The organism is Exiguobacterium sp. GL_137 (assembly GCF_057834585.1).
The window spans coordinates 2149129-2206799 of record NZ_CM174406.1 but is presented as its reverse complement, the minus strand read 5'-3'; the positions used below and the strand labels follow the sequence as shown (position 1 = coordinate 2206799).

The following is a 57671-nucleotide window of genomic DNA, read 5'->3' as shown; positions in this document are numbered from 1 at the left end:
AGAAGTTGTCGTTTTTCCGCAACAGTATGCAGCGTTTAAACGTTCGTTGTATATCGGAAACGTCTTGTTGATTGAAGTGAAGGTGCAGGAACGCGAAGGGAACCGGCAATTCGTCCTGGAGCGGTTACGTCCTTTAGGGCAAGATGTGTTATTCGTCAAACTACCGTCCAAAAATGATCTCGCGGTTCTTGAGCGGATGCTCGAGACCGTCCCCGGGGATATTCCGGTCGTCGTTCGTTATGCCGATACGAATGAGACCAAATCACTGCCGGGAATGTATGCCATCCAACAGGAAGAAGAATTGATGGCGCAACTCCGGATTCGATTCGGGGAAACGAATATCATCTTGAAAAATGTCCCTCGTTCGAACTAGTAGTAGGTAATAAGATTTGTTATAATAAGGGGTAATTGGTCTGACCAATGACCGCCGGAATAAGGAAATGACGCATGCGTCAGGAAGGTGGTGCTGTACAAATGGAGAAAAAGCGGAATGCTTTTGAAATGAATATTTCAGCAATCAAAACGATGATCGAACAGGATGGTTTTGTGCCGGGAGATCGAATTCCATCAGAACGTGAATTGGCAGAACGACTGTCGATTAGTCGTCCGTCTGTCCGGGAAGCACTTCGGACGTTAGCTTATCTCGGAATCATCGAGACGAGGCACGGCGGAGGTAGTTTTCTTTTAAACCGTGATGACCATACCTATATTCAAATCATCGCACAATTTTTAGTGACCGGCGATTCAAAGTTTGAAGATCTGGCAGGAACACTTCGTTTGCTTGAACAAGCAGCATTTGTTCAACTCGCAGACGCGTCCATTCTAGAAGTGCACGTCGATTCCGATGCGGCTTTTCGGGAAACGCTGATCGCTACAATCGATAACGATTTGTTTGAGCGGATTTGGCGGCAAGTGAATGCCTTCTATCAAAGTTTTGGTCAAGGGGAGCTCTATACGCGAGCGGAACGGGAAGCTTTTCTAAAACGCTCGTAGGAACCACAAGGGGGAACTAACGTGCAAGCATTTTTTCGAAAACCTAAAAAATTTGTCACTTTGACATCAAAAGAACAACGGGTCGATGTACCGGTTGGTTTAATGACGAAATGTCCGAAGTGCAAACTGATTCAATATACGAAACAACTCGAAGCCAATTTAAAAGTCTGTGTCTGTGGCTACCATCATCCGTTAACTGCTACCGAACGATTTGAACAATTGTTTGATGCGGGAACGATTACGTATTTCGATTTACCGGCAGTGAAGGCAGATCCACTCGATTTTCAGGATTATCCGGAAAAGCTGAAAGGAGATCAAGTACGGACAGGACTTGAAGAAGCGATTGTCTGCGGTGTTGGTCAAGTGAATGGATATCCGCTTGTAGCCTGTGTCATGGATGCACGTTTTCGGATGGGCTCAATGGGAGCGGCAGTCGGAGCTGCGATTGCAGAAGCCATCCGTTATGCAACGAAAGAACGGTTGCCTGTAACGATCTTTTCGGCTTCCGGTGGAGCACGGATGCAAGAGGGAATGGTCAGCCTGATGCAGATGGCGAAATCGAGCTTATTCCTGAAACAACATTCGGATGCCGGATTATTGTACGTTTCATGTATGACACACCCGACGACAGGTGGCGTGTCAGCCAGTTTTGCCATGTTAGGTGATTTTAATATTGCAGAACCCGGTGCCTTGATCGGCTTTGCCGGTCGCCGGATCATTGAACAGACGATTCGTGAAAAATTACCGGAAGACTTCCAAACGTCAGAGTTTTTATTGCAGGCGGGACAACTCGACGATGTCGTATCGCGACACGACTTGAAAACCTACTACACACGTATTCTGATGATGCACTCGGAGGGAACCAATCATGCAACCATTTGATCAACCAGTAATCGCATTGCGCGAAAAAATATTAGAACTGCACGATATGGCAGAGACACAAGGGCTCGATTTTAAAGAAGAGCTGAATTTATTGGAAGAACGGCTACGTCGATTAGAACTCGATATTTACGGGAATATGAAAGCGTGGAACCGTGTCCAACTGGCACGGCATCCGGAGCGTCCGACGACACTTGATTATGTTCGTCTGATCTGTGACGATTTCATTGAATTACATGGTGACCGGCACGGTTACGATGATGCAGCAATCGTCGGAGGAATTGCGATGCTGAATGGTCAAGCCGTGACAATCATTGGTCATCAGCGAGGAAAAGATACGAAAGAAAATATCCGCCGGAATTTCGGTATGCCGCATCCTGAAGGCTATCGAAAAGCTTTACGATTGATGCAACAAGCGGTGAAGTTCAATCGTCCGATCATCACGTTCATTGATACGAAAGGCGCGTATCCCGGCCGGGCAGCGGAAGAACGGGGACAAAGCGAAGCAATCGCGAAGAATCTCTTTGAAATGGCCGGAATGCCGGTCCCGATTATTTCGATCGTCATCGGTGAAGGCGGATCAGGTGGAGCACTTGGAATCGGTGTCTGTGATCAGTTGTTGATGTTGGAGAACTCCACGTATTCCGTCATTTCACCTGAAGGTGCAGCTGCCCTTCTTTGGAAAGATGCGAGTCTTGCTGAAAAAGCGGCAGAGTCAATGCAAATTACGGCGCCGGACTTACTTCGACTTGGAATCGCGGATGGAATCATCCCGGAAGTCATCGGTGGAGCGCATTTAGATGTTTCATTACAGGCCGACAAAGTAAAATCTGTTCTAGAACAAAGACTTGCCCAACTGACCCGTTTGACACCAGAGCAGTTAATCGAGAAGCGCACAGAAAAATATCACCAAATTGGCACATAACCTGCATGTAATCGCTATCATGATTGGCATTCCTTATTTCGTGATAGGATGAACAAACTGCTGTAGAAAGTTTATGCAGTCTGCCCTGTTGTAAAACAACAAAACTACGTGCTATTTTAGACTAAGATTAATGGAGAGGTGATTAACGTGAGTTTGAAACGGATTGCTGTTTTAACAAGTGGAGGCGACGCACCCGGCATGAACGCTGCAGTGCGTGCTGTAACACGTAAGGCGATTTTTCATGGACTGGAAGTATTTGGCGTCTATAACGGATATCAAGGTCTGATTAACGGAGATCTCGTCCAATTGAACCTTGGTTCAGTCGGTGACATCATTCAACGGGGCGGAACATTCCTTCGTTCTGCACGTTGCCCAGAGTTCCGGACAGAAGAAGGACGTGCGAAAGCTGTCGTCAATCTGAAGAAATTCGAAATTGATGCACTCGTTGTCGTTGGTGGTGACGGGTCTTATCGTGGTGCCCAAAAATTGACGGGACTTGGTTTCCCGACAATCGGTCTCCCTGGAACGATCGATAACGATATTCCAGGTACGGATTACACGATTGGTTTCGATACAGCACTCAACACGGCACTGGAAGCGATCGATAAGATTCGTGATACAGCGTCGTCGCATGAGCGGACGTATGTCATCGAAGTCATGGGACGCGACGCAGGGGATATCGCTCTTTATGCTGGATTAGCCGGCGGAGCGGAATCAATCCTGGTCCCAGAGCGACCAGAAGATTTAAAAGAAGTCCTAAACCGGATTCAAAGCGGTGTCAATCGTGGTAAAAAACACTCGATCGTCATCGTGGCAGAAGGTGCCGGACGCGCGCAGGATGTGGGAGACGAGATCGCCAAAGAAACAGGACTTGATACACGTGTCACAGTATTAGGTCATGTTCAACGCGGTGGTGCGCCGACAGCTGCTGACCGTGTATTGGCAAGCCGGATGGGTGCTTATGCAATCGACATCTTGCTTGAAGGTAAGCAAGGACGTGTCGTTGGGGTACGCGGTGGCAAGATGATTGATCTTGATATCGATGAGGCATTGGACGAAAACAAACACGAACTGGATCTTGGAATCTTAGAGTTGTCAAAACAACTATCAATTTAAGATCGACCGATATCAGTCGGAGTAGAATAGGTTTTATTGGCATTGTGATTGAACAGCCAAACATTGTAGGAGGTTTATGGAATATGCGCAGAACTAAAATTGTATGTACGATTGGACCGGCGTCAGAAAAACGTCTTCCAGAAATGATTGAAGCGGGTATGAACGTCGCTCGTTTGAACTTCTCACACGGTGACTATGAAGAACATGGTGCCCGTATTACGGACATCCGCCGTGCAGCAGAAGAAGCAAATAAATTAGTTACGATTCTTTTAGATACAAAAGGTCCTGAAATCCGTACGCATACATTTGAAGAAGGCAAAGCTCTTCTCGTACGCGGCAAACAAGTCATCGTCGTCAGTGGTGACGCGAACGAAATCGTCGGAACAGCAGACAAGTTCTCTGTCACGTACGATGGTTTATATGATGATGTCGAGGTCGGTTCGATGATCATGTTAGATGACGGATTAATCGGACTTCGTGTCGCAGAAAAACTCGAAAACCGTGAACTCCTTTGTGACATCGAAAACGAAGGAATCATCAAAACGAAAAAAGGCGTTAACTTACCAAACGTAAAAGTTAACTTACCTGCTTTGACAGACAAAGATATCGCAGACATCGAGTTCGGAATCAAAAGCGACATCGATTTGATTGCTGCTTCATTCGTTCGTCGCGCATCTGATGTCGTTGCGATTCGTCAATTGCTCGAAAAACACAATGCAAGTCATATCAAAATCTTCCCGAAAATTGAAAACCAAGAAGGTGTCGACAACATCGAAGAAATCATCGCGATTTCAGACGGTTTGATGGTCGCACGTGGTGATCTTGGAATCGAGATTCCGACGGAAGAAGTTACACCAACACAAAAAGATCTCATCAAAATTTGTAATGACTACGGTAAACCGGTCATCACAGCAACGCAAATGCTTGACTCGATGCAACGTTTCCCACGTCCGACACGTGCCGAAGCATCAGACGTCGCAAACGCGATTCTTGATGGAACAGATGCGATCATGCTTTCAGGTGAAACAGCAGCCGGGGACTACCCAATTGAGTCTGTTCAAATGATGCATACGATTGCGAAGCGCACAGAAAAAATGCTTGACTACAAAATGCTCTTGAAAGATCGTCAAACACGCAGTGAGCACACTGTGACGGATGCAATCGCTCAAGCAGTTACGCATACAGCGATCAACCTGGACGCTAAAGCAATCTTGACACCGACTCAGTCTGGTTACACAGCTGCCCGGATTTCAAAATACCGTCCAGAGCCAAACATCGTTGCCGTTACACCGAGCGCGCGTGTTGCACGTCAACTCAATATCGTTTGGGGTGTTTACCCGATCGTTGTCGATCATTTGTCAGACAACACGGATGACATGTTGACACTTGCTGCTGATACAGCAAAAGAAGCAGGATTCGTTACAGACGGTGACCTCGTCGTCATCTCTGCAGGTATCCCGGCTCTTACGGCAGGTACGACAAACATGTTGAAAATCCATATCGTCGGTAAAGAGATCACAAACGGTCGCGGAATCGGTGAACGTGGTGTCGTTGGCGAAGTTGTCATCGCTCATACAGCTGAAGAAGCAAACGCAAAAGCAAAACCAGGTATGATTCTGATCACGAACTCAACGGATCGCGATATGATGCCTGCAATCGAGATGGCTGCAGCAATGGTCACAGTAGACGGCGGATTGACAAGCCATGCTGGAATCGTTGGTCCTTCACTCGGTAAACCGGTTATCGTCGGTGTTGAAAATGCCATGACAATCTTCACGGATGGTCAACGTATTTCAATCGATCCTTTAACAGGTAAATTGTACAACGCATAATCAATGAAACGGATGTGGCGAAAGCCATGTCCGTTTTTTCAAATCGGGGGTTTGAACATGGAAGCCTATCTTTTTTTGATTGGTCTCGTGTTGATTGGTGTCATCGCTCAAAATAAATCGTTGATCATTGCGGCCGCATTTTTACTCATCATCAAAGCAATCGGGCTCGACGGTCGCCTGTTCCCGTCGTTACAGGCGAAAGGCATCACATGGGGGGTCACGTTGATCACGGCGGCGATTTTAGTACCGATTGCAACGGGAGACATCGGATTTAGAGAATTACTGAACAGTATCCGGGGACATATCGGGATCATTTCATTTTTAGCAGGGATTTTTGTAGCCATCATTGCAGCCCACGGCGTTGGTCTGATGAAGGAAGATCCACTCGTCACGACAGCACTGCTTGCCGGAACGATTCTTGCAGTCGGACTGTTCCGCGGTGTACCGGTTGGTCCTTTGATCGGAGCAGGAATTGCAGCTCTTGTTATCGGAATGTGGGATATCATCGTTAAAACAATCAGTGGTTAAATTATGTAACAATAGTGAACTGAATTAATTTTTTGATAATAGTATGCAAGTTCGTTCACTTTTTGGTTAATTTTGTTTATACTAAGAACAGAAACAAGATGGTCTATTCAAGAGCAAACGGTTCAGAGTGGGGAACGACTCTTGCGTAGACGTCTTTTTTTCAATACGGAAATGAAAGCGTTTTAAATTTCTGGGGGAAAAAAAGGGGGATTTTTGTATGACACAAACAAAAGGTTTAGAAGGAATCGTCGCGACAGCATCGAAGATCAGTTCGATCATTGATGGTCAGTTGACGTATGGTGGGTATACAATTGATGATTTGGCGGAGCACGCCTCATTTGAAGAAGTGGTCTTTTTACTTTGGAATGACCGCTTACCAAAAGAAGACGAACTGAAGCAACTGTCAGAAGCTTTGATTGCTGAAGCAACGGTCGCACCAGCAGTTCTCGAGACATTAAAAGTGGCGCCGAAAACCGCCAACGCGATGTCAGCCATTCGCACGGCTTTATCCCAACTCGCATTATATGATGAATCGGCTGAAGATATGTCGACAGAGGCGAATTACGCTAAAGCCATCAAACTCCAGGCGCAGATTGCGACACTCGTAACAGCGTATGCACGAATCAAAAAAGACCAAGAGCCGGTTGCACCGAAAGCAGGTCTTTCTTATGCGGCAAACTTCCTCTACATGCTGACAGGCGAAGAACCGACAGAAGTAGCAGAAAAAGCCTTTAACCAAGCACTCGTCTTGCATGCCGATCACGAACTGAACGCTTCAACATTTACAGCACGTGTCTGTGTTGCAACCCTGTCAGATGTCTATTCAGGCGTCACAGCTGCCATGGGTGCTTTGAAAGGTCCGCTTCACGGTGGAGCGAACGAAGCGGTCATGAACATGTTGCTTGAAATTGATTCAGTTGAAAAGGTTGACGAGTATGTTCATAATAAACTTAAGAACAAGGAAAAAATCATGGGCTTCGGTCACCGTGTCTACAAAGACGGCGACCCGCGTGCGAAGCACCTCCAGGAGATGAGCCGTCAATTGACAGCTCAAATCGGAGAACCGAAATGGTACGAGATGTCAGTCAAGATTGACCAAATCGTCCAGTCGGAAAAAGGATTGAAACCGAACGTCGATTTCTATTCCGCTTCCACATACCATGCACTTGGACTTGATACGGAATTGTTTACGCCAATCTTTGCCGTCAGTCGTATGTCAGGTTGGTTAGCGCACATTTTAGAGCAGTATAGTGACAACCGCCTCATTCGTCCACGCGCCGATTATATTGGTGAAACACACCGGACATACGTGTCCATGAACGAACGTTAAAAAAGACGGAGAGGAGAAATCCTCTCCTGCTTTTTGATGACATCAATCATATTCAAGGGGGATTTTACAAATGGCTACAATTCAAGGCGAAAACATCACGGTAACAAACGGCACACTTAACGTACCAAACGCTCCAATCATTCCGTTCATCATCGGTGATGGCACTGGACCTGATATCTGGAATGCTGCAGTTCGTGTCTTTGATGCTGCTGTCGAAAAAGCATACAACGGTGAAAAAAAGATTGAATGGAAAGAAGTGTACGCTGGAGAAAAAGCATTCAACAAAACAGGCAACTGGCTTCCAGAAGAAACACTTGACCTGATCCGCGAACACATCATCGCGATCAAAGGACCACTCACGACACCAGTCGGCGGCGGAATCCGTTCGTTAAACGTTGCGCTTCGTCAAGAACTTGATTTATATACATGTCTTCGCCCGGTCCGTTACTTCACAGGTGTTCCTTCACCGGTTAAACGCCCAGAAGATACAGACATGGTCATCTTCCGCGAAAACACAGAAGATATCTACGCTGGGATCGAATATGCGTCAGGCAGCGAAGAAGCACAAAAATTACTTAACTTCCTGCAAACAGAGATGGGTGTCAACAAAATCCGTTTCCCTGAAACGTCTGGTCTCGGGATCAAACCGATCTCAAAAGAAGGAACAGAACGTCTTGTCCGTGCAGCGATTGAATATGCACTCGAAAACAAACGTGCTTCATTGACGCTCGTTCACAAAGGGAACATCATGAAGTTCACAGAAGGTGCATTCAAAAACTGGGGTTATGAACTCGCAGAACGTGAATATGCAGAACACGTCTTCACATGGAACCAGTATGACCGCATCAAGGATGAAGAAGGCGCTGATGCAGCGAACAAAGCACAATCTGAAGCAGAAACAGCTGGCAAGTTGATCGTCAAAGATTCGATTGCTGATATCTTCTTACAACAAATCTTGACGCGTCCAAAAGAATTCGATGTCGTTGCAACGATGAACTTGAATGGTGATTACATTTCTGATGCGCTTGCAGCACAAGTCGGCGGAATCGGGATTGCACCTGGTGCTAACATCAACTACATGACAGGTCACGCGATCTTCGAGGCGACTCACGGTACAGCACCGAAATATGCGGGACTTGATAAGGTAAATCCATCTTCTGTCATTCTTTCAGGAGAAATGATGTTCCGTCACCTTGGATGGAATGAAGTTGCAGACTTGATTATTCAATCAATGGAAAAATCAATTGAAAATAAAGTCGTCACATATGACTTCGCACGTCTCATGGATGGTGCGACAGAAGTGAAATGTTCTGAATTCGCAGATGAACTCATCAAGAATATGTAATCTTGAATAGGGGGACGGGGCAATGAATCGACGAAAAAAGATTTCGGTCATCGGGAGCGGATTTACAGGGGCAACAACAGCACTGTACCTCGCTCAAAAAGAGTTAGGGGATATCGTGCTCGTTGATATGCCGCAACAGGAAAACGCGACCAAAGGAAAAGCACTTGATATGCAGGAAACAGCACCGATTCAAGGTTTTGACGCCTGGATCAACGGGACATCTGATTATCAAGACATTCAAGGTTCTGACATCGTCGTCATTACGGCGGGGATTGCCAGAAAACCGGGGATGAGTCGTGAAGATCTTGTCAGCACGAATGCAAACGTCATGAAAGCCGTCACGAAAGAAATCGTGACCCATGCACCGGAATCGATCATCATCGTGTTGACGAACCCTGTCGATGCGATGACGTATACCGTCTTTCAAGCATCCGGTTTTCCGAAAGAACGCGTCATCGGTCAGTCCGGTGTGCTCGATACGGCGCGTTTCCGGACGTTCGTCGCAATGGAACTCAATGTCTCCGTTAAGGATATCTCCGGATTCGTGCTCGGTGGGCATGGCGACGATATGGTACCGTTGTTACGTTATTCCTACGCGGGCGGAATTCCGCTGGAGAAACTGCTGACACCGGAACGATTAGCTGCCATCGTCGAACGGACACGCAAAGGCGGCGGTGAAATCGTTCAGTTACTCGGGAACGGTTCGGCCTATTACGCACCGGCAGCTGCCATCGTCGAGATGGTGGAAGCAATTCTAAAAGATCAGCGGCGAATTTTGCCGGCGATTGCCTATCTCGAAGGAGAATACGGGTATGAGGACTTGTATCTCGGTGTTCCGACCATTCTTGGTGGGAACGGCGTGGAACGGGTACTGGAGTTGGACTTGACGTCAGAAGAAAAGCAAGGGCTGGATCGATCCGTTTCAACGGTCCGTTCTGTGTTGGAAATGCTCTGACTTCAATTTTAGTAAACAAGGCATCCAATCAAAAGATTGGGTGTCTTTTTGTATTGGATTAAAAAATCCTCTTTTTGTAAGAAACATGTAACATGAATGCCTGTTTTTTAGGGTAAACCTTTACAGTATACCTGTTTTTTAAAACTTTAAAGGGGGAAATTTCATGCGCGCCGTTACGTATCAAGGTACAAAAAATGTCGAAGTGAAAGATGTTCAGGATCCGTCGATTGAGAAAAACGATGATATCATCGTCAAAATTACGTCAACTGCCATCTGTGGGTCAGATTTGCACATCTATCAAGGAAATATGCCGGCAAAAAAAGATTATGTCATTGGACATGAGCCGATGGGAATCGTTGAAGAAGTTGGTCCGGATGTAACGAAGGTCAAGCGCGGAGACCGAGTTGTCCTGCCGTTCAACGTCGCGTGTGGACATTGTTTCTTTTGTGAACATGATATGGAGAGTCAATGCGACAATTCGAACGGGAATCCGCACGTCGATACAGGCGGATACTTCGGATTTACGGAAGAATTCGGAGGACATCCGGGCGGTCAGGCAGAGTACTTAAAAGTCCCGTTTGGAAACTTCATGCCACTCGTTGTTCCGGAGTCTTGTGAACTGGAAGATGAAGCCTTACTGTTCCTGTCCGATGTCATTCCGACAGCTTACTGGAGTGTTTTGAATGCCGGCGTTAAAAAAGGGGATACGGTCGTCATTCTCGGATCGGGGCCGGTCGGATTGATGACACAGAAATTTGCCTGGATGCAAGGAGCAAAACGGGTCATTGCCGTTGATCAGCAAGTATACCGGTTAAATCATGCCAAGATGACGAACCGCGTCGAAACGGTCAATTTGCAGGATCACAAAGAGACCGGTCAATATCTGAAGGAACTGACTCAGGGCGGCGCAGATGTCGTCATTGATTGTGTCGGACTGGACGGTAAGATGTCGGCTGTTGAAAAAGTGGAACAAAAAATCGGTTTGCAAGGTGGAACGTTGAGTGCCATCAATATCGCGAAAGATGCTGTTCGGAAATTTGGAACGGTCCAATTGACAGGTGTCTATGCCAAAAAATACAATCAATTCCCGCTCGGAGATTTCTTTACGCGGAACATCACGCTAAAGATGGGACAGGCTCCGGTCGTTCATCTGATGCCCGAATTGTTCCAAAAAATCATCAATCAGGAGTTTGATCCAACCGATATCATTACGCACAAAATTGATTTGGAACAGGCAGCCCATGCCTACCAAACGTTTAACGATCATGAGGACGGGTGCATTAAAGTCATCTTAAAACCATAACGCAACCAGCATAAAGACCGCTTCTGACATCCGAAGCGGTCTTTTGTGTGAAAAATTATATCTGATGTACCGGGTGGGCGTCATGATTAAAAGAACAAGACGGGCCAAAGGAAACCTACGGCAAGACCAAGCAGAAGACCCACGAAGACCTGAAACTCGGTGTGTCCGACCAGTTCATTGAGCAGAGGTGTCTTGTGCCGGATTCCTTTGAAATAATCATTTAACAGCTTAGCCTGTAACCCGACGGCTTGGCGAACGCCGGTCGCATCGTACATGATGATGACAGCGAAAATGGCGGCAAGTGCGAACAGGGAAGAACTAAAGCCTTCTTGAAAACCAATCACGACAGCCAGTGCGACGACAGTCGAACTATGTGAACTCGGCATGCCGCCTGAAGCAAACATGATTTCAAGGTCAAATTTTTTTGTTTTGATTAAACCGGTGACGAGTTTGGCGGCTTGTGCGATAAACCAGGCCGTAATTGCTGCAAACAACGGGTGATTCCATTCCATTTTCATTCCTCCACATAATCACGATATGTAACTGTTTCCCCAATTCCGTCATTTCAACACGGGAAACTACTGGAAGAAAGTGTCCGACCTTAAAGATTATGTAAAGAAAGACCAGAAAGATTTGTGGTTTAGTAGCGAAAGTCGTTAAGATGAAGACAGAAGAAGCGGATTCCACGGAATTCCTCATTCAAAGATGAAATGTGCTGAGGAGGCTAACTGTCTTGAAAGATAAAATAATCGTTGTTGATGATGAACTCTCGATTGCCACACTTTTAAAATTTAATTTAGAGCAAGCCGGTTTTGTTGTTGAAACGGCCCATGATGGAATGACAGGGTTGAAGTTAGCGGAGAAACAAGATGCAGCGTTAATTGTCCTGGATCTCATGTTACCGGAACTGGATGGACTGGAAGTCTGCAAGCGACTACGCCAACAAAAAATCAATACCCCGATTTTAATGCTGACGGCAAAAGATGATGAGTTTGACAAAGTGCTCGGACTGGAACTCGGAGCAGATGATTATTTGACGAAGCCGTTCAGTCCGCGTGAAGTCGTCGCCCGTGTTAAAGCCATCCTGCGCCGAATGAACCAGCAGAATGTCGCGGAAGAAGTGACGGATGGAACGATCCTGATTGGAGACGTCAAAATCGTACCGGATAACTACGAAGCATTCAAGGCGGAAGAGCGACTCGAATTGACACCAAAGGAATTTGAGCTGTTAGTATATCTCGCAAAAAACAAAGGACGTGTTTTGACGCGGGACCAATTGTTGTCCGCCATCTGGAATTATGACTTCGTTGGGGATACGCGAATCGTTGATGTGCACATCAGTCATGTTCGAGAAAAAATTGAACCGAATACGAAAAAGCCGATCTACATTAAAACGATTCGCGGATTAGGTTACAAAATGGAGGAGCCGAAAGCGGAATGAGTAAATACCGCAAACGATTCATTCTGAAAATGTTGTCTTTCATCAGCCTGGTCTTAATCGCACTGGGCTTTTTGCTTGGACAATCATTTAAAGATTTTTATATCAATAATGAAAAAGAAAAATTAGTGGATGAAACTTCACTGGTGGAGTCCATTTTACGGGAGCGGACAGTGCCGGATATGGCAGCCTACGTCGATAAGATGTATGCTGAATCGAATTTCGACATGATTTTATTTAACGGTCGCGGGGAAATCATTGCCGGAACCCCGGTCGATGTCACGAAGCTAAACGTTAGGGCCATTAATTTTTCTGCCATCCCAAACGATGGCACATTCGAATCGAAAGTCGATGAAACGAGTCTTCAATATACGAAACCCGTCCTGACGGCTGACGGTGGGGAAGTCTACATCAGTTTCATCCGCTATACAAAAGATTTGAACATGATTTATTCGCGGATTTGGACCGTCATCATCTTATCTCTTCTGACTTCGCTTTGTATTATTTTCTTCGCTGTCTACAGTTCGACAAAACGTTTTTTACGACCGATTGCGGAAGCGACAGAAGTCTTATACGAGTTGTCACACGGGAACTATAAATCACGTGTCTACGAATTGACGGCACCGGATGAATCGAGAGATCTCGGGAAATCCATTAATCTGTTGGCCCGGAACCTAGAGAATGCGTCTTCCGGCGAAGCGATGCAACGGGCGCGACTTGAGTCACTGATTGAATACATGGGTGCCGGCTTGATGTTGATTGATGAAAAAGGCTATGTCTTGCTTGTCAATCGAACGTACCGGGAAATGTTCAATATCTATGGTCAATCAAATGGACAATTGTATTACCGGGTCTTACCAAATGAAAAGATGAGTCAAGTGATTGAAGATGTCTACTTGACGGAAAAACCAAACCGGAAACAATCAAGTGTCCGGTTTGGTTTAAACAGTCGGACCTTTATGGTCAGTGCAGCACCGATTTTCGGGAAAAATGGACGTGTCCAAGGGACGACGGTCGTTTTTAACGATATTACAGAAATCAAAAAGCTCGAACAGATGCGTAAAGACTTCGTTGCAAACGTCAGTCATGAGCTGAAGACACCGTTGACTTCCATCAAAGGATTTGCGGAGACACTGCTCGATGGAGCACAAGACGTACCGGAAATCAGGGAGCAGTTCCTGAACATCATCCACGATGAATCAGAGCGGATGCAGACGCTGGTCGAAGATTTACTTGAACTGTCGCGTCTCGAACAGGACAATTATCAGCTGGAGACGACGATTGTCGACGTTACGAGTTTACTCCGTGAAACTGAAACACTGTTACAACGAAAAGCAACGGAAAAGCAGATGACGATTCATCTCGAGACAGAAGAAGAAGTATTTATCCGGGCGGATTTAAATCGTTTAAAGCAAGTCGTCGTCAATCTTGTCGCGAATGCCTTGAACTATACGCCGAACGGCGGTAATGTCTGGGTCAGTCTAGAGGACGGGGAAGAAGCCGTCATGCTCCGAATCAAGGATGATGGAATCGGGATTCATCCAAAAGAGATGCAACGGATTTTTGAACGGTTTTACCGCGTGGATAAGGCGCGGAGTCGAAATTCGGGCGGGACCGGTCTTGGTCTGGCAATTGTGAAACATATCATTGATCTTCATCATGGGACAATCGAGGTTGAATCCGAGGAAAATGTCGGGACGACCTTTACGATACGTTTACCAAAAAAGGGATGAGGGTTCATATTTCCTTTACAGAATAATCGTATGCTTAAAGTACCTTCTTCATCATCTGTGCCTCGACTGGTTCAGCTCCCATGTCGGGACACGCAGTGGCGACTGGCTATTTAGCCGGTCGTCTTTTTTTGTCTGCTTTTTTAGCGAACAAATGTGTGTAGAGTGATACAATAAGAACAGAAAATCTTCCAAAGGGGCGTAGATGATGGAAAACAAACTTTTATTGATTGATGGAAATTCACTGACGTATCGAGCTTTTTTTGCGTTACCACCGATGACGGATGCGCAAGGACGCAATACGAATGCAGCTTACGGTTTTACGATGATGTTGTTGAAATTACTTGAAGAGGAACAACCGACACACATGCTCGTCGCATTTGATGCATCAAGCGAAACGTTCCGGCATGACGTGTACCAAGAATATAAAGGCAGTCGTGAAAAGACGCCTTCAGAGCTCCGGGAACAGTTTCCGATTGTCCGGGACATCTGTGAAGCGTTAGGCATTCAAATGATGGAACTTCACCGCTACGAAGCGGATGACTTGATTGGGACATTGGCACAAACGATGCCGGCTGATCGCATCCGAATCGTGACGGGAGATAAGGATTTACTTCAACTCGTGACGGATCAGGTCGAAGTGTTGATTACGAAGCGTGGTATCACAGACGTTCTGTGTATGACAGAAGAGTTATTTGCTGAAACTTACGGCGGATTAAAGCCGATTCAGATGATTGATCTGAAAGGTTTGATGGGTGATAAATCCGATAATATTCCAGGAGTTCCGGGAATCGGTGAAAAAACAGCCGTCAAATTGATTTCTGCTTATGGATCAGTCGAAGGTCTGTACGAACATGTCGAAGACTTAAAAGGGAAACAAAAAGAAAAAGTCATCGCGAATGAAGAATTGGCACGGTTGTCAAAAGAACTCGCGACAATCAAGCTGGACGTTCCGCTTGATGTCACACTCGATGACTTACAGATCAGTGACGTCGATACACAAGTACCGTATTCATTGTTCCAATCACTTGGCTTTAAATCCTTAACGAACCGGTTTGCTCCCGTCGTTGAAGAAGCGGATAAAGAACAGTTAAACGTCCAAACGATTACTTCTTTCCCGACAGATGTTACAGATGCTGTGTTGGTCGTTGAACAACTGCGTGAAGATTACATGGAAGAAGAGATCATTGGATTTGGTATCGCGACACCGAATCAAATTTATGTCGCGTCCTTGGAACTTGTCCATGATCCGGCCTTCCGTAATTGGATTGAATCAGAACATCAAAAAATTTGCCTCGATGCGAAGCAAGTCGCGTTCGCTTTACGTAAACACGGGCTGAAATTAACGGCATTCGATGACTTGTTGCTCGCCGGTTATTTATTAAACTTGAGCGGAGGAACGACCCTGGCGTCGATTGCCGGACATTATATGCTGATGGCACCGAACGAAGAGTCTGTCTTAGGAAAAGGCGCAAAACGTCTTGCTCCGGCAGACGAGGTGTTGCATCCTTACTTGGCGGAAAAAGCCCGCATGATTGAACTGTTATTCCCGAAAGTCAAAGAAGAACTGAAGGCAAACCAACAGTTTGAGTTATATGAGACACTGGAACGTCCATTATCCGGCGTATTGGCTGAAATGGAATGGACCGGAATTCGCGTCGACGTGGCAACACTTCAGGAGATGCAAACCGATTTGGGAGGACGTCTACACGATTTGGAACAATTGATTTACGGGGAAGTCGGGGAAGAGTTCAATATCAATTCGCCGAAACAGCTCGGCGTCATCCTGTTCGAAAAACTTGAATTACCTGCCTTCAAGAAAACGAAGACCGGTTATTCAACAGCGGCCGACGTACTAGAAAAACTTCGTCCGCTGCATCCGGTCATCGACCACATCATGTTGTACCGCGAATTGCAAAAACTGCAATCGACGTATGTCGAAGGCTTACAGAAGGTCATCAAGGAAGACGGAAAAATTCATACCCGATTTGCTCAAACGATTGCTCAGACAGGACGTCTCAGCTCCGTTAATCCGAACTTACAAAACATTCCGGTCCGGATCGAAGAAGGACGAAAAATCCGAAAAGCGTTTGTGCCGAGTGAATCAGGCTGGTCCTTGTACGCCGCCGACTATTCCCAAATCGAATTGCGGGTCATGGCTCATATGTCGGAAGACAAAACACTTGTCCAAGCGTTCTTGGATGATGCCGATATTCACACGCAGACAGCGAGCAGTGTCTTTGGTGTCGCACCGAATGACGTCACAGGCAATATGCGTCGTCAGGCGAAAGCCGTCAACTTTGGAATCATTTACGGAATCAGTGATTACGGTTTGTCGCAGAACTTGAATATTTCACGTAAAGAGGCGCAAGACTTCATCGACCGTTATTTCGAATTGTTCCCGCAAATCAAGTTGTTCATGGATGCAGCGATTGAGAAAGCACGGATGAACGGTTTTGTCGAAACGCTGATGAATCGCCGCCGGAATATTCCTGACATCAATTCGAAAAACTTTAATTTGCGCGGTTTTGCGGAACGGACGGCGATTAACACGCCGATCCAAGGTTCAGCAGCCGATATCATCAAAAAAGCCATGCTCGATGTCCATGCCGCCCTGGAAGCATCTCCGTTGCAGGCTCGTCTGTTACTGCAAGTGCACGATGAATTGATTTTTGAAGCGCCGGATGAAGAGCTGGATGCGCTCAAGACGCTAGTCAAACAAGCGATGGAACAGACGGTTCACTTGTCTGTACCATTACGTGTTGATGGTGATGCCGGTCATTCATGGTACGAAACCAAATAAGAAGTGGTCAGAGGAGGAAGTAAGTTGCCTGAATTACCTGAAGTCGAGACCGTCAGACGAAGCTTGGAACGGACGGTCTCCGGAAAAACGATTTCTTCCGTCAAAGTATTTCATCCGAAGATGATTCGGGGAATGGAAGTCGCACCGTTCGTTGATGCATTGAAGCAAGAGCGAATCGAACGGGTCGAGCGTCGGGGGAAATTTTTACTGTTTACGTTTGAAAGATTTTATCTCGTCAGTCATTTGCGGATGGAAGGGAAGTATTTCCCTTATCCGCAGGCGATTGAGAAGGATAAGCATACACATGTCATCTTCCGCTTTACAGACGGTTCGGAACTGCATTACAACGATGTCCGGAAATTCGGCACGATGGAGCTGCGCGAGAAAGAGACCGCGATGTCGGTCCCGCCACTGGCCCAACTCGAACGGGAACCGTTTGATCCGACGTTTACGGCAGAAGTCCTGGCTGAAAACCTGATCCGGAAAAAGCGGAGCCCGATTAAAACCGCGCTACTCGATCAATCGATTTTTTTAGGACTGGGGAACATTTATGTCGATGAGACGTTGTTTGCTGCCCGGGTCCATCCGTTAACGAAATCAGGGGCTTTGACGTTAGATGACATCTCACGGATTCATGTTGCCGGTGTGGATGTGTTAGGGAAAGCCGTTGAAGGCGGCGGGAGCACGATTCGGAGTTATGTGTCTCCGACCGGAAAAGGTGAATTCCAATTACAGCTTGCTGTGTACGGACAAACCGGTTCACCTTGTCCGAGGTGCGGGACAGCAATCGAGAAAATCAAAGTAGGTGGACGAGGGACGCACTTCTGTCCGACATGCCAACAGGTGGCTTTATGAGAATCGGACTGACCGGAGGAATTGCAACCGGAAAAAGTACGGTCTCTGCCTATCTACAACAACAGGGTGTCGTCGTCATCGATGCGGATCTTGTCGCCCGTCAAGTCATCGAACCGGGCGGGTTGGCTTATGAGGAAGTCAAAGCCGCTTTTCCGACAGCCTTTTCAGAAGGGGAACTCGTTCGTTCAAAACTCGGGGATATCATTTTTCACGATAATGAAAAGCGGACCATCCTGAATGAACTGATGCATCCGAAAATTCGGCAACAGATGTTAGAAATGGCGTCTCAAAACGAACAGGCCGGACAATCCATCATCGTTTTTGATATTCCATTACTGCTAGAAGGAGACTGGAAACAACTTGTCGATCAAGTCGTAGTGGTCTATTGCCCTGCTAAATTACAAAAGCAACGTTTGATGGAGCGGAATCATCTAACAGCAGAAGAGGCGCAAGCCAGAATGGATGCGCAACTCGATATCGAGCAGAAAAAGCGTTTGGCAGACTACGTTCTGACTAATGAAAGTACACGAGAAGCATTATACCGGCAAATCGATGACTGGCTAAAAACGATTCGTTCCGCATAAAGGAAAACCGTTTAGATCGGTTTTCTGCCTGGAAAAGTGTTTTCGTAATCAAAGTGGGAGAAAGTTACCAACTTCTCTCACTTTTTTTAGATTACGTAATGAAATCGCTTACATTTCATGATATAGTTCTATCTGTAAACGGAGCATCATCCGTCACATTGAAGGGGGATCCGAAAATGGGAGTCAAGGTGGCAGTTAACGGTTTTGGTCGAATTGGTCGAATGGTATTCCGGCGTCTAATCGCTGAGGGGAAAAGTGAGGTTGTCGCCATTAATGCAAGTTATCCGGTGGAAACATTGGCACATCTCATCAAATATGACACGGTTCACGGGAAATTTGCTTATCCAGTCGACATCATTGATGGGGCATTGATGGTGAATGGACGACAAATTCAAATCGTCAGCGAGCGCGACCCGGAACAGTTGCCGTGGGGGCAACTGGGCATCGATATCGTCGTTGAGGCAACCGGGAAGTTTAATTCAAAAACAGGTGCTGAAAAACATTTGACGGCCGGAGCTAAAAAAGTCGTCATCACGGCGCCAGCCAAAGGGGATTTACGTACGATCGTCATGGGGGTCAATGACGAGATGTATGATCACGAGACGGATGCGATCGTCTCGAACGCTTCGTGCACGACGAACTGTCTCGCACCTGTCGTTCAAGTCATCGACCGGGCGTTCGGGATTGAATCGGGTCTTGTGACGACGATTCATGCCTTTACGAATGATCAAAATAATATCGATAATCCGCATAAGGATTTAAGACGGGCACGGGCTTGCGGATCATCGATCATTCCGACTTCGACCGGAGCAGCCAAAGCGATTTCACTCGTTTTACCGCACCTCGAAGGAAAACTCAACGGACTGGCACTCCGTGTTCCGACACCAAACGTCTCACTGGTCGATCTGGTTGTGGAAGTCAGCCGCGATACGACAGTCGCTGAAGTCAATGAGGCATTCGTGAAGGCAGCGGACGGAGCGCTCGACGGAATACTCGGTCTGACGATGGAACCACTCGTTTCGATCGACTTCAACGGAGAAGAGAAGTCAACAGTCGTCGACGGTCTGTCGACGATGGTCATGGGGGGACGACAGGTCAAAGTCCTCGCTTGGTATGACAATGAGTGGGGATACTCATGTCGTGTCGTCGATCTCGTTCATCTGGTTGGTGCACATATCGAGGCAAGCGGAAACGAACAAAAACAACTGGAGTTAAAATAAAATAATAATGAAGAATCGCTCTACAGCAACCTGTAGAGCGTTTTCTTCGAGAAAATATATTAAAATTCGAAATTTATCCTTGTGTATCTTTTTGATACTCGCTATAATTCAAATCGTGAACTTCAATCGGTCTGGCAATCGCAGCTTAAAGGGTTAGGACCTCTCTGGACTAACTTTCCCCCGTGGGTGCGAACGACTCAGGCGCAAAGTAAGTGATCAACTACTTTGAAGACCATTGAATGTAGGGGGGATCCACAAATGGATACTATGGGAAGACACATTATTGCAGAACTTTGGGATTGTAATCCTGAAAAATTGAACGACATGGAATTTGTAGAACGACTTTTTGTTGATGCAGCACTTCAAGCAGGTGCGGAAGTACGCGAAGTCGCATTCCATAAGTTTGCTCCACACGGCGTCAGCGGCGTCGTTATTATTTCTGAATCGCATTTAACGATTCACAGTTTCCCAGAGCATGGTTATGCATCTGTTGATGTATTTACATGTGGCGATCGAATCGATCCGGCCATCGCAGCGCATTATATCGCTGACGGACTCGATGCGAAAATCCGTGAAAATGTCGAAATTCCACGTGGTATGGGACCTGTTGAAGTTCCGGCTGCTAAGGTTCAGCACGTTAACTGACAAAAACACGAATCAACAAGCCCTCGTCTTATGGCGAGGGCTTTTTAATATGTCTGACGTCTGTTATTCTTAATAGTAGAAGAAAACAGAAAAAGGGTGATGAGGGAATGGGACTGAAAGAACGGTTACAAAAACAAATGGAAACGTCAGATACACATAAAAACGAAAAGTTACGGACCCATTACTATGCAGCGACCGTAGAGATGCTATTTACGGGGTTGGAAGCGACAGTAACAAAACAACAGGGAAAAGTTAAGCGGATCGATCAAGGGCGCGGAGAACTTGCGTTTAGTGCACCTGGCTTAGATGGTCTGGCGACTGTCATCATGGTGGGATCCGGCCGTACGGCTGTTGATTTGTTCTTGCACCGCGACGGTTTGCTTGGTCCCGATCTTGAAAAATGGATTGAATCCATTTATCAGGAGCTTGATTCGACGTATCGTTTAAAAATGATCGGTACGAAAGAAATTACGTGAATGGAGGTACGACATGCGTTGTCCAGCCTGCAACTATAACGGGACAAAAGTATTAGATTCGAGACCCGTGCAAGATTTTGGTTCGATTCGCAGACGGCGGGAATGTGAATCATGTGGCTATCGCTTTACGACATTTGAGATGGTAGAACAAACGCCTCTCATCATCGTCAAAAAAGATGGAACACGTGACGAATTCAATCGGGACAAAATCTTGCGTGGATTAGTCCGAGCATGTGAAAAACGCCCGATTTCCATTGAACAACTGGAAACAGTCGTCAGCCGGGTTGAAAAAACACTACGAGCAACGGCACAACATGAAATTCCGAGCGAACAGGTCGGACGACTCGTGCTGAATGAACTCGCTTCTGTCGATGAAGTAGCGTATGTCCGGTTTGCCAGTGTCTATAAGCAATTTAAAGACATCAATGTCTTTTTCCAGGAATTATCCGAATTGATGGAACGTCATCAAGACACTGAACGGGAAAATCAAACCTAATGAAGGAGAGGTCGTCTGACTGTTCAGAACGCCCTCTCTTTTTCTCACGAAAGAAGGGATGAAGCAAATGATGGAACGTGAATTGTCAGGGACCGATCTCTGCTTGATCATGAGTAATGGTGTCGTCGACCGGGAAGCATATCAGTCCCTCTACTATCTGTATCAACCAATTATCGGTGTGAAAGCGCTTGGTCTGTACCAAACGTTTTGGAGCGAGATGATTCCCGGTAAGACGAAATCGCAATACATCTCGCATGCAGAACTCGGCACGCTGCTCGGATTTTCAGTCGATGAATTCAAAGAAGAACTGTTTAAGCTCGAGGGGATTGGTTTGATCCGGACCTTTGAAGCGAAACAGGCCGCTTACCGTTATGTCTATCAAATCCGTGTCCCGTTAGCACCAAACACATTTTTAAACGATGGGGTGCTGTCGAGCTTACTGTTCTACCGCGTCGGCGAAATTCGTTTCCGTGCTTTACAAAATCGTTTCCGGACTGATCCGCTACCGAAAAACGTCGTCGACCGGACTGTCCGGTTTGATCAAGTATTTGACGTCAAGGCAGGACTCGCCTCTGCGCATCAGCCGAAATCCTATGCGAAACAGGAACGGGCAGCTTACGAATTTGATTATTCGTTTGACCTTGAAGAAATGAAACGCCAAACCGATCGCTTCTTGCCACGCAGTTTTTATACGAAATCGATTGACCATCTGTTGTTGAAACTGGCGTACGTCACACAATCGAACGAAGCCCTCATGGCAGAACTCCTGAACGCCCGTTTCCGTCATGAAGCGTACTTGCCGATGACGGACAGTGAAAAGCAAGAACGGTGTAAACAGATGATGCTGTCGGCGAAGCAGAAACTCAGCCGGGAAAAGAAAGCCAAGGTTGCCGTTCTCGAAGAAGTAGAGGTCGGGGAGCTGAGCGAAACGGAGACGATGGAAGGAACGCATCCGAAGCATTACGTTGCGAAACTAAGAAAAGTCAAAGCACTGTCGGAGCGTGATGAAGAGTTGATTCAGCAATTGATCATCGACTATGAGATGTCGTCCGGAATCGTCAACGCAGCCTATTATTATGCGTTAGTCATTAAAAAGGATAACCGTTTCAGTAAGAACTTCCTTCTCTCGATCGTGGATGACTGGAAACAAAAAGGATACGTCACGGCAGCCGAAGCATTGGCGAAAACGAAAGAACAGGACGAATTGATTTCGAAAAAGCAGGATCAGAAACAAGAGCGTTCACGGCAAACGGTCGGTGGACGAAGAGGTCGTTCCAATGCGACCGGGCCGAATCCGAAATGGTTGCAGGAAGAAAAAGAAAAACAACAGCAATATGAAGCGACGAAAAAAGCCAGTTTTGAAGCTGAGGTGCCAGATGATGAAGAAATGGAACGGATTCTGCGGGAACTCAAAGGCAAATAAAGGAGTAGTGAGATGGAACATATCCAATCATCGATTGAAAAGATTTTAAACCGGCCGGACGTGGCAGAATCGGTTCGAGCCATTCATCAGCGTGTCTTGTCACATCCGGGAGTTATCATGTTTTTACGGACGCACCCGGAAATTGATCAACGGACGATTGAACGGGGCATGCTGAAACTAAACGAGTATGCTGAACAGATGCACGGGAATCAAATCATTGAAAAGAAGGCCGTCATCGAAGGGTATCAACCTGTCCTGCATTTAGAAAAAGGTCAGATCATGGTTGCTTATGAAAAAACCCAGGCGTTACGCGACCGTGAAAACGAGCGGGCTCTCGAAAAGAAATTTAAAAGTCTGTTCTTACCGGATGAAGTCCGGGATGCGAACTTCAGTGACTTTGATTTGACGACGACGGACCGGAAGCTCGCTTTGCGTGCAGCTTCACAGTTTTTAAATACAGTCCGTTCAAAACAACAAGTCAAAGGATTGTACCTGCACGGCAGTTTTGGTGTCGGGAAAACGTATTTGCTTGCTGCAATCGGGAATGCATTAAAAAAGGAACGGGTTGCGACAATTTTGGTTCATGCACCCGGTTTCGTCTCGGAAGCGAAGCGGCGGATCCGGTCGGACAGTTTCGATACGTTTTTGGAAAGTTTTCAGACTGTGCCGGTTTTGTTGATTGACGACATCGGAGCGGAGTCAATCAGTCCGTGGGTCCGCGATGAATTATTCGGAATCATCCTGCAATACCGCATGATGCACCGTCTGCCGACCCTGTTCAGTTCCAACCTGTCGTATGACGAACTGGAGTTGCATTTCGGGATTACGAATGACCAGGGAGATAAACTAAAAGCGATGCGTCTGATGGAACGGATCCGGACGACGACGAATCCGGTCGAGTTTTTAGGTGAAAACCGACGGCGCTATTAATTTCTCTTGTCAAAGAAGTTCGACTTTCGCTATACTAAGGACACGATCTGTATAGATGTCAGCTACGATTGAGGACATGAAAAATGAACAGGGACCAAACAAGCGAGAGAAGGATGGTGAAAGCTTCTCATGGAATCCGTCATTTCTTTACTCCCTCATAGCTCAAGCGGGGCTAATCCGCTTGCGTGTCACGCCCGTTATCGCGTGTTCGAGCCGGTGCATGGAAACATGTTCGGGAACGAGGGTGGTACCACGAGATTGAGACTCGTCCCTTTTTGAGGGATGGGTCTTTTTTATTTTAATTTATAGGGGGAAGCAGTCATGTCAAACATTGCTCTTACATTTCCAGATGGTGCAGTAAAGGAATTTACAGCCGGAACGACAGCTGAAGAAGTCGCCGCTTCAATCAGCCCGGGATTACGGAAAAAAGCGTTTGCCGCAAAATTAAACGGACAAGTCATCGATTACCGTCGTCCGATTGAGCAAGATGGTTCGATTGAACTCGTCATGCCGGATTCGGAAGAAGGACTGGATTTAATCCGTCACTCATCTGCTCACTTAATGGCACAAGCAATTAAACGCCTGTACCCGGACGAAACGATCCATCTCGGAATCGGACCGACGATCGAAAACGGGTTTTACTACGACATCGATATGGAGCGCCGCCTGACAGAGGAAGACCTGCCGGAAATCGAAAAGATGATGAATAAGATTGCCGGTGAAAACTTACCGATTGAGCGGGAAGTCGTTTCACGCGATGAAGCATTAGCTGTTTATCAGGAATTAAATGATCCGCTTAAAATCGAATTGATTGAATCGATTCCTGCCGATCAGGATTTAACGTTCTATCGTCAAGGCGAGTTCTTCGACTTATGCCGCGGACCACATGTGCCGGCGACGGCTAAGTTACAAGTCTTCAAATTGATGAGCATCGCCGGTGCTTACTGGCGTGGGGATTCGAAAAATAAGATGTTGCAACGGATTTACGGAACAGCATGGGCAAACAAAGACCAACTGAAACAACACCTTCATTTCTTGGCGGAAGCGAAAGAACGCGATCACCGAAAACTCGGCAAAGAACTCGACTTGTTCTTCACATCTCAAGATGTCGGACAAGGATTACCGATGTGGTTACCAAAAGGGGCGGCCATCCGCCGGACGGTCGAGCGTTATATCGTCGATAAAGAACTTGAACTAGGATACGAGCACGTCTATACGCCGGTTCTTGGTTCGGTTGAATTGTACAAAACATCAGGACACTGGGATCACTATCAAGATGATATGTTTCCGAAAATGGAGATGGACAATGAAGAGTTGGTTCTCCGTCCGATGAACTGTCCGCACCATATGATGATTTATAAAAATGAACCGCGGTCGTACCGTGACTTACCGCTCCGCGTTGCAGAACTCGGTGGCATGCACCGGTATGAGATGTCGGGTGCGTTAACAGGTCTTCAGCGTGTCCGTTACATGGTTCTCAATGATGGACATACGTTTGTTCGTCCGGACCAAATGAAGGAAGAGTTCAAAGCAATCGTCCACTTGATTCAGGAAGTATATGCCGACTTCGGCATCACAGACTACAAGTTCCGTCTGTCGTACCGTGATCCGGCCGATAAAGAAAAATACTTCGACAACGATGCGATTTGGGAAATGGCGCAGCGTGAGTTAAAAGAAACGATGGATGAGCTCGAACTGCCGTACTTCGAAGCAGAGGGCGAAGCCGCATTCTACGGACCGAAGCTTGACGTGCAGGTCCGCACAGCGCTCGGTAAAGATGAAACGCTGTCGACCGTCCAACTCGACTTCCTCTTGCCTGAACGCTTTGAGCTGACGTATAAAGGAAACGACGGACAAGATCATCGTCCTGTCGTCTTACACCGTGGTGTTGTCTCGACGATGGAACGATTCGTAGCGTACTTGATTGAAGAGTACAAAGGAGCGTTCCCGACGTGGCTCGCACCCGTTCAAGTCAAATTGATCCCGGTCTCAAGCGTACATGAAGACTACGCACGTGAAATCAAAACGATGCTCTTGAAAAAAGGGATTCGTGTCGAGACAGATTTCCGGGATGAAAAACTCGGTTACCGGATTCGGGAAGCGCAAGTCAACAAAGTACCGGTCATGCTCGTTTTGGGTGATAAAGAAATCGAAGCGCGTGAAGTCAATATCCGCCGTTACGGTTCAAAAGATTCAAGCAACGCATCACTGGAACAGTTCGTCAGTGATTTGGAACAAGAAATCGCAAACCGTTCAAAATAAGGATTTAGTAATAGCAATAAGAGGGTGGCTCACAGCTGCCCTCTTTTTTTGTCCTACAGATTCTATGTCTGAATACCGATAATAGGGACAGAGAAGGGAGATGAAAAAATGAAAAGAAGAATGATGCTCGGAGTATGTCTGGTCTTGGTATTTCTGCTTTTACCTGATACAGAACATGCGATCAGTATGAAAAGTTACCGGATTACGCCACAGACAGAGCCAATTGATCCTGCACTTCGCGCTTATTCGACATATAATAGCCAAACCAAAAATCATTATACTCTCCGGTCGTACCTTGAAAAAATCGAGGCAGAAGGCGGAGGGACGTTAGTCTTGTCAAAAGGCGTGTATCTTTCCCCGTTACGCGTCGGGATTCCTTCCAATACGACCATCATTTTAGAGGATGGTGTCATCATCAAGAAGACGAAGGAGACCGGGACGCCAAAGCTTCAAGCAACAACAAGTATCTTTGATTTAGTACCGCCCTCTGTTTTACGGTTAAATACAACGGTCAGAACATACAGTGGATCCAAAAATATCAAAATCATCGGACGGGGAAGTGCTCAAATCGATTTGAATTATTTTCCACGCGGCTCGGCTTTTGCCATCGCACATAATGAAAATCTGTATCTCGGGGGAATCACGATCCGTCATCAACAAGGATCGCATGCGATTGAACTGGATGCGACAAAAACGGCACTCATTGAAAACATGCACTTTGTCGATGCGAAGATGATTGCCGGGACAGGTCCGAATGAATCCATTAATCTGGATACGCCGGATCCGGTCACGAAAGGATTTCAATGGAAATGGTCGGCGCAAGACCGGACACCGAATCATGACATCACGATTCGAAATAACGGCTTCACTAATGTTAATGTCGCAATCGGCACACACCAATACTCTCAAGATCGTCCGCATACGGCGATCCGTATTTTAAATAACGTGATTGACGGGACGAAAGATCATGCGATTTCAATGATGAACTGGAACCAACCGGTCATTCAATACAATACGATTCGAAACGTTCACCGTCCAGATGGGAAAGGCATCGCTATTTTGGGACGAGGAGTAGTCGGTGGCAGCATCAAACAGAATCGTCTGGAAAAGATCGACCGGGCCATTCAATTTCAGCCACACGTCAATTATGGATTCAAGCCGCTGTACAATCGGTTTACGGATAAAGAAAAACTGAGCTTTCGTCAGAACGAAGTAAATCAAGCAACAGTAAATCAAGTCGTTTTGTTTTCCAAGTTAGGTGTTTTTTCGGCGGAAACATCGGAACGCTTTAATTTTGTTCCATAAAAAAAGTCTATTCCTTTACGGAATAGACTTTTTTTATGGAAACATTATTTTTGCATTTGTTGTAAGAACGGTTGGATATCGACTTTTAGCGCTTCTGATAATTTTTTACCAAGCGACTCATCCGCGCGGTAGAAGTTACAGATGGCAAGCAAGACGGTATTCTCATGGCGGACTTGTTTTAAGTCATCCACTAAATTGTTCAGGAGTGCCATTTGTTCTTCTTCTGTCATGCGACGGTATACTTCACCGGCTTGACCGAAGTTGTTAGTTTTTTCGATTTCGAGACGGCCATGGATGTCATCATACAACGGTTGGTTTTCTTCCGTGTATTCCGGTGTCTGTTTCGGCTCATCCTGATAACGGTTCGGTTCATAGTTGACCGGGCTTGATTGCTGTCCGACCGGCATTGCACCATCACGTTGGTAGTTGTTGACTTGAGCGAACGGACAGTTGATCGGCAACTGTTGGTAGTTTGTTCCGATCCGGTAACGTTGCGTATCTGAATAAGAGAAGAGACGTCCTTGAAGCAACTTATCTTCAGAAGGCAACATGCCTGGAATTAAGACACCCGGGTTAAAACCAACTGATTCAGTTTCAGCAAAGTAGTTATCGACGTTTTTGTTTAAGACCATTGTGCCGACATGTTGGAACGGGATGACATCTTCGAACCAGTCTTTTGTTGCATCGAGCGGATCAAAGTCAAAATTGTCGACATCTGACGGGTCAAGAACTTGGACGAACAGATCCCACTCCGGGAAGTCTCCGTCTTCGATTGCTTGGAACGTATCGTTTGAAGCATGGTTGAAATCTTTTCCTTGAATTTCTGTCGCTTCGTCCGCTGTCAGGTTATGGACACCGACTTTCGGCACCCAACGCAATTTGACATAAACCGTATTTCCGTGTGCATTCACCCATTTAAAAGCATGGACGGATGAACCGCGCATTTTACGGTAGCTTGCCGGAATACCTTCATCTGTAAACAGGTGCATCAACATGTTTGTCGATTCCGGACGCAATGTCATGAAGTCCCAGTAGCGGTCCGGATCTTGAATATTCGTACGTGGATCCGGTTTTAGCGAGTGGACCATATCCGGAAATTTCATCGCATCACGAATGAAGAAGACCGGTAAGTTATTACCGACGAAATCCCAGTTTCCTTCTTCTGTATAGAACTTAACCGAGAAGCCGCGTGGATCGCGTAATGTTTCAGGAGAATGTGTACCGTGAATAACGGTTGAGAAACGAGCGAATACAGGAACCTCTGTACCTTCGTTTTGAAGGAACGCAGCTTTTGTATATTTCTTCATCGAGTTTTTCACTGTGAAGACCCCGTGTGCACCAAAACCGCGGGCGTGAACGACACGTTCCGGAACACGTTCCCGGTCGAAGTGGGCCATTTTCTCAATCAATTGATAGTCTTCGAGTAATGTAGGACCTCTACGACCTGCCGTGCGCGAATTCTGATTGTCGCCAATCGGAACACCTTGATTAGTGGTTAATCGTTTTTCATTCATTAATAACTCCCCCTTATGTAAAAGATTACATTGATTATAAAACAATAATTATTCTAAATAAAGAATAATGCTCTGCAAATTCTGAAAACTTTTTCTGCCCTTTTTTATTTACCCAGGGTAACAACCTTAGAAACTTCTTGCTAAAACGAGACAGGATTGCTATTATAATCAAGTATCTGAGCAACGTTCTAACCGAACAGATATAGCGGCTTGACATCGAGGGAAAACAAGTGCTATGATAGCAAAGTGAAATGACAACAAAGCAGAAGCATCCCGCTTCTCACCACGTATAGCAATCTATGCTGGTCCATCATGATGATATGTGATAGTAGAGTGTTCTCTGACTATTGTATACTTTATGAGTGTGGGCGGGAAAAACTGCCGACGCTTTTTTTATAGCGTTTTATATCATTCATTTTTCGTGCTCTGCACGATGGAGGTGCTAACCATTAGCAAAGATCTGTTAATCAATGAAGGCATTCGCGCTCGAGAAGTTCGTCTTATCGGAGCGGATGGTGCTCAACTTGGAGTCCAGTCGCGTACAGAAGCGTTACGTTTAGCTGAGGAAGCTGACCTTGACCTCGTCATGGTCGCACCACAAGCTACGCCGCCAGTATGTAAAATCATGGACTACGGTAAATACCGTTTTGAGTTACAAAAAAAGGACAAAGAAACTCGGAAGAATCAGAAAGTGATTCAGATGAAAGAAGTCCGTCTCAGCCCGACAATCGAGGAGAATGACTTCCAAACGAAGTTCCGTAATGCGAAGAAATTCTTGGAGAATGGTAACAAAGTGAAAGCGAGCATTCGTTTCCGCGGACGTGCCATCACTCACTCAGAAATCGGTAGACGTGTCCTCGAACGTCTCGCTACAGAATTAAGCGAGTTCGGTGTCATTGAACAGAGACCGAAGATGGAAGGACGCAGCATGTTCCTAGTGCTTGCTCCAAAGAAAGAAGACTAATCGAATCGAAGTAGGAGGGAATCTCTCATGCCTAAAATGAAATCGCACCGCGGTGCTTCTAAGCGTTTCAAACGTACTGCTTCTGGTAAATTGAAACGTGGTCGTGCTTACACAAGCCACTTATTCGGTAACAAATCAACTAAAGCGAAACGTAAATTACGTAAAGCTAGCATGGTATCATCGGGTGACTTTAAACGTATCCGTCACATGATCGCTAAGTAATTTACCCAATCGTACACAGATTTAGGAGGGAATTTATATGCCACGCGTAAAAGGCGGATATACGACTCGTCAACGTCGTAAAAAACAACTCAAATTAGCTAAGGGCTATTACGGCTCGAAACATACACTCTTCAAGGTTGCAAAACAGCAGGTCATGAAATCTCTCATGTATGCTTACCGTGACCGTCGTCAAAAGAAACGTGACTTCCGTCGCCTCTGGATCACTCGGATCAATGCGGCTGCACGTATCAACGGTCTTTCTTACAGCCGCATGATGCATGGTCTTAAATTAGCAGGTATCGACGTTAACCGTAAGATGCTCGCTGACCTCGCAGTTACAGATGCAACTGCATTTGCTTCACTTGCTGACACAGCAAAAGCAAAATTGAACGCTTAAGTTCTACAATTCGTCGGGGAATTTAATTCTCCGGCGTTTTTTTTGGATTCATGGTAAAATAAAAAAGCGCATTTTATGGGCTGAGGCAATTTTTTTAGATTAAAAGGAGAATTAAGATGGACTGGTTGACACTTTTTGAAATGCAGGAACAATTGGATAAACGGATTCAGTCAGAACATAATTTGACGGGAAATCAATTTGATGAACGTTTGCTGGCGCTATTAGTGGAGCTTGGTGAGCTTGCGAACGAAACGCGTTGTTTTAAATTCTGGTCGACAAAAGGACCATCGGCTCAAGTCACGATTCTCGAAGAGTATGTGGATGGTGTCCATTTTCTACTTTCGTTAGGACTTTCTTTAGAGTATCGTAAAAACGAATTTGTCGAAGGTGATTACTACCTGACGGCGACAGATGCGTTTTTAGATGTCTATAATAAGACAAACGTGTTTGCGATTTCGCGGACAGAACAAAGTTACGATGTTCTGATTGGTGCTTATCTCGCATTAGGTGCTACACTTGGATTTACACAAGAAATGATTTTCAAAGCTTATGTCGCGAAAAACGAGGCGAATCACGTTCGCCAAGACAACGGTTACTGAGGAGGAAATCAGATGAATGAACAATTACATATGCTGAAACGTCTTACGGACGCAACGGGTGTTCCCGGAAATGAGAAAGAAGTACGTCAATTAATGCGCGAATATCTCGAACCGCATGCAGAAAACTTCCATCAAGATGGATTAGGCAGTTTGTTTGCCGAACGTCAAGGGGCGGGAGAAGATGCACCACGGATTTTGATTGCCGGGCATATGGACGAGGTCGGATTCATGGTCACGAAGATTGATGAGAAGGGATTCCTTCGCTTCCAACCACTCGGTGGATGGTGGGGGCAGGTTCTTCTTGCGCAGCGTATGAATATTGTCACGTCATCTGGCGAAGTCATTCCAGGTGTGATTGGTGCGAAACCACCTCATGTTTTACCACCGGAAGCGCGCAATAAACCAGTCGATATCAAAGAGATGTTCATCGATATCGGCGCTACTTCGAAAGAAGAAGTCGAGGGGTGGGGGATCCGACCGGGAGATACGGTTGTTCCGCATTGCGAATTTACTGTGATGAAAAATGATAATTTCTTGATGGCAAAAGCGTGGGATAACCGTGTCGGGTGCGCCATTGCAATCGAAGCGATCAAACGCTTAAAAGAAGAGGGGCACCCGAATACGATTTTTGCCGGTGCTACCGTGCAGGAAGAAGTCGGCTTACGCGGTGCTCAAACGATTGCAAATCTGCTTCGCCCGACGATTGCGTTTGCAGTCGATACAGGAATTCCAGGAGACACACCAGGTATGACGGACCGTGAAGCTTTGTCGAAACTCGGAGAAGGCGTTCAAGTCATCCTGTTTGATGCCACAATGATTGCACACCGTGGATTGATTGATTTTGTCACAACTGTTGCTAAAGAAGAAAACATTAAATATCAATTGGATCTGACACCGGGTGGTGGAACAGATGCAGCGAAATTCCATCTGTCTCATACAGGTGTGCCTTCTCTTGCACTGACTGTTCCGATTCGCTACCTGCATACAAATGTTTCAATCATGCATAAAGCAGATTTCGAAGCAGCCGTGGACTTGATCGTCGCGGTAACAAAACGTTTAGATGCAGAGACGGTCCAAGCGATTTACGAGGGGTAAACTATGAAACACATTTCATCTGCAAAAAACGAAATCGTTAAACAATGGAAAAAATTACTGACTAAAAAAGGACGTCTGCAAACAAAACGTTTCCTGATTGAAGGGGAACACTTAGTCGAAGAAGCCGTTCGTGCCGGAATCATTAAAGAGTTAATCGTGCGCGAAGATGTTCAAGTACCGGGTTCGTGGAAAAAGAATGCCGCTGATTTGATCACGATTGATGAATCAGTCGCAAAAGTACTCTCTGAAACAGAAACGACACAAGGGATTTTTGCTGTCTGTGAGATGAAACAGCAAACTGAACGCTTGGAACGCGGACGTTACCTCTTACTCGACCGTCTTCAGGATCCAGGTAATGTCGGTACAATGATTCGGACGGCAGATGCTGCCGGATTCGACGGAGTGATCATCGGACATGGAACGGTTGATGTCTACAACAGTAAAGTCCTCCGGGCGACACAAGGATCCATCTTCCATTTACCGGTCATCATGATGTCACTTGAAGAAGCCGTTCAAGACTTACATGAACTGGGTGTCTTCATTTTAGGGACTGACTTACGTGGAGCTCAACCGTACACAGATGTTGAGAACCTGGGTGCCATCGGATTGATTATCGGAAACGAAGCGCAAGGTGTTGCTCCCGAGTTGCTTGATCAGTGTGATGGTCGGGCATACATCCCGATTCGCGGAAAAGCAGAGTCCTTAAATGCGGCAGTTGCCGCTGGTATTTTACTGTATCATTTTGCTCCGGCTGATTGAATCCAAGGAACGTTCATGCTAAAGTGAATTACAGCATCATATTTACCTAGACAACGATGGAACAGAGTAGGTTAGAAAACGATTCGATCAGGGAGAGGAAGCCTTAGACTGGGAGCTTCTTTACGAGTCTGCTAGCTGAATTCACTCCGGAGTCGCACGAGAGATCGTGACGGGAGGCGCCCGTTACCGCGCCACTTGAGGACTTGAGGAATTCAGGTCGAACAAGGGTGGTACCACGATTAAATTGAATCGTCCCTTCGGCATTTTGCCGGAGGGACGATTTTTTTATTTGGAAAAGGAGTGAGGAATATGCGTGAACAATTAGAAGCATTGCGTGATGAAGCGCTACAACTGGTCAAGCAGGCAAGTACACAAAAAGAATTAAACGACGTCCGGGTGAAATATCTTGGTAAAAAGGGACCAATTACAGAAGTTCTCCGGGGAATGGGAAAACTTTCAGCAGAAGAACGACCGGTCGTTGGAGAAATCGCGAATGCCGTCCGCGGTGTGATTCAAACAGAACTCGAACAACGCCTTGTCGATGTAAAACAACAGGAAATGGATGCGAAATTAGCGCTCGAAGCGATTGATGTAACACTTCCGGGTCGTCCGAAACAGGTCGGACAAGCGCATTTACTACAACAAGTAACGGATGAAATCGAAGATATCTTTGTCGGACTTGGCTATACGATTGCTGAAGGTCCGGAAGTCGAACAGGACTTGTTCAACTTCGAAATGTTGAATTTGCCGAAAGATCATCCGGCCCGTGATATGCAGGATTCGTTTTACATCACGGATGAGATTTTAATGCGTACCCATACATCACCGGTACAAGCGCGGACGATGCTCGCTTCAAAAGGTGAACCCATCCGGATTCTTTGTCCCGGAAAAGTCTATCGCCGGGATGAAGATGATGCGACGCACTCGCACCAATTCATGCAAGTCGAAGGTCTGGTCGTCGGCGAAGAGATTTCAATGGCAGACTTAAAAGGAACACTTGAAGCATTCGTTAAACAAATGTTCGGTGAAGCACGTGAAATTCGTTTACGTCCAAGCTTCTTCCCGTTCACTGAACCATCGGTCGAAGTCGATGTGTCCTGTTTTAAATGTGGCGGTAAAGGCTGCAACATCTGTAAGCAGACAGGCTGGATTGAAATTTTAGGAGCAGGTATGGTTCATCCGCACGTGCTTGAAATGGCGGAATATGACAGTACGAAAATGTCTGGCTTCGCCTTCGGAATGGGGATTGAACGAATCGCCATGTTGAAATATGGTGTTGATGATATTCGCCACTTCTATACGAATGACGTTCGCTTCAGCGAACAGTTTTAAGGGGGAAAACAGATGTTAGTCTCAAAACAATGGTTACAGGAATTTGTTGATGTTCGTCAGAAGACAGGTCAGGAATTAGCTGACTTGATTACGAAAAGTGGGATTGAAGTCGAATCTGTCGAGGTGCGGGATGCTGACTTAAGTAATATCGTCGTCGGTCATGTTCTGACGAAAGAAAAACACCCGGAAGCCGATAAATTAAACGTCACGACGGTCGATATCGGGCAAGAAGAGCCGGTTCAAATCGTTTGTGGTGCACCGAATGTCGATGCCGGACAAGATGTCATCGTCGCTCGTGTCGGAGCCCGTCTGCCTGGCATTAAAATCAAACGCGCTAAACTGCGTGGTGTTGTTTCAGAAGGCATGATCTGTTCGCTTGAAGAACTCGGATTTGAGAAAAAATACATCCGTGAAGATGAACAGGATGGCATTCATACGTTCCGTGAACCGGTCACACCGGGTCAGGACGTCCTTGAATTGCTTGGTCTGCATGATGAGGTATTGGAACTCGGATTGACGCCGAACCGTTCGGATTGTTTGAGTATGTACGGCGTGGCACACGAAGTTGCTGGAATCTTGAATTCAACACCTGTCTTCCCGGACGTCGAAGTAGCTGAGGGAACGGCATCGACTCAAGTCACCGTTCAACTGGACTCGGAAGCCTGTACGTTTTATGCGACCCGGGAAATTCGTGATATTACAATCGGTGAATCCCCATTATGGCTAAAAAATCGTCTGATCGCGAACGGAATCCGCCCCATTAACAATGTCGTCGACATCACGAACTTCGTCTTACTGGAGACGGGACAACCGTTGCATGCTTTTGATGAAAAAAAATTAGGACAACAAATCGTCGTGCGCCAAGCAAAAGCCGGTGAAACGTTCCAGACATTAGATGAAGTTGAACGGACACTTGATCCGTCAATGCTCGTCATTACAGACGGCGAACGTCCGGTGGCACTTGCCGGTGTCATGGGGGGAGCGAACACGGAAGTTGATACAACGACGACTTCGATTGTCCTCGAATCTGCTTACTTTGAACCGGCATCCGTTCGGAAAACAAGCCGCGTGTTAGGTCTTCGTTCAGATTCGAGCTCGCGTTTTGAGAAAGGTGTCGATCCGCGTCGTGTCGTGTTGGCACTTGATCGGGCCGCAATGCTGATTGCTGAACTTGCAGGAGGTACGGTATTATCCGGAACAGCCCAAGCCGGTACACTTCAACTGGAGGATCATCTGATTGAAGGTAGTGTCTCGTATATTAACCACCGTCTTGGTATGGAAATTGAAGGAACTGTCATGAAAGATTTGCTCGAACGTCTTGGTCTTGAAGTCGAGCTGTCAGCAGATGCATTGACAGTCAGTGTACCGACACGTCGTCAAGATTTAATGATTCCGGCTGATTTAGCGGAAGAGGTCGCCCGTCTTTACGGATATGATGCGTTGACGTCAAGCCTACCGCGGGAAGCGAGTCGCGGTTTCTTACCAAAACGTAACCAGCATCGCCGTAAGATTCGTCACCTTCTTCAAGGTGCAGGTCTCTCACAAGCGATTACGTACTCCTTGACGAGTGAGCAACGCGCAATGCAATTCAACGAACAGCAGGATTTACATCCTGTTAAACTAGCGATGCCGATCAGTGAAGCCCGTTCAACACTCCGGACCTCGTTGATTCCAGGATTGCTTGAAGTCGCACAACACAATGCGGCGCGGCAACATGCAGACCTTGCCTACTATGAACTCGGAAGTGTTTATCTGCAACGTGATGCTTCACTTGAGACCTTGCCTCTTGAACAAGAAATGGTAGCAGGAATCATGGTAGGGCTGGCAGAGCAACACCGTGTTCACGGGACGCATGTCAAAGCAGACTTCTTCGTCATGAAAGGAATCGTCGAGACGCTCGCCGAAGCACTTGATGTCTCCTTAACGTATGAAGCTGTAGCCATGCAATCGATGCACCCGGGCCGGACGGCACGGATTTTCCTTGACGGTGAAGCAATTGGCTTTGTCGGACAAGTTCATCCTGGATTATCTAAAGAAGAATACGGTCTGAAGGAAGTATATGTCTTCGAACTCGATGCGATGACATTGCACTCAAAAGAAGCTCGCGTCTACCAAGAGATTTCACGTTTCCCATCGATGACACGTGACGTCGCGGTTGTGCTGAAGCGTGAAGTATCTGCGAGTGAAGTCGAAGCCGTCATCATGCAAGCAGCAGGTCCTCTGTTGAAACAAGTGGAACTGTTTGATGTGTATACCGGTGATAATGTCGGAGCCGATCAAAAGTCGTTTGCATTCTCGTTACGGTATCAAAATAAAGAACGGACACTCGTCGATGAAGAAGTCGCGACAGCCCATCAACAAGTAATCGAAGCGCTTCAATCATCGTTTGAAGCCGAGTTACGTTCTTAATCGTGTCATACAGCGTTCAAGATGTACTCAAAAGTAAATGATTGCCCGAAAAAGGGAGCTGGATGAATGTACATCCAGCTCCCTTTTGATACATACAGAAAATCATGAAGCAAGTTCTTGCTCATGCGGTGGTTCATTTCGGCGGTTGAAAATAAAGTAGATGAAACCACTTGTGAGGACGATGGCACTGCAAAACAAAAACATATTCGAGTAGCCGATTTTGGCTGCAAGACCCGACAGTAGTAATGCGCCGAGACCAAACCCGCTGTCGTAAGCCAAGAAAAAGGTGGAAATGGCTTTCCCTTTTTGGTGTGGTGCGGCATAGGTCAGCATCACCGTCTGGAGTCCAGGGAAAATCGAAGCCGATCCGATTCCGATGATGAGTGCAGCCAAAAGTAACCCGGGTAACGAAGGGAAAACTCCTAAGAGAATAAAACCGAGACCATAGAGCAGGTAAGAAGGAAATAAAACGAAGCCTGGTCCTTTTTGGTCAAACCATCTGCCGGCAAGCGGACGGATTGCCACCATGCCAAGGGCGACGAGGGCATAAAAGTAAGAGGCGTAGGAAATATGGCCAATCGAATCCGTATACAGCGAAATAAAAGCCGCTGTACTGGAGATTGCGACACCGGCCAGAGCAGTTGCAAGTAATAATAACGGACGAGACAGGAAAAGTGATTGATGAAGCCGGAATACCCGCGTATTCGGTACATGTTGACTCGTCAACGGCAAACGGATCATAAGTACGAGTGAAACGAATGCAAGCAGTGCGACCGTGATGAAATAAAGGAAAAAGGCATCGTGTTGAATCAAACTGAGTCCAATGACCGGTCCGAGAACGGATGCGAGATTCATGGATAAAACAAAGTACCCCATGCCTTCACCTTGGCGGGTTTTCGGAATGAGTGTCGTTACGGCCAAGCTGATGGATGAAGATAACATTCCGAAACTAAAACCGTGAAAAATGCGGATGATGATGAGATACAAAAAAGAATTCAAAGGAAGAACCAACAGATAGAAGACACTCATTGTTGTAAACAATGCTGCTGAAATTAACAGCATCCGTTTGACGTCATGGCGGTCAAGCCAATGACCAATCAATGGTCGGGAACAGACGGTTGCTAAAATGAAGCTGGTCACGACCCAGCCAAGTGCAGCTTGAGAAACATCAAATTGTTTAGCGGCAAGTAACGGAAGCGAAGCATTGAGTAGATAAAATGTAATGAACAACAACAGATTAATCAATAAAGTCAGCACGTAATGACGATGAAATAAACGGTTTTTCAAAGGGAATCCTCCTGTTCATCTGGACGGTGTGTTGCCAGTAATTGTGTCATGACTGCTGCAATGATGGTTTGGTCGTCGACTGAAACAGGTTGCAGAAATGCACGATGAGCCGACTGGACTGCTTGATCGATTTCACGATAAGACTGACGGGCGGAAGGGGTTAAAGTAATCAGGCGTTTACGCCCAGAACCCGTTCGCGTGATGTAGCCCAACTCTTCGAGACGCGCAACGGTCTTGGTGACAGCGGGTTTTTCAATGACTAAGTATTTAGATAAGGCAACTTGCGAAACGGGTTCGAGAATGGCGACCGCTTTGATTAAACCCCATTGTCCGGTGTGTAACGAAAAAGGCAGAAGCGCCGCATCGATATCACGTTTGGCGAGGCGTGCTACTTTGGATAATTGTCCTAACAAATCTTCTTGAAATGTGTTCATATAAAAAACTCCTTTAAGTTAACTAGTTAACTTAAAGGAGTATACCGGATCGATGACACGATGACAAGTGATTTTTCTGAAGGAAGCGGAAAGGATGGTCAACATGAAGGTAATTGATGCAGCTAGCAGTCGATTCGAGTAGTCGTCGTGCATCAATCAGATGATGGAGTCACCACATTAGTTAAGCACATAGCGGATTAGTTAAGCGCATTAAATGAAGAGTTTGAAATTTCTAGAAGCCAAAATGATCGGCTATTAAAAATAAAACGTTACAGCTTGCCGGAAATAGGGTAATTTTACGAAAAGAGAGCTGTTGTTCGATACTGGGCTGAATTCGTCGAATGATACCTTTGATTCTGAATAACAATACATGTTAAAAAAGTCGGAGATGTACTCTTTCATTACTTAACTTAATTTTACCATCATCACCTGAAGTTTAACTGGAGATGAGATGACCTGTATTTTTTAGCGGCAAAACCGGTCTGAACAATGTCACCGTTCGCTTAAACTTAGGAGGAGAGAACCTACATCATGAATCGTCCATATAAACATCTGTCAGAATTAATTGCTCCATTCCAACTTACATGCGAAGAAAATCCCTCCATCACGAGTATCGCGACAGACTCGCGCGAAGTGACAAACGGGAGTCTGTTTATTTGTGTACGCGGATATACCGTTGATGGTCATCAGTATGCCGAAGAGGCCGTTGCAAACGGAGCCGTTGCAATTTTAGCGGAAGAGCCATTACGTGGATTAGCCGTTCCGGTCGTCATGTTACAGGATACAAAACATGCTGCAGGACAAGTGGCGGATTTGTTTTACGGCCATCCGAGTCAAAAAATGCGGGTTTATGGAATAACAGGTACGAACGGAAAAACGACGACAACAAAATTGACCTATGATTTATTCCGTGCTGCCGGACATAAGGTAGGAATGATCAGTACGATTGGTGCGATGATTGACGGAGAGATGATTGATACACCGAATACGACACCGGAAGCCATCATTTTACATCGTCTGTTACATCAAATGGTCGAGCAGGGCGTCACGGATTGTATAATCGAAGTTTCTTCCCATGCTTTAATGGAAGGGCGCGTCGAAGGAGTACAGTTTTATGCAGCGGCGTTTACGAACCTGACCCATGATCATCTCGACTATCATGCCTCGATGGAAGAATATGCGGAGGCAAAAGCCTTGTTGTTTAAACAAGTCGCAACGAGCGGTGGTCAAGCGGTCATTCTTAATGAAGCTGATCCGGCGAGCCACGTCATGGCGAGAGCAGCGGAAGGGGTACCTGTCACTTGGTATGCGACAAATGCGTTGTCGGAAGCACCCATCACGGTGGAATGGAAAGAAGAAACAGTCAGTGTCCGGATTGACGGGACAGTGACTGAGGTTCCGGTCTTTCTTCTTGGAGACTTCAATGCGGCGAATCTTGCGGCGGCAATCGGACTGATGCAGGCAGGTGAAGTCAATATGTACCAATTGATTCGACACATACCGGAACTTCGTTTGCCAAAAGGACGCTTGGAACAGATTCCGTTCGAGGGGTGTGAAGTGTATATTGATTATGCACATACACCGGACGGACTGGAGAAATGTCTGAAAGCATTGTCTCTTCCGGGTGAACCCTTATATCTGGTATTGAGTGCAGCCGGTGAACGGGATCGTTCCAAACGGGCAGTGATGGGACGTATTGCCAGTCAGTATTGTGATGGAATCATCGTGACGGTTCATGACCCGAGGCACGAAAACCCGCAGCAGATCATTAAAGAGCTTCTGAGTGACATCGCTCCCCGGAAAATCATTACGTGTCATGAGTCACGAAAAGAAGCACTTCAGATTGCGGCAAAGATTGCATTGGCCGGAAAGCGGATGGTCATCGTCGGTAAAGGACATGAACGGTTTGAACAGATTGGGACGGAGCATGTTCCGTTCGATGAAATCAAGATTTTAACGGATGAACTGATTCGATTATCCGGTCAAGAGTCTGCCATGTGAAAAACCGACCATTTTTGATTATGGTCGGTTTCTTTTCTCAGCTAAAGCTTCTGCTTTTTTCGTATTGGCAAAATGATATTTTGTCCATTCTTGTAAGCGTTCAGGTCCGTATTTTAACAAGAGGGAAGCAGCGACCTGGTCGACTTTAGCACCGGCTCCTTTAGGAATTTCCATGCCGGTCTGTCGGCTCAATTTGTCCATCTCCTTTAAGAAGATGGCCCGTGCTAGGATAGAAGCTGCCGCGACAGCGACATGTAATCCTTCTGCTTTCGTTGAAAAATAGACATTGTCTTTGACTTGTTTTGTTTCTCCGGAAAGATGTTTATAATAGGTGGCCTTTTCGGCGAATTGATCAATTAAGATGGCTTGCGGCGGTTCTTCCAGTTGAGTGAGTAATCCATTAAGCGCCGCATTATGAAGCAGGGCGGTCATTTTGCCTTGTGTCATCGTCCGTTGCATTTGATTGTAATCCGGATTATGAAGGATACGATATTCATAAGAAATGACAGCATGCAGATCACGCGCAATCGTTCGGATTTCCGGATCAGAGACATTTTTAGAGTCACGGACCCCGAGCTCACGGACCAGTTTGATTTTCGTGCTGTCGACATAAGCAGCAACGACGACTAAGGGACCAAAAAAGTCACCTTTTCCGACTTCATCACTGCCGACAACCGACCAATTGGCAAATCCTTCAGGTAAAGAGCCGCTTGCCGTCGAAGCTGCTTTTTTTGCAACAGGCGAGCCATACCGGGCAGCGACTGTTTCTGCTTCTTGCCCTTGAAACATGACTTTACCTGAATTATAGACGGTCAAAATACATCCGGTTGTTCGGGCGGCGAAACGTGCATACGGAGGAGGAGAGACTTGATGACGTCCAAAATCCGAAATGACGGTTTCTTGTTTTTCTTTTGTTAACTTTAAAACGACTGTTCCCATGGCTTAATCACCCTTTCGGAAATAAGCATACCATCCTTAAGTCGGATGGTGGACTTCTTTTCCTATTTCAAAAATGATGGTACTATATGAATGAAGCAAAGTATGAGGAGGACAGGAAAATGGCTGATTCAGAAGGGTTGAACCGGACGACGATTCATATTGCAGGAAACGATTATACGATTGTCGGAACGGAGTCACCTGAACATGTACGCGAAGTGGGTCTCCTCGTGGATACAAAAATTCGTGAAATCAGAGACCAGGCACCACAACTCGACGTTCGACAAATTGCTGTCTTGGCAGCTCTCAATATCGGTAGTGATTATGTCAAAATCAAAAAGAATTTGGGTGAACTTTAAACATGATTTCTCTTGTTATCTTATTGTTTTTAGCTTTAGGTACGATGACGGGCGTCCGTCGGGGTGCAGTGTTACAGATAGGTCATTTATTAAGCTTGATTATCTCGTTTATCGTCGCTTTATCGTTTTACGATGAACTGGCCGAGAAGTTCAAGTTATGGATTCCCTATCCATCGACGCTGGATGATGCCGGAATTGATTTGACGATGTTTTCCATCCCGAGTTCAGTCGGTTTGGATGAAGTGTTTTACAAAGCCTTTTGGTTCATCGTCTTGTTTTTTGTGACGAAAATCGTGTTATCCATCATCATTGCGATGTTTGATTCACTGACGAATATTCCGGTTCTCAAGCAGGTAAAAGGTCTATTGGGTGGAGTATTCGGATTCATCGAGATGTATATTTTCATCTTCCTGATTTTATTCTTGGCCGCCTTCGCTCCGGTTCAGTCGATTCAGGATGCCATTGCAAATTCGAGTTTAGCCTCGTTCATGATTCAACATACACCAGTGCTTGCAGATTGGTTGATGCAAAAAGTCGGTTTGATAAAATAACGTGCTCCCGTTGAATGGGAGCTTTTTTTGAGGGGAGAATTGAACATGCGGACGATACAAGATGCGATTCGACATTTAGAAAGAATTTCAGTTTATCTCGAAGTAAAAGGGGAAAATCCGTTTAAAATCAATGCGTTTCGAAAGGCAGCGAGTCTGCTTGAAGCGGCAGAACTGGATTTCATGGCAATTGAAGACTTTACAGCGATGAAAGGAATCGGTAAAGGTACGGCCACAGTACTTGAAGAATTTCGTGAAACCGGAACGAGTACAGCTTTGACAGAACTGGAGCAACAGGTGCCGGAAGGATTGATCGCCTTATTGAAGATTCCGGGACTTGGTGGGAAGAAATTAGCAAAATTGCATGAAGTCGGGGTCATTGATGCAGATTCCTTCGCTGAGAAACTGGCGGATGGTACAGTGGAAGCAATGCCAGGCTTCGGAAAAAAGACCGTCGAAAAATACAGTAAGGCACTGGAAACGTTCGAGACGCGACCAGAACGATTACCGTATGGTGTGATGCGCAAAAGTGTCAGTGAACTGGAGCGGACATTAGCCAGGATTGATCAGATCATTCGTTTTGAAGTCGGAGGAAGTTTTCGGCGTGCGGAAGAAACTTGTAAGGATCTCGATTTCATCATCTCGACAGATCAACCAAAAGAAGTGAAAGCACAATTGCTTGAAATTGAACAAATCGATGAAATCATTGCTGCCGGGGAAACGAAGGTCTCGATTGTCCTCAAACGGGACGATGCGTATATTGCAGTTGATTTCCGATTAGTGGATGATTTGGCATTTGCTTCGACGTTACATCACTTTACGGGCTCAAAAGATCATAATGTCCGGATGCGGCAACTGGCGAAAGAGCGCGGCGAAAGCATTTCGGAGTATGGTGTCGAAACCAAGGACGGTCTGTTCCAGCCAAAAACGGAACAGGAGCTGTTTGCCCGTTATGATTTGCCGTTCATCCCACCGGAGTTGCGAGCAGGTCGTCTGGAGTTCGAAGCAGATTTAGACAAGTTGATTCAAGAGGCGGATATCAAAGCGGATGTCCATATGCACACGACATGGTCGGACGGTACGTTGTCTGTCGATGAACTCGTCGATGCTTGTGCGGCGCGGGGATATTCCTGGATGGCGATTACCGATCACAGTAAATATATGAAATTCGTCAATGGATTGACGGAAGAACGATTGCGGAAGCAGCGTGTCGAAATTGAAGCAGCACGCAAAAAACATCCGGCAATGACGATTTTATGCGGGGTCGAGATGGATATTTTACCGGATGGTTCACTGGATTACGAGAATGAATTTTTACAAGAGATGGACTATGTCATCGCCTCGATTCATTCCAAGTTTGATCAGACGGAAGAGGAAATCATGCAACGGCTTGAAAATGCCTGTCGGAATCCCTATGTCTCCTTAATTGCCCATCCGACCGGACGGATCATCGGACGGCGGGACGGATATGCAGTCAACATCGATCGACTCGTCGAGTTGGCGGCTGAAACCGGGACGGCACTGGAGATGAATGCAAATCCCGGACGGTTTGATTTAACCGCCTCGTCCCTTGCAAAAGCGAAGGCGGCAGGGGTTAAAATCATGATCAATACCGATACCCATCGTCCGGAAATGTTAGAAGATATGAAACTTGGTGTCCTGCATGCACGTAAAGCATATTTGGAGCCATCCGATGTCATTAATACGTGGACTGCAAAAGAAGCACGTGCTTTTTTTGATCGAAAACGTTTAGGAGTGAAGTAAATGAATACCAATGCACTACGTGTATTAGAATACGATAAATTAAAAGAACTACTCGCAAAACAAACAGCCAGTTCACTGGGGGCTCAATTTGTGCGGAAGATGGAGCCGGCGGAAGATTTCGAGCAGGTGAAATCGTTGCTTGCTTTGACGACAGAAGCGACGACAGTCTACCGGCTGCGCGACCGTTACCCGTTTGGTGGACTGACGGATGTCCGCAGTGAGGTAAAACGGGCGGAAATCGGCTCTGTCCTCTCGACCAGTGAATTGTTGGCAGTTGCCGACGTCGTCTATTCCGGACGTCAAGTCAAAGCCTTCCAGGAACGGTTGCATGAAGATCACCCGGATCTCCGATTACCGGCGCTTGATAGCCGGATCGAGCAGATTACGAAACTGGTGGAAATCGAACAAGGAATTCGTCACGCCATCGATGATCAAGGAACCGTTCAAGACTCGGCAAGCGATAAACTTCGCTCTTTACGGAGTCAATTACGCTCCCTCGAAGGGCAGGTCCGCTCGAAAATCGACGGTGTATTACGCAGTAAGTCGAAGATGTTATCCGACGCCATCGTCACGATGCGGAATGATCGTTATTGTGTACCTGTCAAACAAGAGTACCGTCAAGCTTTTGGCGGAATTGTCCATGACCAATCGGCGTCCGGTGCGACTTTGTTCATTGAGCCGCAAGCAGTCGTTGCCGCCAACAATGAAATTCAGGAAGCCCGCCTTAAAGAACGAGCGGAAATCGAACGGATTTTAGCCCAACTTTCGGCGCTGGTCGGCTCGGTTGGTGATTCACTTCGAATCAACGTCGACGTCTTGGCAGAACTTGATTTCATCATGGCAAAAGCCTTATACGGTCACACGATTCGTGCCGTTGAACCAAAATTAAATGAAAATCGTCATATCGTCCTGAAAGAAGCACGGCACCCGTTCATTCCGGATGATGAAGTCGTACCGATCACGGTCTCGCTCGGCGGTGAGTTTACGTCACTTGTCATCACGGGACCGAATACTGGCGGGAAAACCGTCACGCTGAAAACAATCGGTTTACTGCAATTGATGGTCCAATCCGGGTTATACGTGCCGGCAGCGGATGAGACAGAGTTGAGTGTTTTTGACGCGATTTATGCGGATATCGGGGACGAGCAGTCCATCGAACAAAATCTCTCGACATTCAGTTCCCACATGACGAACATTGTTTCGATGATGGGGAAAATTGATTTCATGAGTCTTGTCCTGTTTGACGAGCTCGGAGCCGGAACAGATCCGACGGAAGGGGCGGCACTTGCGATTGCCATCTTGGATGAAGTGAAACGACGCGGGGCACGTGTCGCTGCGACGACTCACTATTCGGAGCTGAAAGCGTACGGTTACAACCGGGAAGGCGTTGTTAATGCCTCGATGGAGTTTGATGTCGAGTCGCTCAGTCCGACGTATCGCTTGCTGATTGGTGTACCGGGACGTTCGAATGCCTTTGAAATTTCGAAACGACTTGGGTTAGATGACCGTGTCATTGATGCGGCCCGCGATCAAGTCGGAACGGACGCCCAGTCTGTTGAAACGATGATCGGACGACTCGCGGAAGCAAAACAACGTGCTGAATCCTTAGAGCGGGAATTGTTGCAGGAGCAACAACGATTAGTGGAAGAACGGGAAGAATTCGAGCGGGAACAAGCAGAGATTCATCAAGAAAAAAATGAAATCCTGGCCAAAGCAGAAGAAAAGGCAACGCGTGCAGTCGAACGGGCACAAAAAGAAGCGGAAGCTGTCATCAAACGTCTGAAAGAATTACGTGACGCGGGAGCTGTCAAAGAGCACGAACTGATTGAAGCCCGTAAACAGCTCGAGCAAGCGAAACCTTCGTTACAAGATCAACGGATTGCCAAGGTCAAAGCAAAAACGAATCAGGCTCCGGTCTTTGCCAAAGGTGAAGAAGTAAAAGTGACGACGTTCAACCAGAAAGGATATATCATCAATCAAAATTCGAATGGTGAATATACGGTTCAAGTCGGGATCATGAAAGTAAACGTCAAGCCGGGGGATCTCGCCAAAGTCGGCGAAGCGAAAACGGCTTCGAAAACTAAAAAACGCTCCGGTGGAACAAGCATTACGAAACAATCCGCTGCTTCAGCCGAACTGGACTTACGTGGTGTCCGCGTTGAGGAAGGGCTTGCGAAACTCGACCGGTTCATGGATCAGGCATTGTTATCCAACTACGAACAGATTCGTGTCATCCATGGTCTCGGGACAGGAGCAATGCGTCAAGGAGTACAAGAATATCTACGTGGCAACCGTCATGTCAAAACGCATCGCTTAGGCGGTCAAGGTGAAGGTGGACACGGTGTGACGATCATCGAATTGAAATGAGGCGCGGTTAGGTGAATATTTTTGAAAACGTCTATGTCTACACGACAGCTTTATATTCGGTTGCGGGACTATTGATCATCATGGGTCTGGCACTTTTTGAGTTGACAACCCGATACCGAAACTGGGAACATATCAAGAGTGGAAACATCGCTGTAGCGCTGGCGACCGGTGGCAAGATCATTGGTCTGGCAAATATCGTTCATTTTGCTGTTCAAAGTGAGCAGCGTGTCGGGGCAATCTTTTTAGAGAGTGCCTTCGGATTTTTACTATTGATTTCGACCTATTGGATTTTTGAATTCTTAACTCCGAATCTTCCGGTCGACCGGGAGATCGAAAAAGGAAATATCGCTGTCGGCATCATCTCCTGTTCGTTATCGATCGGGATGTCTTATGTGATTGGTTCAGCGTTAGTGGGGTGAACAGGTGTTAGAACGATTAGCAAAAATCATGTTCGGTGTATCGATTGCCTTTTTGGTCGTCGGTCTGTTATGGATTTTTATGAATTAAAAGAACTGGCTCTGCCGAGTGATTATTCCGTACTGAGATTGATTCAGTACGGAATTTTTATTGGCAGGACACAAAAAAATGAAGGAGGAAACGACTATGAATGTCAAAAAAACCAATACGAATGAAATACGGCGGCGCGCCTTTGAAGCGATGCAACTGATTTCCTGGAAAGATATCTTTTGGGTCATCATCGGTTCAGCTATCCTGGCGTTCGGCATCAACTACTTCACGATTCCGAATGACTTGTCTGAAGGAGGATTGATCGGGATTACCGTCATCTTCTACTACCTGTATGGGTGGGATACCGGTTTAGTCTCGTTAATTGCGAATGCATTACTGTTTGTCGTCGGCTATCGCTTCTTAAGTCGGAAAACGATGATCTATTCTGTCATTTCCGTTGCAACGACCTCGTTTGTCCTGTCGTCAACGGCGTCACTCGCAACGAGTTCCGACAGCCGGCTGATCGGGACGGTCTATGCCGGAATCTTGATCGGTCTCGGAATCGGTCTTGTCATCCGGGCAGGTGGAACGACCGGCGGTGGTGTCATCATCGCCCGGTTGATGAACAAATATCTGAATTTAGGAATTGCCGTATCGATGTTCATCATCGATGTGACGGTTGTCGGGGCGTCCGGATTTTTGTTCGGCGAAGAAACGATGCTCTATACGTTAATTGCCATCATCATCGGTTCGTATTTAATTGATTTGGTCAGTGAAGGATTGAATGTCCGGGAAGCCGTCACGATCATCAGTCACCGTCAGGAAGAAATCGCGACGATTTTGACTGAAACACTGGGACGCAGTGCGACCGTCATCCACAGTCACGGTCATTTTACGAAACAGAAAAACGACATGTTATACATGATTGTCGATAAACGTCAGCTCGCGCCATTGAAACAAATCGTCGAAGCGGCCGATCCGCGTGCTTTTGTCGTCATTCATAAAGTACGGGAAGTCATCGGAGAAGGATTTACGTATCCATCCCGTTAAATGTCTTAAAGCGTCAACCACTCGTGAAATCTCACGGGTGGTTTTTTTTGTATGTTTTGAAATACCTGTTATTTGGAAAAAATGAAATTTATTTTAACAGAAGACTAGCCGCTATGGCTGAATTAAACGTATAATAAAAATGAATAGTAATTCAGTTACAGGGAGGGAATGGAATGGATTCAGCATGGTTAAAGGATTATCCGGCACAAGTACCTGCATCAATCGACTATCGTGAAGTACCGCTTTATCAGGCACTTGAAGAGGCGGCAGATGAGTTTCCGGAGCGGAGAGCCCTTAGTTTTCTCGGGAAACGTATGACGTTTCAGGAAGTACGGCAGGAAGCCCGGAGTTTTGCACAAGTGTTGCAAGATGCCGGGCTTGAGAAGGGGGATCGCGTCGGTTTGATGTTGCCGAACTGTCCGCAGTATATAATCAGTTACTATGCAGTGCTGTACGCCGGTGGAATCGTTGTTCAAGTCAATCCGTTATATACGGACCGTGAACTGGAACAAATTCTCGTCGACTCAGGCGCGAAGATGCTCGTCACACTCGATTTGCTGTATCCGAAAGCTTCACGTGTCAAAGCGAATACACGTTTAAAAACCGTTGTCACGACAAGCATTGCTGATTATCTGCCATTTCCTAAAAATAAACTGTATCCGATCAAGTCCCGGAAAGACAATAATATCATCATTGATACGACAGGATCGATTCCTTTTCTGTCCCATCGCGGGAGTGGGATGATTGAACCGGTGAGTGTCGACCCAAAAGAAGATATCGCAGTGTTACAATATACAGGCGGAACGACCGGTGCGCCTAAAGGAGTCATGTTGACGCACTTTAATCTAAGTGCCAATGTCGAACAGATCAGTCATTGGTTCTATAAATATTCACGGGGAGACGGGAGAAAGCTGTTGGCAGTCGTCCCTTATTTCCATGTCTACGGTATGACATGTAACTTGAACTTCGGTATGTTCAATGCATATGAACAGATCATTTTACCGAAATTTGACTTAGAACAAGTCTTGAAGACGATCGATAAAGAAAAACCAAGCCTGTTTCCAGGTGCACCGACGATGTATGTCGGATTGTTGAATCATCCAAAATTGAAAAAATATGATTTATCCTCAATCGAAGCGTGTATTTCAGGATCGGCACCGTTACCGGTTGAAGTACAAGAAAAATTTGAACAGGTAACGGGCGGGCGGATCGTCGAAGGATACGGGTTGTCGGAAACAAGTCCGGTGACGCATACGAACTGTATTTGGGATAAACGGGTTCCCGGAACAGTCGGAATTCCTGTTTCGGATACGATGGCGAAAATCGTTCAACCGGACGGAGAAACGCCGGCTGCACCAGGAGAAATCGGGGAGATTCTTGTCCGCGGTCCGCAAGTCATGAAAGGATACTGGAAACGTCCGGAAGATACGCAGGCTGTTCTGCGTGACGGATGGTTGCACACAGGTGATCTTGGATATATCGGAGAGGACCATTATTTCCGGATTGTTGATCGGAAAAAAGATTTGATTATCGCCTCGGGATTCAATATTTATCCCCGGGAAGTCGAAGAGATTTTGTACGAACATCCGGCGGTCAAAGAAGCCGTCGTCATCGGTGTGCCGGACGCCTACCGTGGAGAAACAGTTAAAGCCTTCATCGTTTTGAAAGATGACATGAAGACGACAGAAGAGGAACTGGATCACTTCTGCCGGAAAAGTTTGGCGTCATTCAAAGTGCCGAAGCAATATGAGTTCAGACAAGAGTTACCAAAAACGTTTGTCGGGAAAATCCTGCGCCGTGTCTTAGTCGAGGAAGAACGGGCAAAACAACTGGAAGAAAGCAGTTGACAGCTCGAAATGACATGATAGAATAAATATGAATGAACCATCATTCATTTTATGTGTTAGGAGATAGCCTTATGAAAAGAACGATGTCTAAGAGTGATCGCATCATTGATGCGGCAGTGAAGGTGATTGCGAAAAATGGCTACCACGGTGCCAAAGTAACAGCTATCGCGAAAGAAGCAGGCGTAGCGGATGGAACGATTTATCTTTACTTCAAGAACAAGGAGCACTTATTAATTTCTTTGTTCCAAGCCAAGATGGGTAGTTTCATCGAATATTCGGAGGCGCAAATCGCACATCATCAATCAGCGACACAACAACTGGCAGCGCTCATTGAAGCGCATCTTGAACAGTTGTCGGTTGATTATGATTTGGCCGTCGTCACGCAAATCGAGTTACGCCAATCGAATCAAGAGATGCGCCATAATATCGCAACGGTTTTAAAACCGTATCTCCATCTGATTGATCGTGTGATTCGAAACGGGATGGAATCGGGAGAGTTCTCAAACGAGCTGGATTATCGTTTGGCACGGCAAATGGTGTTCGGCACGATTGACGAGGTCGTGACGAGCTGGATGGCGAGCGGGTTTAAATACGAGTTGCTCGAAACGCGTCACGGTATTCATCGCATGTTAATTAAAGGGCTGAGTTAAGCCCTTTTCATGAAAAACTTTTTGTAAGCGGATACAAAAATGATGGTGGTCAATAGAAGTTGATACGAGGGGGAACGAAGAATGGAAATCTACGTCTTGTTAAAACGAACATTTGATACGGAAGAAGCAATTCAGCTCGAAAATGGTCAAATCGAAGAGGATGGTGCAGAATTCATCATCAATCCTTATGACGAATATGCAGTCGAAGAAGCTATCCGTGTACGGGATGCACAATCCGGAACGGTGACGGTCGTAACAGTCGGACCGGAAGATGCGGATAAAGAACTTCGGACAGCCCTCGCAATGGGTGCTGATCAAGCAGTCCGGATTTCGATTGAAGACGATATTGAAGAAGCGGATCACTATTCGATTTCAGAAGTTTTGGCCGGATATCTCAAGGAACAGACGGTCGATCTGATCATCGCCGGGAATGTAGCGGTTGACGGAGGAAGCGGGCAAGTCGCTCCGCGCGTCGCAGAACTGCTTGACATCCCGTATGTCACGACGATTACGAAACTGGAGTTAAACGGAACGGATGCTGTCGTAACACGTGACTCGGAAGGGGATACGGAGGTCATTAAAACATCGTTACCATTGCTCGTTACGGCACAACAAGGATTAAACGAGCCCCGTTATCCAAGTCTTCCGGGCATCATGAAAGCGAAAAAGAAACCACTCGAAGAACTCGAATTATCTGATCTTGAATTAGATGAGGATGAACTTGCACCCCGTCTTGAAACGGTCGAACGCTTTTTGCCGCCAAATAAAGCAGCCGGTAAAATTCTAGAAGGTGATTTGTCGACACAGGTCCAGGAACTCGCTTCATTATTACGCAACGAAGCAAAAGTAGTTTAAGGGGGAAGAAACGATATGTCAAAAGCACTTGTACTTGCGGAATCACGGGACGGGAATTTACGAAATGTATCATTTGAAGCAATTGCAGCAGCAAATCTAGTGGCAGATGAAGTCGTAGTTGCCTTAATCGGACAAAACGTGGCGGCAGATGCAGCACAACTTGCGACACGAGGCGCCCATCAAGTCCTCGTCGTTGAAGACGAGCGATTGCAGCATTACACACCGGACGGATACGGACAAGTCTTCATGCAACTGCTGGATCGTGTTGCGCCAGACGTCATCGTATTTGGTCATACATCACTCGGTAAAGACCTATCACCGAAAATTGCAGCGAAACTGCAAGCGGGATTGATCAGTGATGTCACGTCAATCGAAGGAACGGGAGAAGATGCTTCTTTCATCCGACCGATCTATTCAGGAAAAGCTTTTGAAAAAGTAAAGGTATCAGAAGGAAAAACGCTCTTTACAGTCCGCCCGAACAACATCGAACCACTGGCTGAAGGCTCTTCCGAAGGGACTGTCGAATCGGTAACCGTTGAATTGAAGGATTTACGGACAATCGTTTCGGAAGTCGTTCGAAAAGCAACGGGCGGAGTCGATCTATCGGAAGCAAAAGTCATCGTTGCCGGTGGACGGGGGGTCAAAAGTTCGGATGGGTTTGCACCGCTTCAAGAACTGGCTGATTTACTCGGCGGCGCAGTCGGTGCATCACGTGGTGCCTGTGATGCAGACTATTGTGACTATGCCCTGCAAATCGGTCAGACGGGTAAAGTCGTTACACCCGACTTGTATATCGCTTGCGGGATTTCCGGTGCGATTCAACATTTAGCCGGCATGTCGAACGCGAAAGTCATCGTCGCCATCAACAAAGACCCGGAAGCGAATATCTTCTCGGTGGCAGATTACGGAATCGTCGGCGACCTATTTGATGTCGTCCCGTTGTTAACAGCAGAATTCAAAAAAATGCTTGTCCATTAAGACAGCGGAAAGGAAGCGAAGAGTAACTTCTTTGCTTCTTTTTTCTTGCTATGACTTGTCTGAGCAGTTTCGTTTGTTGTAAGGTAGGGCTGTGCTATACTCAAGTCAGTAAAAAGATGGGTTCGATAAATAAATCAAACCAATCTAAAAATAGGAGGTTTTTCTCAATGGCAATCGTACACGCAACTAGCCAATCGTTTAAAGAAGATACACAAGAAGGTCTCGTTCTCGTTGATTTCTGGGCAACATGGTGCGGACCTTGTCGCATGCTTGCTCCTGTTCTTGAAGAACTCGATGCAGACATGGAAAACGTGAAAATCGTTAAAGTTGATGTTGACGCTAACCCGGAAGTCGCTGGAGCTTTCCAAGTCCAAAGTATTCCGACACTCGTCTTGTTCAAAGACGGTCAACCGGTTAACAAAACAATGGGCTTCATGCCTAAAGATGCATTAAAAGAATTCGTCGAAACATCAAACTGATTCTAAGCACACTTTCAAAAGGCATTCCGTCAATCAACGGAATGCCTTTTTTGAGTGAAATCAATTTATCGGCGAACAAAGTTCAATCAGATGACCGTCCGGATCGAGCACGTAGGCAACAGTTTGCCCCCACGGTTTTTCAGTCGGAGGCAAGATGATTTTGTGACCGGCCTTTTTAATCTGTTCATACAAATGAGCCACATCCTCCGTCACAAAACCAAGTTCCATCGATTGTTGAACGGTTTTGTCCGGAATTTCATAGGGAATGATGGAACGAACGTCTTCTTTTGTATTGAAGGCAAGAATCGTTGATCCGGTGTCAAATTCCGTATAACTTCCATGCTCAGCTTTAATCGGAAGCCCAAGCAGACCATGATAGAACAGGCGGGTCTTTACGGGATCAGTAATGTATAGAATCGTATATCCGTAACGAACCATGTTAACCCCTCGCTTTCATCAATCAGTCTTCAAGTAACGAAGCAATGTCAGATGCCGGTGTCGGATAAGCAAAACTTGTTTTTTGCAAGGCGGAGCTTGGAATCCGGTGTTGCATCGCGAACGAAAAATAATTGGCCAGTTCTGCAGCATGGACGCCGATGAAATGTGCCCCAAGAATCTGATCGTCTTCCCCGATCAATACTTTTGCCCGAGCGAACGGGTCTTTGATTCGGACATTTGTTTGCCAACTCGAGGTATCAATTAATTTCCCGCGGTATCTTGTATTGTTTTGTTTTAGACTGGCCTCCGTCTGCCCGACTTTTGCAAGGTTCGGCGTGGTAAAGACGATACTCGGCACAGGAAGTAACTCCAGTCGGCGTCTATTACCTTCAAGCATGTTACAGGCCGCAAGACGTCCTTCCGTCCCAGCGAAAGGAGTCAAGGCAGGGTTTCCGCTGACTGCGACATCACCCGCTGCATAAATGTTCGGAGCGGAAGACTGTAAATAGTCGTTCACATGGATTCCTTTTTCTTCGTAAACAACACCTGCTTTTTCCAATTGCAAATGTTCGATGCTTGCGATACGACCTGTTGCATTCAAGACAACGTCAGCTTCTAAGCGTGTTCCGTCGGAAAGCGTCAACGTCGTATCCGAGTATGATACGACTTCCGTTTCATGAAGAATCTGAATACCGAGCGCTTGTGTCGCTTCGAGCAAGACGGAAACTAATTCGTGTTCAAATTGTTTAAGTGCACTTGAACGAAGAAGAATCGTCACTTCGGCACCGGCGATTCGTGCCAGGTGAGCAAATTCAAACGAAATGTATCCTCCACCGATGCAAACCAGGCGACGGGGGACATCCCGTAATTCCAGAAATTCATTACTGTTGAGGAAACGTTCACTTCCGGGAACGGACAGCTCGCGTGGTCGAAGGCCGGTCGCGATCAAAAATTGTTCGGCCTCCAACTCGATATCATCAACCAGAAGCTTTTTATTGGATAGAAAACGCGGTTCACCGTGATAGTAGTCAATACCCAAGTCATCATACCGATTTCGGGTTTGTTCCGGGATGGCGCGTGTGTATTCATTTTTCCGTTCCATCAGTTGGCGCCAGTCAATGGATACAAGGCCTTTTAGTCCATATCCCAGCAGACGTTCGACGGCATCCTTTGCTTCACTGCCGGTGAGTAGAATCTTTTTAGCATCACAACCGCGTTGGGCACAAGTACCGCCCGGTGTAAAATTTTCGATGATGGCGACGTTAAGTCCTTTTTCAGCAAATTTATAAGCTGCTTGATTCCCGGCTGAGCCTGTACCTATTACAATGCAATCGTATGTACGCATTTTTTATCCCCCATGTGTCATAATCAATGTATGATATTTACCCTATAACGTAAAACTAGAAACGGTGGAAGGAGACATTTTTGTGAGTCATCAAGAACATATTAAGGCGAAATTATCCCTTTTACCTGACGAACCAGGCTGCTATCTGCATAAAAATCAATTCGATGAGGTCATTTATGTCGGAAAAGCCAAAAATTTAAAGAACCGTGTCCGGTCTTATTTCACCGGAGCGCATGATTTAAAGACAGAACGGCTTGTCGCAGACATTCGTGATTTTGAATACATCATCACCGGAAGCGAGCTCGAAGCCTTGCTTCTTGAGATGACGCTGATCAAGAAACACGATCCGAAATACAACATCATGCTGAAGGATGATAAATCCTATCCGTATCTTAAAATTACGAATGAGACGTATCCGCGTCTGATTACGACCCGTAAATTAAAAAAAGACGGCGGACATTACTTTGGTCCTTATCCGAACGCCTATGCTGCGAACGAAACGAAACGTCTGCTCGACCGATTGTATCCATTGCGAAAATGTCAGCCGATGCCGAAGAAATTGTGTTTGTATTATCATATTGGTCAATGTCTCGGTCCTTGCGAAATTCCGAACCTGGAAGGCGTTCAAAAAGACATCGTTTCGGAAATCCGCCGTTTCTTGTCGGGAGAAACAAAAGACCTGGTCCAGTCGTTGCAACAAAAGATGAGTGTTGCAGCGGAGGAAATGGAATTCGAACGGGCAGGGGAGTTACGTGACCAAATTCGGGCGATTGAATCCATCATGAATAAGCAAAATATGATTACAGCAGATTTGACTGCCCGGGATGTCTTCGGGATTTATGTCGATAAAGGATGGATGTGTGTCCAGGTCTTTTTCCTGCGCGGCGGAAAAATGATCGAGCGCGATGTATCACTGTTTCCGATTTACGGAACACCGGCAGAAGAGCTCGAGAGTTTTATCGTTCAGTTCTACGAAAAAAATATCAAGCCCAGCGAAATTTATGTGCCCCCCCTCGTCAATCAGATGTTGCTCAAAGAAGCGCTTGATTTGCGTGTCCATGTCCCGGTGCGAGGGTCAAAACGTAAGTTGCTTGATCTTGCGACGAAAAATGCGGAGAATGCAATCGGCGAACGGTTCGAACTGATTGCCCGTGATGAAAAGAAAACCGTTCAGGCTGTCCAGGAACTTGCCGATGCGATTGGTATCCATCCGTTATCGCGGATTGAAATCATTGATAATGCCAATATCCAAGGTGCTGATGCCGTTTCGGCACTCGTCGTTTTCGAAGACGGGAAGCCGCTCAAAAAAGAGTATCGCAAATTTAAAATCAAGACGGTCAAAGGACCGGATGATTATGAATCGATGCGGGAAATCGTCAGACGGCGTTACCGACGCCTTCTGCTCGAAGGAGCTCGATTACCGGATCTCGTTTTGATTGATGGTGGACTCGGCCAATTAAATGCGGCACTTGAAGTCATTCAAGATGAACTGGGGTTATCCCTGCCGGTCGGCTCACTGAAAAAAGATGATAAGCACCGGACGAGTCAATTATTGTTCGGGGAAGGCGGGCAGTTGATTGAACTGCATCCACGTTCGAGTGCGTTTTATCTGCTGCAACGCATGCAAGACGAGGTCCACCGATTTGCCATCACATTCCACCGGTCATTGCGCTCAAAAGGAATGACCCGGTCGTTGCTTGACGATATTCCCGGAGTGGGGCCAAAACGCCGTCAACAGTTGATCCGTCATTTTGGATCGATGCGGAGTTTGAAGAAAGCGAACATCGAACAGCTGACGGAAGCGGGCTTACCCGTTAAGTTAGCGGAGGCGGTTGCGGAATATCTCAGTCAGACGAATGAAGAATAAAATAAAAAAAGAAACGCGCCATTCCCTCGGATTTCTGATAGAAAGCGAGAGGCTGGCGCGTTTTTTATAGTGGTCCTTCAGATTAAGTTAAAGCATTGGTTTTAATTGTTGATATATTTTTCGTAGAACGAACCAAAGTCTTTTTGATTCCATTTGTAATAATGACCCTGTAACCAGTCGAACGACTCTTGCGATAAGTCTTTGAACGTTTGCGGGACATTCATGTCGCCTTGGCGAAGACCGCCGAGAATCGTCACGGAATGATTCAGTGAACTGTTGGCGAACTCAAGCATTTTTTGTCCTTCGTATTGCTTCTCGGCAATCGCAAGAAGTGCTTTGTAGAGATCCTTCACGTGTTCAAGCTGTTTTTTATCGACATCAATCGAGTAATGTTTTCCACCGATTTCGAACTTGATTTCGACATCAAGGTCGACTGTACCGGCTGTTTCAAACATGACATGACGAATCGGGTAATGCGCATATGGATAACGATAGAGAACACGTTTTGAGCTGACGGCACTTTCGCCATCAAGGTGAACAAGCGCTAGGTTCGTAAAACAATACTCATCTGTTTTCGATTTGATTAAAAAATAAATTTTTTCGCCGTCTTCATGTAACACATAGTCATCCGCGGCGGCCTTGTCAAAATCGTCCGGGTGAATCACTTGCCCAATATCACTGAATCCTGTTAAATCGGCTGCTAGTTTCTTGAACATAAAAAATTCCTCCTTTGGTAGATGCGACTGAGTATTGATACGGCAATCAAACTAAAAAGGTTTCATGTTTCAAGAATTCGAGGTTTGCCTTCAAACTCCTGTCCGGATTTCAAAGTGAACGTTCAATCGGATCTTTTGGATCCATCTCAATTAAAATCTGCACGTGGGTTTTATTTAATTCAGCGTATCCTTCAGCCACACAACCATGCAGTCGGGAAAATTGTTCCGCTAAAAAGCCGGCTTCCAGTTGAAAATAACCTGCAGGACGGTCGAGGCGTGTCGATTCGGGCGGTGTTAATAAAAAACTCAGGGAGTTTCCTTTTTGTTTCTTTAGTTCGAGATGTCCCCAACCTGCTTCGTAAAAAAAGGGAGTCGCTTCTTCGGCACTTAAGATCGGGAATTCACGTGCCAGTCGCTTGCCTGCCCAATAGATGACATGGCGATAATCTGTTCCTAGTAAATCCATCAGCACATAGTCGCGAATCAGTTCGATTCCGAATGCGGAAGAGGGCGTTGGTACTGAATCCATCAACAATCACTCCTATCTCTGAAACTATTATAGCGGGGTAATTCTCCTCGGTCATTGTTTTCCTGAAAAAATTTGCAGTTATTTGCAGTTAAATGCAACGGCTCGGGTTG

General features: G+C 46.3%; 54 protein-coding genes (1 of these 54 running past the window's edge). 45 read left to right on the top strand and 9 right to left on the bottom strand.

Annotated elements, in window-relative coordinates; translation table 11 throughout:
• The 11 genes from dnaE to AC3IRK_RS11555 all read left to right on the top strand — a co-directional run.
• Positions 1-373, top strand: the end of a protein-coding gene (gene dnaE, locus AC3IRK_RS11605; protein WP_131502797.1) for a DNA polymerase III subunit alpha. 2795 nt of this gene lie to the left of the window's left edge; only the last 373 of its 3168 coding nucleotides appear in the window; its start codon lies beyond the left edge, outside the window; its stop codon occupies positions 371-373.
• Positions 374-447: 74 nt separating this feature from the next.
• Entirely contained in the window at positions 448-993 is a 546-nt protein-coding gene (locus AC3IRK_RS11600) for a FadR/GntR family transcriptional regulator (RefSeq protein WP_233494506.1), read from the top strand.
• Positions 994-1014: 21 nt separating this feature from the next.
• Positions 1015-1875, top strand: a complete 861-nt coding sequence (gene accD, locus AC3IRK_RS11595; RefSeq protein WP_131972393.1) for an acetyl-CoA carboxylase, carboxyltransferase subunit beta — start codon at positions 1015-1017, stop codon at positions 1873-1875.
• Positions 1862-2797 (top strand): acetyl-CoA carboxylase carboxyltransferase subunit alpha, encoded by a 936-nt coding sequence (locus AC3IRK_RS11590; protein WP_131502795.1) that lies wholly within the window; start codon positions 1862-1864, stop codon positions 2795-2797. Before accD ends, AC3IRK_RS11590 begins: the two co-directional genes overlap by 14 nt.
• Positions 2798-2950: 153 nt before the next feature.
• Positions 2951-3913: a 6-phosphofructokinase gene (pfkA, locus tag AC3IRK_RS11585; protein WP_256442161.1), complete on the top strand. Its 963-nt coding sequence runs from the start codon at positions 2951-2953 to the stop codon at positions 3911-3913.
• A gap of 83 nt (positions 3914-3996) precedes the next feature.
• Positions 3997-5745: a pyruvate kinase gene (gene pyk / locus AC3IRK_RS11580; protein ID WP_131502794.1), complete on the top strand. Its 1749-nt coding sequence runs from the start codon at positions 3997-3999 to the stop codon at positions 5743-5745.
• Between the two features lie 51 nt (positions 5746-5796).
• Complete coding sequence (locus AC3IRK_RS11575; protein WP_165871641.1) at positions 5797-6273, top strand: DUF441 domain-containing protein; 477 nt, start codon at positions 5797-5799, stop codon at positions 6271-6273.
• A 217-nt stretch (positions 6274-6490) separates the two neighbouring features.
• A complete protein-coding gene (gene citZ / locus AC3IRK_RS11570; protein WP_131972395.1) occupies positions 6491-7603 on the top strand; it encodes a citrate synthase in 1113 nt (370 codons plus the stop codon).
• A gap of 70 nt (positions 7604-7673) precedes the next feature.
• Positions 7674-8948, top strand: a complete 1275-nt coding sequence (gene icd / locus AC3IRK_RS11565) for an NADP-dependent isocitrate dehydrogenase (RefSeq protein WP_489169987.1) — start codon at positions 7674-7676, stop codon at positions 8946-8948.
• 22 nt (positions 8949-8970) lie between these two features.
• Positions 8971-9903, top strand: a complete 933-nt coding sequence (gene mdh / locus AC3IRK_RS11560) for a malate dehydrogenase (protein ID WP_131972396.1) — start codon at positions 8971-8973, stop codon at positions 9901-9903.
• A gap of 163 nt (positions 9904-10066) precedes the next feature.
• The gene (locus AC3IRK_RS11555) at positions 10067-11206 is read left to right on the top strand and encodes a zinc-dependent alcohol dehydrogenase (protein ID WP_131502790.1); all 1140 of its coding nucleotides are present in this window, start codon (positions 10067-10069) and stop codon (positions 11204-11206) included.
• Between the two features lie 86 nt (positions 11207-11292).
• Here the strand turns inward: AC3IRK_RS11555 and AC3IRK_RS11550 are convergent, their stop codons facing one another.
• A complete protein-coding gene (locus AC3IRK_RS11550; protein ID WP_370528941.1) occupies positions 11293-11724 on the bottom strand; it encodes a divergent PAP2 family protein in 432 nt (143 codons plus the stop codon).
• Positions 11725-11939: 215 nt separating this feature from the next.
• Between AC3IRK_RS11550 and AC3IRK_RS11545 the strand changes: the two genes are divergently transcribed.
• From AC3IRK_RS11545 to AC3IRK_RS11485, 13 genes are all read left to right on the top strand, one after another.
• Entirely contained in the window at positions 11940-12647 is a 708-nt protein-coding gene (locus AC3IRK_RS11545; RefSeq protein WP_131502789.1) for a response regulator transcription factor, read from the top strand.
• A complete protein-coding gene (gene pnpS / locus AC3IRK_RS11540) occupies positions 12644-14377 on the top strand; it encodes a two-component system histidine kinase PnpS (RefSeq protein WP_131502788.1) in 1734 nt (577 codons plus the stop codon). Before AC3IRK_RS11545 ends, pnpS begins: the two co-directional genes overlap by 4 nt.
• A gap of 202 nt (positions 14378-14579) precedes the next feature.
• Positions 14580-17177: a DNA polymerase I gene (gene polA / locus AC3IRK_RS11535; RefSeq protein ID WP_426353901.1), complete on the top strand. Its 2598-nt coding sequence runs from the start codon at positions 14580-14582 to the stop codon at positions 17175-17177.
• A 24-nt stretch (positions 17178-17201) separates the two neighbouring features.
• Positions 17202-18032 (top strand): DNA-formamidopyrimidine glycosylase, encoded by an 831-nt coding sequence (gene mutM, locus AC3IRK_RS11530; RefSeq protein WP_131502786.1) that lies wholly within the window; start codon positions 17202-17204, stop codon positions 18030-18032.
• Positions 18029-18616 carry a dephospho-CoA kinase gene (gene coaE, locus AC3IRK_RS11525; RefSeq protein WP_489169986.1) on the top strand — a complete coding sequence of 196 codons (588 nt, stop codon included), beginning with the start codon at positions 18029-18031 and terminating at the stop codon, positions 18614-18616. Before mutM ends, coaE begins: the two co-directional genes overlap by 4 nt.
• Positions 18617-18792: 176 nt before the next feature.
• A complete protein-coding gene (locus AC3IRK_RS11520; RefSeq protein WP_114595263.1) occupies positions 18793-19836 on the top strand; it encodes a glyceraldehyde-3-phosphate dehydrogenase in 1044 nt (347 codons plus the stop codon).
• A gap of 258 nt (positions 19837-20094) precedes the next feature.
• Positions 20095-20481: an adenosylmethionine decarboxylase gene (speD, locus tag AC3IRK_RS11515; protein ID WP_114595264.1), complete on the top strand. Its 387-nt coding sequence runs from the start codon at positions 20095-20097 to the stop codon at positions 20479-20481.
• A 107-nt stretch (positions 20482-20588) separates the two neighbouring features.
• Positions 20589-20957, top strand: a complete 369-nt coding sequence (locus tag AC3IRK_RS11510) for a hypothetical protein (protein ID WP_426353896.1) — start codon at positions 20589-20591, stop codon at positions 20955-20957.
• A gap of 13 nt (positions 20958-20970) precedes the next feature.
• A complete protein-coding gene (gene nrdR / locus AC3IRK_RS11505; protein WP_114595266.1) occupies positions 20971-21453 on the top strand; it encodes a transcriptional regulator NrdR in 483 nt (160 codons plus the stop codon).
• A gap of 67 nt (positions 21454-21520) precedes the next feature.
• Entirely contained in the window at positions 21521-22876 is a 1356-nt protein-coding gene (locus AC3IRK_RS11500; protein WP_026827756.1) for a replication initiation and membrane attachment family protein, read from the top strand.
• Positions 22877-22888: 12 nt separating this feature from the next.
• The gene (dnaI, locus tag AC3IRK_RS11495; protein ID WP_131502783.1) at positions 22889-23806 is read left to right on the top strand and encodes a primosomal protein DnaI; all 918 of its coding nucleotides are present in this window, start codon (positions 22889-22891) and stop codon (positions 23804-23806) included.
• A 321-nt stretch (positions 23807-24127) separates the two neighbouring features.
• A complete protein-coding gene (thrS, locus tag AC3IRK_RS11490) occupies positions 24128-26068 on the top strand; it encodes a threonine--tRNA ligase (protein WP_131502782.1) in 1941 nt (646 codons plus the stop codon).
• Between the two features lie 108 nt (positions 26069-26176).
• Positions 26177-27373: a glycoside hydrolase family protein gene (locus AC3IRK_RS11485; RefSeq protein ID WP_489169985.1), complete on the top strand. Its 1197-nt coding sequence runs from the start codon at positions 26177-26179 to the stop codon at positions 27371-27373.
• A 44-nt stretch (positions 27374-27417) separates the two neighbouring features.
• On the opposite strand, the gene AC3IRK_RS11480 is transcribed toward AC3IRK_RS11485, so the two are convergent.
• Complete coding sequence (locus AC3IRK_RS11480; RefSeq protein ID WP_214852891.1) at positions 27418-28887, bottom strand: catalase; 1470 nt, start codon at positions 28885-28887, stop codon at positions 27418-27420.
• A 433-nt stretch (positions 28888-29320) separates the two neighbouring features.
• Between AC3IRK_RS11480 and infC the strand changes: the two genes are divergently transcribed.
• The 8 genes from infC (at position 29321) to pheT (ending at position 36664) form a co-directional block, all read left to right on the top strand.
• Entirely contained in the window at positions 29321-29851 is a 531-nt protein-coding gene (gene infC / locus AC3IRK_RS11475; RefSeq protein WP_012371059.1) for a translation initiation factor IF-3, read from the top strand.
• Positions 29852-29878: 27 nt separating this feature from the next.
• Positions 29879-30073, top strand: coding sequence for a 50S ribosomal protein L35 (rpmI, locus tag AC3IRK_RS11470; protein ID WP_012371058.1), 195 nt, complete (start codon positions 29879-29881; stop codon positions 30071-30073).
• 37 nt (positions 30074-30110) lie between these two features.
• Positions 30111-30470 carry a 50S ribosomal protein L20 gene (rplT, locus tag AC3IRK_RS11465; protein ID WP_012371057.1) on the top strand — a complete coding sequence of 120 codons (360 nt, stop codon included), beginning with the start codon at positions 30111-30113 and terminating at the stop codon, positions 30468-30470.
• Positions 30471-30586: 116 nt separating this feature from the next.
• Positions 30587-31069: a dUTP diphosphatase gene (locus AC3IRK_RS11460; RefSeq protein WP_071500229.1), complete on the top strand. Its 483-nt coding sequence runs from the start codon at positions 30587-30589 to the stop codon at positions 31067-31069.
• Between the two features lie 12 nt (positions 31070-31081).
• Positions 31082-32164 carry a M42 family metallopeptidase gene (locus tag AC3IRK_RS11455; protein ID WP_012371055.1) on the top strand — a complete coding sequence of 361 codons (1083 nt, stop codon included), beginning with the start codon at positions 31082-31084 and terminating at the stop codon, positions 32162-32164.
• 3 nt (positions 32165-32167) lie between these two features.
• Positions 32168-32923, top strand: a complete 756-nt coding sequence (locus tag AC3IRK_RS11450; RefSeq protein ID WP_026827761.1) for a TrmH family RNA methyltransferase — start codon at positions 32168-32170, stop codon at positions 32921-32923.
• Positions 32924-33232: 309 nt separating this feature from the next.
• Positions 33233-34255 (top strand): phenylalanine--tRNA ligase subunit alpha, encoded by a 1023-nt coding sequence (pheS, locus tag AC3IRK_RS11445; protein WP_026827762.1) that lies wholly within the window; start codon positions 33233-33235, stop codon positions 34253-34255.
• 12 nt (positions 34256-34267) lie between these two features.
• Positions 34268-36664, top strand: coding sequence for a phenylalanine--tRNA ligase subunit beta (gene pheT, locus AC3IRK_RS11440; protein ID WP_489169984.1), 2397 nt, complete (start codon positions 34268-34270; stop codon positions 36662-36664).
• Positions 36665-36766: 102 nt separating this feature from the next.
• Here the strand turns inward: pheT and AC3IRK_RS11435 are convergent, their stop codons facing one another.
• Together AC3IRK_RS11435 and AC3IRK_RS11430 are read right to left on the bottom strand one after the other, a co-directional pair.
• Positions 36767-37951, bottom strand: coding sequence for an MFS transporter (locus AC3IRK_RS11435; protein ID WP_188004588.1), 1185 nt, complete (start codon positions 37949-37951; stop codon positions 36767-36769).
• Complete coding sequence (locus AC3IRK_RS11430; protein ID WP_131502777.1) at positions 37948-38385, bottom strand: MarR family winged helix-turn-helix transcriptional regulator; 438 nt, start codon at positions 38383-38385, stop codon at positions 37948-37950. The genes AC3IRK_RS11435 and AC3IRK_RS11430 overlap by 4 nt, the downstream gene beginning before the upstream one ends.
• A 531-nt stretch (positions 38386-38916) precedes the next feature.
• On the opposite strand from AC3IRK_RS11430, the gene AC3IRK_RS11425 reads away from it, so the two are divergent.
• Entirely contained in the window at positions 38917-40386 is a 1470-nt protein-coding gene (locus AC3IRK_RS11425) for a UDP-N-acetylmuramoyl-L-alanyl-D-glutamate--2,6-diaminopimelate ligase (protein WP_131502776.1), read from the top strand.
• A gap of 18 nt (positions 40387-40404) precedes the next feature.
• Here AC3IRK_RS11425 and rnhC read toward each other — a convergent pair whose 3' ends face one another.
• Positions 40405-41325, bottom strand: coding sequence for a ribonuclease HIII (rnhC, locus tag AC3IRK_RS11420; RefSeq protein WP_188004586.1), 921 nt, complete (start codon positions 41323-41325; stop codon positions 40405-40407).
• Positions 41326-41444: 119 nt separating this feature from the next.
• Between rnhC and zapA the strand changes: the two genes are divergently transcribed.
• The 11 genes from zapA (at position 41445) to trxA (ending at position 52666) form a co-directional block, all read left to right on the top strand.
• On the top strand, positions 41445-41681 hold the full coding sequence (gene zapA / locus AC3IRK_RS11415) for a cell division protein ZapA (RefSeq protein WP_012371043.1): 237 nt from the start codon (positions 41445-41447) through the stop codon (positions 41679-41681).
• A gap of 2 nt (positions 41682-41683) precedes the next feature.
• On the top strand, positions 41684-42232 hold the full coding sequence (locus tag AC3IRK_RS11410) for a CvpA family protein (protein WP_114595277.1): 549 nt from the start codon (positions 41684-41686) through the stop codon (positions 42230-42232).
• A gap of 45 nt (positions 42233-42277) precedes the next feature.
• The gene (gene polX, locus AC3IRK_RS11405) at positions 42278-43993 is read left to right on the top strand and encodes a DNA polymerase/3'-5' exonuclease PolX (protein WP_188004585.1); all 1716 of its coding nucleotides are present in this window, start codon (positions 42278-42280) and stop codon (positions 43991-43993) included.
• Positions 43994-46360, top strand: coding sequence for an endonuclease MutS2 (locus AC3IRK_RS11400; protein WP_489169983.1), 2367 nt, complete (start codon positions 43994-43996; stop codon positions 46358-46360).
• An 11-nt stretch (positions 46361-46371) separates the two neighbouring features.
• A complete protein-coding gene (locus tag AC3IRK_RS11395) occupies positions 46372-46779 on the top strand; it encodes a DUF350 domain-containing protein (protein ID WP_012371039.1) in 408 nt (135 codons plus the stop codon).
• 184 nt (positions 46780-46963) lie between these two features.
• The gene (locus AC3IRK_RS11390) at positions 46964-47857 is read left to right on the top strand and encodes a YitT family protein (RefSeq protein WP_114595280.1); all 894 of its coding nucleotides are present in this window, start codon (positions 46964-46966) and stop codon (positions 47855-47857) included.
• 173 nt (positions 47858-48030) lie between these two features.
• Positions 48031-49704: an AMP-binding protein gene (locus tag AC3IRK_RS11385; RefSeq protein WP_214852879.1), complete on the top strand. Its 1674-nt coding sequence runs from the start codon at positions 48031-48033 to the stop codon at positions 49702-49704.
• Positions 49705-49775: 71 nt separating this feature from the next.
• Positions 49776-50354, top strand: coding sequence for a fatty acid metabolism transcriptional regulator FadR (gene fadR, locus AC3IRK_RS11380; protein ID WP_012371036.1), 579 nt, complete (start codon positions 49776-49778; stop codon positions 50352-50354).
• An 81-nt stretch (positions 50355-50435) separates the two neighbouring features.
• Positions 50436-51209 carry an electron transfer flavoprotein subunit beta/FixA family protein gene (locus tag AC3IRK_RS11375; protein ID WP_114595283.1) on the top strand — a complete coding sequence of 258 codons (774 nt, stop codon included), beginning with the start codon at positions 50436-50438 and terminating at the stop codon, positions 51207-51209.
• A 15-nt stretch (positions 51210-51224) separates the two neighbouring features.
• Positions 51225-52187 (top strand): electron transfer flavoprotein subunit alpha/FixB family protein, encoded by a 963-nt coding sequence (locus AC3IRK_RS11370; protein WP_489169982.1) that lies wholly within the window; start codon positions 51225-51227, stop codon positions 52185-52187.
• Between the two features lie 116 nt (positions 52188-52303).
• Positions 52304-52666 (top strand): thioredoxin, encoded by a 363-nt coding sequence (gene trxA, locus AC3IRK_RS11365; RefSeq protein ID WP_131502768.1) that lies wholly within the window; start codon positions 52304-52306, stop codon positions 52664-52666.
• A 60-nt stretch (positions 52667-52726) separates the two neighbouring features.
• Here trxA and AC3IRK_RS11360 read toward each other — a convergent pair whose 3' ends face one another.
• The gene (locus tag AC3IRK_RS11360) at positions 52727-53104 is read right to left on the bottom strand and encodes a VOC family protein (protein WP_131972409.1); all 378 of its coding nucleotides are present in this window, start codon (positions 53102-53104) and stop codon (positions 52727-52729) included.
• Positions 53105-53126: 22 nt separating this feature from the next.
• Positions 53127-54449, bottom strand: a complete 1323-nt coding sequence (locus AC3IRK_RS11355; protein WP_489169981.1) for a dihydrolipoyl dehydrogenase family protein — start codon at positions 54447-54449, stop codon at positions 53127-53129.
• Positions 54450-54531: 82 nt separating this feature from the next.
• Here AC3IRK_RS11355 and uvrC point away from each other — a divergent pair, with 82 nt between their 5' ends.
• Entirely contained in the window at positions 54532-56316 is a 1785-nt protein-coding gene (gene uvrC / locus AC3IRK_RS11350) for an excinuclease ABC subunit UvrC (protein WP_489169980.1), read from the top strand.
• Positions 56317-56417: 101 nt separating this feature from the next.
• On the opposite strand, the gene AC3IRK_RS11345 is transcribed toward uvrC, so the two are convergent.
• Together AC3IRK_RS11345 and AC3IRK_RS11340 are read right to left on the bottom strand one after the other, a co-directional pair.
• Complete coding sequence (locus AC3IRK_RS11345; RefSeq protein ID WP_012371029.1) at positions 56418-57032, bottom strand: PH domain-containing protein; 615 nt, start codon at positions 57030-57032, stop codon at positions 56418-56420.
• Positions 57033-57141: 109 nt separating this feature from the next.
• Positions 57142-57561, bottom strand: a complete 420-nt coding sequence (locus tag AC3IRK_RS11340; protein ID WP_131502764.1) for a DUF2507 domain-containing protein — start codon at positions 57559-57561, stop codon at positions 57142-57144.
• Between the last annotated feature and the right edge of the window lie 110 nt (positions 57562-57671).

Bases quoted from the DNA above. Each gene is read 5' to 3' on its own strand.
- AC3IRK_RS11555 (WP_131502790.1), top strand. From the start codon at position 10,067: ATGCGCGCCGTTACGTATCAAGGTACAAAAAATGTCGAAGTGAAAGAT.
- AC3IRK_RS11600 (WP_233494506.1), top strand. From the start codon at position 448: ATGCGTCAGGAAGGTGGTGCTGTACAAATGGAGAAAAAGCGGAATGCT.
- nrdR (WP_114595266.1), top strand. From the start codon at position 20,971: ATGCGTTGTCCAGCCTGCAACTATAACGGGACAAAAGTATTAGATTCG.
- AC3IRK_RS11370 (WP_489169982.1), top strand. From the start codon at position 51,225: ATGTCAAAAGCACTTGTACTTGCGGAATCACGGGACGGGAATTTACGA.
- AC3IRK_RS11375 (WP_114595283.1), top strand. From the start codon at position 50,436: ATGGAAATCTACGTCTTGTTAAAACGAACATTTGATACGGAAGAAGCA.
- rplT (WP_012371057.1), top strand. From the start codon at position 30,111: ATGCCACGCGTAAAAGGCGGATATACGACTCGTCAACGTCGTAAAAAA.
- pheT (WP_489169984.1), top strand. From the start codon at position 34,268: ATGTTAGTCTCAAAACAATGGTTACAGGAATTTGTTGATGTTCGTCAG.
- AC3IRK_RS11430 (WP_131502777.1), bottom strand. From the start codon at position 38,385: ATGAACACATTTCAAGAAGATTTGTTAGGACAATTATCCAAAGTAGCA.
- rpmI (WP_012371058.1), top strand. From the start codon at position 29,879: ATGCCTAAAATGAAATCGCACCGCGGTGCTTCTAAGCGTTTCAAACGT.
- AC3IRK_RS11450 (WP_026827761.1), top strand. From the start codon at position 32,168: ATGAAACACATTTCATCTGCAAAAAACGAAATCGTTAAACAATGGAAA.
- AC3IRK_RS11485 (WP_489169985.1), top strand. From the start codon at position 26,177: ATGAAAAGAAGAATGATGCTCGGAGTATGTCTGGTCTTGGTATTTCTG.
- citZ (WP_131972395.1), top strand. From the start codon at position 6,491: ATGACACAAACAAAAGGTTTAGAAGGAATCGTCGCGACAGCATCGAAG.
- speD (WP_114595264.1), top strand. From the start codon at position 20,095: ATGGATACTATGGGAAGACACATTATTGCAGAACTTTGGGATTGTAAT.
- dnaI (WP_131502783.1), top strand. From the start codon at position 22,889: ATGGAACATATCCAATCATCGATTGAAAAGATTTTAAACCGGCCGGAC.
- AC3IRK_RS11520 (WP_114595263.1), top strand. From the start codon at position 18,793: ATGGGAGTCAAGGTGGCAGTTAACGGTTTTGGTCGAATTGGTCGAATG.
- infC (WP_012371059.1), top strand. From the start codon at position 29,321: ATGGAGGTGCTAACCATTAGCAAAGATCTGTTAATCAATGAAGGCATT.
- AC3IRK_RS11500 (WP_026827756.1), top strand. From the start codon at position 21,521: ATGATGGAACGTGAATTGTCAGGGACCGATCTCTGCTTGATCATGAGT.
- AC3IRK_RS11385 (WP_214852879.1), top strand. From the start codon at position 48,031: ATGGATTCAGCATGGTTAAAGGATTATCCGGCACAAGTACCTGCATCA.
- AC3IRK_RS11455 (WP_012371055.1), top strand. From the start codon at position 31,082: ATGAATGAACAATTACATATGCTGAAACGTCTTACGGACGCAACGGGT.
- pnpS (WP_131502788.1), top strand. From the start codon at position 12,644: ATGAGTAAATACCGCAAACGATTCATTCTGAAAATGTTGTCTTTCATC.
- icd (WP_489169987.1), top strand. From the start codon at position 7,674: ATGGCTACAATTCAAGGCGAAAACATCACGGTAACAAACGGCACACTT.
- AC3IRK_RS11410 (WP_114595277.1), top strand. From the start codon at position 41,684: ATGATTTCTCTTGTTATCTTATTGTTTTTAGCTTTAGGTACGATGACG.
- coaE (WP_489169986.1), top strand. From the start codon at position 18,029: ATGAGAATCGGACTGACCGGAGGAATTGCAACCGGAAAAAGTACGGTC.
- rnhC (WP_188004586.1), bottom strand. From the start codon at position 41,325: ATGGGAACAGTCGTTTTAAAGTTAACAAAAGAAAAACAAGAAACCGTC.
- polX (WP_188004585.1), top strand. From the start codon at position 42,278: ATGCGGACGATACAAGATGCGATTCGACATTTAGAAAGAATTTCAGTT.
- AC3IRK_RS11460 (WP_071500229.1), top strand. From the start codon at position 30,587: ATGGACTGGTTGACACTTTTTGAAATGCAGGAACAATTGGATAAACGG.
- trxA (WP_131502768.1), top strand. From the start codon at position 52,304: ATGGGTTCGATAAATAAATCAAACCAATCTAAAAATAGGAGGTTTTTC.
- AC3IRK_RS11360 (WP_131972409.1), bottom strand. From the start codon at position 53,104: ATGGTTCGTTACGGATATACGATTCTATACATTACTGATCCCGTAAAG.
- pheS (WP_026827762.1), top strand. From the start codon at position 33,233: ATGCGTGAACAATTAGAAGCATTGCGTGATGAAGCGCTACAACTGGTC.
- AC3IRK_RS11510 (WP_426353896.1), top strand. From the start codon at position 20,589: ATGGGACTGAAAGAACGGTTACAAAAACAAATGGAAACGTCAGATACA.
- pyk (WP_131502794.1), top strand. From the start codon at position 3,997: ATGCGCAGAACTAAAATTGTATGTACGATTGGACCGGCGTCAGAAAAA.
- polA (WP_426353901.1), top strand. From the start codon at position 14,580: ATGATGGAAAACAAACTTTTATTGATTGATGGAAATTCACTGACGTAT.
- AC3IRK_RS11345 (WP_012371029.1), bottom strand. From the start codon at position 57,032: ATGTTCAAGAAACTAGCAGCCGATTTAACAGGATTCAGTGATATTGGG.
- zapA (WP_012371043.1), top strand. From the start codon at position 41,445: ATGGCTGATTCAGAAGGGTTGAACCGGACGACGATTCATATTGCAGGA.
- AC3IRK_RS11355 (WP_489169981.1), bottom strand. From the start codon at position 54,449: ATGCGTACATACGATTGCATTGTAATAGGTACAGGCTCAGCCGGGAAT.
- fadR (WP_012371036.1), top strand. From the start codon at position 49,776: ATGAAAAGAACGATGTCTAAGAGTGATCGCATCATTGATGCGGCAGTG.
- mdh (WP_131972396.1), top strand. From the start codon at position 8,971: ATGAATCGACGAAAAAAGATTTCGGTCATCGGGAGCGGATTTACAGGG.
- AC3IRK_RS11550 (WP_370528941.1), bottom strand. From the start codon at position 11,724: ATGAAAATGGAATGGAATCACCCGTTGTTTGCAGCAATTACGGCCTGG.
- AC3IRK_RS11390 (WP_114595280.1), top strand. From the start codon at position 46,964: ATGAATGTCAAAAAAACCAATACGAATGAAATACGGCGGCGCGCCTTT.
- AC3IRK_RS11340 (WP_131502764.1), bottom strand. From the start codon at position 57,561: ATGGATTCAGTACCAACGCCCTCTTCCGCATTCGGAATCGAACTGATT.
- AC3IRK_RS11590 (WP_131502795.1), top strand. From the start codon at position 1,862: ATGCAACCATTTGATCAACCAGTAATCGCATTGCGCGAAAAAATATTA.
- AC3IRK_RS11480 (WP_214852891.1), bottom strand. From the start codon at position 28,887: ATGAATGAAAAACGATTAACCACTAATCAAGGTGTTCCGATTGGCGAC.
- thrS (WP_131502782.1), top strand. From the start codon at position 24,128: ATGTCAAACATTGCTCTTACATTTCCAGATGGTGCAGTAAAGGAATTT.
- AC3IRK_RS11400 (WP_489169983.1), top strand. From the start codon at position 43,994: ATGAATACCAATGCACTACGTGTATTAGAATACGATAAATTAAAAGAA.
- AC3IRK_RS11425 (WP_131502776.1), top strand. From the start codon at position 38,917: ATGAATCGTCCATATAAACATCTGTCAGAATTAATTGCTCCATTCCAA.